Origin of the sequence: Corynebacterium sp. HMSC078H07, from assembly GCF_001812805.1 — a bacterium.
Lineage (GTDB): Bacteria > Actinomycetota > Actinomycetes > Mycobacteriales > Mycobacteriaceae > Corynebacterium.
Genome location: NZ_KV810465.1, coordinates 1 through 55,740, shown reverse-complemented (window position 1 = coordinate 55,740; position 55,740 = coordinate 1). Strand labels below are relative to the sequence as shown.

At 61.5% G+C, this 55,740-nt stretch carries 56 protein-coding genes (1 of these 56 only partly in view); 31 read left to right on the top strand and 25 right to left on the bottom strand.

The features are described from left to right. Window positions 1-311, top strand: partial view of a sensor histidine kinase gene (locus HMPREF2875_RS04560; RefSeq protein ID WP_246817028.1) — the 3' end only. Its footprint begins 862 nt before the window's first position; the window shows 311 of its 1,173 coding nt (coding positions 863-1,173); its start codon lies off the left edge, out of view; its stop codon occupies window positions 309-311. Then, entirely contained in the window at window positions 308-952 is a 645-nt protein-coding gene (locus HMPREF2875_RS04555; RefSeq protein ID WP_070670723.1) for a response regulator, read from the top strand. The genes HMPREF2875_RS04560 and HMPREF2875_RS04555 overlap by 4 nt, the downstream gene beginning before the upstream one ends. On the opposite strand, the gene HMPREF2875_RS04550 is transcribed toward HMPREF2875_RS04555, so the two are convergent. Next, complete coding sequence (locus HMPREF2875_RS04550; protein ID WP_070670721.1) at window positions 949-1,329, bottom strand: hypothetical protein; 381 nt, start codon at window positions 1,327-1,329, stop codon at window positions 949-951. The two genes, HMPREF2875_RS04555 and HMPREF2875_RS04550, sit on opposite strands and share 4 nt — an antisense overlap. Beyond that, entirely contained in the window at window positions 1,329-3,200 is a 1,872-nt protein-coding gene (locus tag HMPREF2875_RS04545; protein WP_070670719.1) for a BCCT family transporter, read from the bottom strand. Before HMPREF2875_RS04545 ends, HMPREF2875_RS04550 begins: the two co-directional genes overlap by 1 nt. A gap of 183 nt (window positions 3,201-3,383) precedes the next feature. Between HMPREF2875_RS04545 and thpR the strand changes: the two genes are divergently transcribed. After that, a complete protein-coding gene (gene thpR / locus HMPREF2875_RS04540) occupies window positions 3,384-3,875 on the top strand; it encodes an RNA 2',3'-cyclic phosphodiesterase (RefSeq protein ID WP_083311846.1) in 492 nt (163 codons plus the stop codon). Here the strand turns inward: thpR and HMPREF2875_RS04535 are convergent. From HMPREF2875_RS04535 to HMPREF2875_RS04490, 10 genes are all read right to left on the bottom strand, one after another. Further along, window positions 3,850-5,478 (bottom strand): FUSC family protein, encoded by a 1,629-nt coding sequence (locus tag HMPREF2875_RS04535; protein WP_070670716.1) that lies wholly within the window; start codon window positions 5,476-5,478, stop codon window positions 3,850-3,852. The two genes, thpR and HMPREF2875_RS04535, sit on opposite strands and share 26 nt — an antisense overlap. Beyond that, window positions 5,450-6,667, bottom strand: coding sequence for an ATP-binding cassette domain-containing protein (locus tag HMPREF2875_RS04530; protein WP_070670715.1), 1,218 nt, complete (start codon window positions 6,665-6,667; stop codon window positions 5,450-5,452). The genes HMPREF2875_RS04535 and HMPREF2875_RS04530 overlap by 29 nt, the downstream gene beginning before the upstream one ends. Then, window positions 6,651-7,409: an ABC transporter permease gene (locus HMPREF2875_RS04525; protein ID WP_070670713.1), complete on the bottom strand. Its 759-nt coding sequence runs from the start codon at window positions 7,407-7,409 to the stop codon at window positions 6,651-6,653. The genes HMPREF2875_RS04530 and HMPREF2875_RS04525 overlap by 17 nt, the downstream gene beginning before the upstream one ends. Next, window positions 7,406-8,311, bottom strand: coding sequence for an ABC transporter permease (locus HMPREF2875_RS04520; protein ID WP_070670710.1), 906 nt, complete (start codon window positions 8,309-8,311; stop codon window positions 7,406-7,408). Before HMPREF2875_RS04520 ends, HMPREF2875_RS04525 begins: the two co-directional genes overlap by 4 nt. Continuing rightward, window positions 8,308-9,726: an ABC transporter substrate-binding protein gene (locus HMPREF2875_RS04515; RefSeq protein ID WP_246817027.1), complete on the bottom strand. Its 1,419-nt coding sequence runs from the start codon at window positions 9,724-9,726 to the stop codon at window positions 8,308-8,310. Before HMPREF2875_RS04515 ends, HMPREF2875_RS04520 begins: the two co-directional genes overlap by 4 nt. Beyond that, complete coding sequence (locus tag HMPREF2875_RS04510; RefSeq protein WP_371327553.1) at window positions 9,723-10,484, bottom strand: GntR family transcriptional regulator; 762 nt, start codon at window positions 10,482-10,484, stop codon at window positions 9,723-9,725. The genes HMPREF2875_RS04515 and HMPREF2875_RS04510 overlap by 4 nt, the downstream gene beginning before the upstream one ends. An 80-nt stretch (window positions 10,485-10,564) precedes the next feature. Beyond that, window positions 10,565-11,545, bottom strand: coding sequence for an LLM class flavin-dependent oxidoreductase (locus HMPREF2875_RS04505; RefSeq protein WP_070670706.1), 981 nt, complete (start codon window positions 11,543-11,545; stop codon window positions 10,565-10,567). 3 nt (window positions 11,546-11,548) lie between these two features. Beyond that, complete coding sequence (gene brnQ / locus HMPREF2875_RS04500; protein ID WP_070670704.1) at window positions 11,549-12,889, bottom strand: branched-chain amino acid transport system II carrier protein; 1,341 nt, start codon at window positions 12,887-12,889, stop codon at window positions 11,549-11,551. 38 nt (window positions 12,890-12,927) lie between these two features. Beyond that, window positions 12,928-14,025 (bottom strand): MalY/PatB family protein, encoded by a 1,098-nt coding sequence (locus tag HMPREF2875_RS04495; protein ID WP_070670702.1) that lies wholly within the window; start codon window positions 14,023-14,025, stop codon window positions 12,928-12,930. Window positions 14,026-14,035: 10 nt separating this feature from the next. Then, complete coding sequence (locus HMPREF2875_RS04490) at window positions 14,036-15,868, bottom strand: ABC transporter ATP-binding protein (RefSeq protein WP_070670701.1); 1,833 nt, start codon at window positions 15,866-15,868, stop codon at window positions 14,036-14,038. A 90-nt stretch (window positions 15,869-15,958) separates the two neighbouring features. Between HMPREF2875_RS04490 and HMPREF2875_RS04485 the strand changes: the two genes are divergently transcribed. Further along, window positions 15,959-16,495, top strand: a complete 537-nt coding sequence (locus HMPREF2875_RS04485; protein WP_070670699.1) for a hypothetical protein — start codon at window positions 15,959-15,961, stop codon at window positions 16,493-16,495. Beyond that, complete coding sequence (gene idi / locus HMPREF2875_RS04480) at window positions 16,492-17,016, top strand: isopentenyl-diphosphate Delta-isomerase (RefSeq protein ID WP_070670697.1); 525 nt, start codon at window positions 16,492-16,494, stop codon at window positions 17,014-17,016. Before HMPREF2875_RS04485 ends, idi begins: the two co-directional genes overlap by 4 nt. Before the next feature lie 526 nt (window positions 17,017-17,542). On the opposite strand, the gene HMPREF2875_RS04475 is transcribed toward idi, so the two are convergent. Next, a complete protein-coding gene (locus HMPREF2875_RS04475; protein ID WP_070670695.1) occupies window positions 17,543-18,829 on the bottom strand; it encodes a carboxylesterase family protein in 1,287 nt (428 codons plus the stop codon). Window positions 18,830-18,852: 23 nt separating this feature from the next. On the opposite strand from HMPREF2875_RS04475, the gene HMPREF2875_RS13680 reads away from it, so the two are divergent. Further along, window positions 18,853-19,017, top strand: coding sequence for a hypothetical protein (locus tag HMPREF2875_RS13680; protein ID WP_168165564.1), 165 nt, complete (start codon window positions 18,853-18,855; stop codon window positions 19,015-19,017). Then, the gene (locus tag HMPREF2875_RS13675; RefSeq protein ID WP_168165563.1) at window positions 19,004-19,159 is read left to right on the top strand and encodes a hypothetical protein; all 156 of its coding nucleotides are present in this window, start codon (window positions 19,004-19,006) and stop codon (window positions 19,157-19,159) included. Before HMPREF2875_RS13680 ends, HMPREF2875_RS13675 begins: the two co-directional genes overlap by 14 nt. Before the next feature lie 16 nt (window positions 19,160-19,175). Here HMPREF2875_RS13675 and malQ read toward each other — a convergent pair whose 3' ends face one another. Then, on the bottom strand, window positions 19,176-21,299 hold the full coding sequence (malQ, locus tag HMPREF2875_RS04470; RefSeq protein ID WP_239107442.1) for a 4-alpha-glucanotransferase: 2,124 nt from the start codon (window positions 21,297-21,299) through the stop codon (window positions 19,176-19,178). 59 nt (window positions 21,300-21,358) lie between these two features. Between malQ and HMPREF2875_RS04465 the strand changes: the two genes are divergently transcribed. Together HMPREF2875_RS04465 and HMPREF2875_RS04460 are read left to right on the top strand one after the other, a co-directional pair. After that, a complete protein-coding gene (locus HMPREF2875_RS04465; protein ID WP_070670693.1) occupies window positions 21,359-23,200 on the top strand; it encodes an AMP-dependent synthetase/ligase in 1,842 nt (613 codons plus the stop codon). 158 nt (window positions 23,201-23,358) lie between these two features. After that, the gene (locus HMPREF2875_RS04460; protein WP_070670691.1) at window positions 23,359-24,039 is read left to right on the top strand and encodes a hypothetical protein; all 681 of its coding nucleotides are present in this window, start codon (window positions 23,359-23,361) and stop codon (window positions 24,037-24,039) included. A gap of 111 nt (window positions 24,040-24,150) precedes the next feature. Here HMPREF2875_RS04460 and HMPREF2875_RS04455 read toward each other — a convergent pair whose 3' ends face one another. Together HMPREF2875_RS04455 and HMPREF2875_RS04450 are read right to left on the bottom strand one after the other, a co-directional pair. Continuing rightward, window positions 24,151-25,218 (bottom strand): CNNM domain-containing protein, encoded by a 1,068-nt coding sequence (locus HMPREF2875_RS04455; RefSeq protein ID WP_070670689.1) that lies wholly within the window; start codon window positions 25,216-25,218, stop codon window positions 24,151-24,153. Next, window positions 25,218-26,591, bottom strand: a complete 1,374-nt coding sequence (locus HMPREF2875_RS04450) for a hemolysin family protein (protein ID WP_070670687.1) — start codon at window positions 26,589-26,591, stop codon at window positions 25,218-25,220. Before HMPREF2875_RS04450 ends, HMPREF2875_RS04455 begins: the two co-directional genes overlap by 1 nt. 142 nt (window positions 26,592-26,733) lie before the next feature. Between HMPREF2875_RS04450 and hemW the strand changes: the two genes are divergently transcribed. The 10 genes from hemW (at window position 26,734) to HMPREF2875_RS04400 (ending at window position 36,438) form a co-directional block, all read left to right on the top strand. Then, on the top strand, window positions 26,734-27,870 hold the full coding sequence (gene hemW / locus HMPREF2875_RS04445; RefSeq protein ID WP_070670685.1) for a radical SAM family heme chaperone HemW: 1,137 nt from the start codon (window positions 26,734-26,736) through the stop codon (window positions 27,868-27,870). A gap of 430 nt (window positions 27,871-28,300) precedes the next feature. Continuing rightward, the gene (hrcA, locus tag HMPREF2875_RS04440; protein ID WP_070670683.1) at window positions 28,301-29,335 is read left to right on the top strand and encodes a heat-inducible transcriptional repressor HrcA; all 1,035 of its coding nucleotides are present in this window, start codon (window positions 28,301-28,303) and stop codon (window positions 29,333-29,335) included. Between the two features lie 54 nt (window positions 29,336-29,389). Then, complete coding sequence (gene dnaJ / locus HMPREF2875_RS04435; RefSeq protein ID WP_070670681.1) at window positions 29,390-30,535, top strand: molecular chaperone DnaJ; 1,146 nt, start codon at window positions 29,390-29,392, stop codon at window positions 30,533-30,535. Further along, on the top strand, window positions 30,535-31,275 hold the full coding sequence (locus HMPREF2875_RS04430; protein WP_070670679.1) for a 16S rRNA (uracil(1498)-N(3))-methyltransferase: 741 nt from the start codon (window positions 30,535-30,537) through the stop codon (window positions 31,273-31,275). Before dnaJ ends, HMPREF2875_RS04430 begins: the two co-directional genes overlap by 1 nt. Window positions 31,276-31,285: 10 nt before the next feature. Then, window positions 31,286-32,251 carry a PhoH family protein gene (locus HMPREF2875_RS04425; RefSeq protein WP_070670677.1) on the top strand — a complete coding sequence of 322 codons (966 nt, stop codon included), beginning with the start codon at window positions 31,286-31,288 and terminating at the stop codon, window positions 32,249-32,251. Beyond that, a complete protein-coding gene (gene ybeY, locus HMPREF2875_RS04420; RefSeq protein ID WP_039676349.1) occupies window positions 32,248-32,823 on the top strand; it encodes an rRNA maturation RNase YbeY in 576 nt (191 codons plus the stop codon). The genes HMPREF2875_RS04425 and ybeY overlap by 4 nt, the downstream gene beginning before the upstream one ends. Window positions 32,824-32,873: 50 nt before the next feature. Next, the gene (pdxY, locus tag HMPREF2875_RS04415; RefSeq protein WP_070670675.1) at window positions 32,874-33,722 is read left to right on the top strand and encodes a pyridoxal kinase PdxY; all 849 of its coding nucleotides are present in this window, start codon (window positions 32,874-32,876) and stop codon (window positions 33,720-33,722) included. 240 nt (window positions 33,723-33,962) lie between these two features. Then, complete coding sequence (gene era / locus HMPREF2875_RS04410) at window positions 33,963-34,958, top strand: GTPase Era (protein ID WP_371327552.1); 996 nt, start codon at window positions 33,963-33,965, stop codon at window positions 34,956-34,958. Beyond that, window positions 34,959-35,675 (top strand): DNA repair protein RecO, encoded by a 717-nt coding sequence (gene recO, locus HMPREF2875_RS04405; RefSeq protein ID WP_070670673.1) that lies wholly within the window; start codon window positions 34,959-34,961, stop codon window positions 35,673-35,675. 10 nt (window positions 35,676-35,685) lie between these two features. Continuing rightward, complete coding sequence (locus HMPREF2875_RS04400; RefSeq protein WP_070670671.1) at window positions 35,686-36,438, top strand: isoprenyl transferase; 753 nt, start codon at window positions 35,686-35,688, stop codon at window positions 36,436-36,438. 20 nt (window positions 36,439-36,458) lie between these two features. Here the strand turns inward: HMPREF2875_RS04400 and HMPREF2875_RS04395 are convergent, their stop codons facing one another. The 4 genes from HMPREF2875_RS04395 to HMPREF2875_RS04380 all read right to left on the bottom strand — a co-directional run bounded on the left by HMPREF2875_RS04395 (window position 36,459) and on the right by HMPREF2875_RS04380 (window position 38,065). After that, complete coding sequence (locus HMPREF2875_RS04395) at window positions 36,459-36,653, bottom strand: helix-turn-helix transcriptional regulator (protein ID WP_039676346.1); 195 nt, start codon at window positions 36,651-36,653, stop codon at window positions 36,459-36,461. Between the two features lie 3 nt (window positions 36,654-36,656). Further along, window positions 36,657-37,106, bottom strand: coding sequence for a hypothetical protein (locus tag HMPREF2875_RS04390; protein ID WP_070670669.1), 450 nt, complete (start codon window positions 37,104-37,106; stop codon window positions 36,657-36,659). Window positions 37,107-37,309: 203 nt separating this feature from the next. Then, a complete protein-coding gene (locus tag HMPREF2875_RS04385; RefSeq protein ID WP_070670667.1) occupies window positions 37,310-37,729 on the bottom strand; it encodes a Fur family transcriptional regulator in 420 nt (139 codons plus the stop codon). A gap of 36 nt (window positions 37,730-37,765) precedes the next feature. Then, window positions 37,766-38,065 carry an ArsR/SmtB family transcription factor gene (locus HMPREF2875_RS04380; RefSeq protein ID WP_039676462.1) on the bottom strand — a complete coding sequence of 100 codons (300 nt, stop codon included), beginning with the start codon at window positions 38,063-38,065 and terminating at the stop codon, window positions 37,766-37,768. Window positions 38,066-38,242: 177 nt separating this feature from the next. On the opposite strand from HMPREF2875_RS04380, the gene HMPREF2875_RS04375 reads away from it, so the two are divergent. The 3 genes from HMPREF2875_RS04375 to HMPREF2875_RS04365 are packed head-to-tail and all read left to right on the top strand — an operon-like array spanning window position 38,243 to window position 40,553. Further along, window positions 38,243-39,622, top strand: a complete 1,380-nt coding sequence (locus HMPREF2875_RS04375) for a glycine--tRNA ligase (protein ID WP_070670665.1) — start codon at window positions 38,243-38,245, stop codon at window positions 39,620-39,622. Further along, window positions 39,622-40,140: a hypothetical protein gene (locus HMPREF2875_RS04370; RefSeq protein WP_070670663.1), complete on the top strand. Its 519-nt coding sequence runs from the start codon at window positions 39,622-39,624 to the stop codon at window positions 40,138-40,140. Before HMPREF2875_RS04375 ends, HMPREF2875_RS04370 begins: the two co-directional genes overlap by 1 nt. Beyond that, window positions 40,140-40,553 carry a hypothetical protein gene (locus HMPREF2875_RS04365; RefSeq protein WP_070670661.1) on the top strand — a complete coding sequence of 138 codons (414 nt, stop codon included), beginning with the start codon at window positions 40,140-40,142 and terminating at the stop codon, window positions 40,551-40,553. The genes HMPREF2875_RS04370 and HMPREF2875_RS04365 overlap by 1 nt, the downstream gene beginning before the upstream one ends. 533 nt (window positions 40,554-41,086) lie before the next feature. On the opposite strand, the gene HMPREF2875_RS04360 is transcribed toward HMPREF2875_RS04365, so the two are convergent. Next, the gene (locus HMPREF2875_RS04360) at window positions 41,087-43,171 is read right to left on the bottom strand and encodes a TPM domain-containing protein (RefSeq protein WP_070670659.1); all 2,085 of its coding nucleotides are present in this window, start codon (window positions 43,169-43,171) and stop codon (window positions 41,087-41,089) included. A gap of 40 nt (window positions 43,172-43,211) precedes the next feature. On the opposite strand from HMPREF2875_RS04360, the gene HMPREF2875_RS04355 reads away from it, so the two are divergent. Further along, window positions 43,212-43,796, top strand: coding sequence for a YdcF family protein (locus tag HMPREF2875_RS04355; RefSeq protein WP_070670656.1), 585 nt, complete (start codon window positions 43,212-43,214; stop codon window positions 43,794-43,796). Between the two features lie 11 nt (window positions 43,797-43,807). After that, on the top strand, window positions 43,808-45,082 hold the full coding sequence (locus HMPREF2875_RS04350; protein WP_070670654.1) for a deoxyguanosinetriphosphate triphosphohydrolase: 1,275 nt from the start codon (window positions 43,808-43,810) through the stop codon (window positions 45,080-45,082). Here HMPREF2875_RS04350 and HMPREF2875_RS04345 read toward each other — a convergent pair. Both HMPREF2875_RS04345 and HMPREF2875_RS04340 read right to left on the bottom strand, forming a co-directional pair. Beyond that, complete coding sequence (locus tag HMPREF2875_RS04345; protein ID WP_039676338.1) at window positions 45,079-45,312, bottom strand: hypothetical protein; 234 nt, start codon at window positions 45,310-45,312, stop codon at window positions 45,079-45,081. The genes HMPREF2875_RS04350 and HMPREF2875_RS04345 overlap by 4 nt on opposite strands. A 30-nt stretch (window positions 45,313-45,342) precedes the next feature. After that, a complete protein-coding gene (locus HMPREF2875_RS04340; RefSeq protein ID WP_070670652.1) occupies window positions 45,343-45,834 on the bottom strand; it encodes a guanyl-specific ribonuclease in 492 nt (163 codons plus the stop codon). 122 nt (window positions 45,835-45,956) lie between these two features. On the opposite strand from HMPREF2875_RS04340, the gene dnaG reads away from it, so the two are divergent. Continuing rightward, window positions 45,957-47,885: a DNA primase gene (dnaG, locus tag HMPREF2875_RS04335; protein WP_070670651.1), complete on the top strand. Its 1,929-nt coding sequence runs from the start codon at window positions 45,957-45,959 to the stop codon at window positions 47,883-47,885. A gap of 50 nt (window positions 47,886-47,935) precedes the next feature. Here dnaG and HMPREF2875_RS04330 read toward each other — a convergent pair whose 3' ends face one another. Further along, window positions 47,936-48,220 (bottom strand): hypothetical protein, encoded by a 285-nt coding sequence (locus HMPREF2875_RS04330; protein WP_070670649.1) that lies wholly within the window; start codon window positions 48,218-48,220, stop codon window positions 47,936-47,938. Between the two features lie 217 nt (window positions 48,221-48,437). Between HMPREF2875_RS04330 and HMPREF2875_RS13670 the strand changes: the two genes are divergently transcribed. The 4 genes from HMPREF2875_RS13670 to HMPREF2875_RS04315 all read left to right on the top strand — a co-directional run bounded on the left by HMPREF2875_RS13670 (window position 48,438) and on the right by HMPREF2875_RS04315 (window position 51,898). Further along, a complete protein-coding gene (locus HMPREF2875_RS13670; RefSeq protein WP_168165562.1) occupies window positions 48,438-48,575 on the top strand; it encodes a hypothetical protein in 138 nt (45 codons plus the stop codon). 66 nt (window positions 48,576-48,641) lie between these two features. Then, on the top strand, window positions 48,642-49,913 hold the full coding sequence (locus HMPREF2875_RS04325) for a phosphatase PAP2 family protein (protein WP_070670647.1): 1,272 nt from the start codon (window positions 48,642-48,644) through the stop codon (window positions 49,911-49,913). 87 nt (window positions 49,914-50,000) lie between these two features. Further along, window positions 50,001-51,158, top strand: a complete 1,158-nt coding sequence (wecB, locus tag HMPREF2875_RS04320) for a non-hydrolyzing UDP-N-acetylglucosamine 2-epimerase (protein WP_070670645.1) — start codon at window positions 50,001-50,003, stop codon at window positions 51,156-51,158. A gap of 71 nt (window positions 51,159-51,229) precedes the next feature. After that, window positions 51,230-51,898, top strand: a complete 669-nt coding sequence (locus tag HMPREF2875_RS04315; RefSeq protein WP_070670643.1) for a DUF1707 SHOCT-like domain-containing protein — start codon at window positions 51,230-51,232, stop codon at window positions 51,896-51,898. A 34-nt stretch (window positions 51,899-51,932) separates the two neighbouring features. Here HMPREF2875_RS04315 and HMPREF2875_RS04310 read toward each other — a convergent pair whose 3' ends face one another. Next, on the bottom strand, window positions 51,933-53,567 hold the full coding sequence (locus tag HMPREF2875_RS04310) for a histidine phosphatase family protein (protein WP_070670641.1): 1,635 nt from the start codon (window positions 53,565-53,567) through the stop codon (window positions 51,933-51,935). 358 nt (window positions 53,568-53,925) lie between these two features. Between HMPREF2875_RS04310 and HMPREF2875_RS04305 the strand changes: the two genes are divergently transcribed. After that, window positions 53,926-55,104: a tyrosine-type recombinase/integrase gene (locus HMPREF2875_RS04305; protein ID WP_070670639.1), complete on the top strand. Its 1,179-nt coding sequence runs from the start codon at window positions 53,926-53,928 to the stop codon at window positions 55,102-55,104. A gap of 94 nt (window positions 55,105-55,198) precedes the next feature. Beyond that, window positions 55,199-55,740: hypothetical protein (locus HMPREF2875_RS04300; RefSeq protein WP_141754570.1), on the top strand; the 542-nt coding region annotated here is incomplete at its 3' end.

Here is a 55,740-nt window from a genome sequence, read left to right as displayed (position 1 = left end):
AGGGGGATGTCGATAAGCTGAGCACACTAGCCGCCCACACGATGGGCCGCGCCGTGCAGGAAGGGCTGACCAATGCCCGCAAATACGCGCCGGGCCAGAAGGTGACGCTCAGGGTGGAGAACGAGGAGGATAAGGTCCGGGTGACCATGCAGAACAAGAAAGTGGCGGATCAGCCGGAGTCCGGTGGCGGGAACGGCTTGCTGGGCATGGAGGAACGCGCCCGGTTGGCGGGAGGTACTTTCACCGTGCTTGACGACGCCTCCACCTTCACCTGGGTCCTCGAACTACCGGAGGAGGCAAGCGCACAATGATTTCAGTGGTGTTGGTCGACGACGAGCAGGCGCTGCGGCGCGGTATCCGCTTCATCCTGGAAGGCGCGCCGGACATCGAGGTGGTGGCTGAGGCCAGCAATGGGCGAGACGGCGTGGCCCGCGTGCTGGACCTGCGCCCTGATGTTGTCCTCATGGATATCCGCATGCCCGTCATGGACGGAATCGAGGCGGCCGGGAAACTGCGCGCGAGTGCGCCAGACATTCCGGTGGTCATGCTCACCGCTTTTGATACGGATGAGTTCATCGTGGATGCGCTGCATGCCGGAGCGATGGGCTTCTTGCTCAAGACCATCGAGCCAGAAGGACTGGTCTCGGCGGTGCGGGCCGTGGCCGCAGGGCAGCAGTTGCTAAGCCCGAAGGCTCTGAAGAACCTGCTGGCGCTCAAGCGCCCCGAGCCCGCGCCCGCAGCCAAGGCGCCTGAGCCCCGCCCCCTGGGCGGCTTGAGCCAGCGCGAGAACGACGTGGCGCAACTCGTGGCCCAAGGTTTGGATAACCAAGAGATCGCCGATCAGCTCTATGTCTCCGTGACCACGGTGAAGACCCACATCAAGCACATCTTGGACAAGCTGGGCGGTACCAACCGCGTGCACATTGCGATTGCTGTGCTGGAATCGCGTTAGCGTCGGCGGAGGAAGGCGGAAATGATGCCGATGATAGCGATGACGACCACGATGACGGAGGCCGCCGGCCAGTACTGGGGGTAGTACTTCAGCGTGTAGCCGAAGACTTGGCTGTCCTCGAACTGGCGGGCCAGCGCGATGGGCATCCACCACAGCTTGGTAAGCGTCAGGATCGCGCCCAGTAGTCCGGCGATGATGCGGACCGGCCTGCGCAGGAAGAAGCTGGCCGCCACGAGGAGAACACCAACAATCGTGAGTGCGAAAAGCAGAGGCGTATCCACGGCGAGCGGCGAGCCATTGATGAGGAACTCGTGGTCAATCTCGTGTTGCTCGATGAGGGTATAGCCGTCTAGGACAACGTCGTCAGGGATTCCCACTATTTCTCCTTATTCTCCTCTGTGGTTTCGGGCTCATAGCCATCAGACCACGTATCTGTGTCGAAATCGTAATCGACATTCTCTCCAGACTCGTTGGTGCGCTGATACCAGTCGGTGTAGCGGTGCGCGGAAGAATCAAACTCGGAGCCGGCACCGCGGCCCTCATCTGCATGTTCGATGGAGAGCTCGAAGTCGTCGCCATGTTCCTCGATGCCGCGTAGCACCGCATTCTCCACTGCGGCGCGGGCGTACGTGCGGCGGATGAACATGGGGTCGGAGCGCAGATCCTTGATGAGGGCCACCATCATGAAGAGAAGCACGAGGCAGAAGGGCAGCGCGGAAAGAATAGTGAGGTTCTGCAGGCCCGTGAGCACGTCTTCGCCGCCGGTGAGCAGCATGACGACGGCAATGCCCATCATGCACAATCCCCAGAAGATGACGATGATTTTACTCGGGGCGGGATCCCCCTTGGAGGACATGGTGCCCATGATGACGGAGGCAGAATCGGCGGAGGTAATGAAGAAAACTGCCAGTACGGTCAGCAGGACGAAAGGCGTGATCTGGCTAAGCGGCAGGTTGTCGAACATGGTGAAGAGCACCTGCTCACCGGAAGCTGAGCCGTCGAAGCCGGGGAGACCTTCGCGTTGGAAGGAGATGGCGGTACCGCCGAAGATAGTAAAGGCCAGGATGAGGATGAGGGACGGCGCAAAGATCGTTACTGCGGTGAATTCGCGCAATGTGCGGCCGCGGGAAATGCGGGCGACGAACATGCCCACGAACGGAGTCCACGCAATCCACCACGCCCAGTAGAAGGCGGTCCAGTAGGACTGGAACTCGATGGTCTCATCACCCCAGGACAGCCCCTTGGCCATCATGGGCAAAAGCTGGTCGATGTAGGTCACGATGCCGGACGGCACGAGGTTAAGCAGGAGTAACGTTGGGCCGACGAGGAAGACGAAAAACACGAGGCCTAACGTGAGCGAGATATTGAAGTTGGAAAGGTAGCGCACACCCCGGGCAACACCGGAGACCGCGGAAATGATAAAGCCGCAGCCCAGCACCGCAATGACGACAATAAGTGCGGTGTTGGTCAAGGGGCCGGTGCCGCGGATAATCGACACGCCTTGGCCAATCTGGATAGCAGAAAGTCCCAGCGTGGCGGCGGTGCCGAAGAGGGTAGCGACGAGAGCGAGGATGTCGATAAGCTTGCCCAGCGGGCCGTCAGTATCACGGGAACCAAAGAGTGGTTTGAAAATAGAGGAGACAAGCGGAACTCGGCCGCGGCGGTAGGAGGAGTAGGCGATGGCTCCACCGACGAGGGCATAAGCCGCCCACGGAGACAAGCCCCAGTGGTAGTGCGCTTGAGCCATGGATTGGTGGAGGGCTTCAACAGTGTTGCCGTCGACAGTGTGCGGTGGCGGAGAAATATAGTGCGCGAGAGGCTCGGAAGGACCGTAGAAGAAGATTCCGACGCCAATGCCGGCGCCGAACATCATCGCGACCCAGCTGAACCAGCCGAACTCCGGCTCTTCGTCGTCGGTGCCGAGCTTGATGCGGCCGAGACGAGAGAATCCGATGTACGTCATGGTGAAGACGGCCATCATCATGGTGATGTTGAGCAGCCAACCAGCGTTGGTGATGGCCCAGGAGAAAGCAGCGGACGAGGCTGCCGATACCGAATCTGGCGAACTGATACCCCAGATGATGAAGGCCACAACGAAGACGGCGGTGGTGAAGAAGGTGATCTTGTCCAGACCAAAAGTGTTGCGTTGGTCCTCGACACCGATGCCGGGAACCAAGCCTGGGTGCATGTTATGCGGGTAGATGCCGACCGCGGGGCCGGTTGATTTCTGAGAGTTCACAGTGACCATTGCCGCAGATGAGCGAAATGACAGCGCTGTGAGTTAGGATAAGGGCACTTATTTCTGCGTCGATTGGAATGCCATGCCGCTGCCTAATTTTGATGAGAATGTCCGCGAGCTGGAGGAGGCCTTTGCCGTCTTCGAGCGCATTGAAGAGCACGTATTAGATCCGAAACTCCTGTTGACGGTGAAATGATCCGCCTGTTCAGCGCACTCTTTCCCTCCCCCGAAGCGTGTGAACATCTCGTGCGGGCGGTGCGCCCGCTGAAGGACAATGGGCTGCGCTGGGTCGATCCGGACAATTGGCACATCACCTTGGATTTCTTCGGGGAGCAGCCCAACGACGCCGCCGAGGTCCGCGAGATGCTTCGCGGTATCGAGGGCTCGCCGGTGACGCTGAACCTAAGCGGGGCGGGGTCCTTCGACAAACACGTGCTGTGGACCGGTGTGCAAGGCCGCATCAAACACCTCATGCTCGAGCCATCCCGCCCGCATCTCACCTTGGCCCGCGAGGCGCGCCGCACGCGCGACCCGTGGCTTATCCCCGATGCAGTCCATGCACTCAGCGTGTATCGCGGCCCAGAATTTGTGGTGAGCGAGATAAGTTTGGTGCAGTCTTTCCTCGGGGAAGGCCGCGGGGGCGGGCCGCGCTATGAGGTCATTGACGAGTTTCCGCTTCGGTAACCTTTTCAATAAGCGTGTTGAGCTCTGCCCGGCTGGGCTGTGAGAGCGGGTTGACCACGCAGAAATCCAGCAGAAAATAGCCGGCTGTTTGCAGGGCAGTGTGGCGCTGCCAGAAGGGATCGATGGTGGAGTCGTTGGCGGCGAGGGATTGGATACTGCGGCGCTCCGACAGCAACTCGTAATGCAGGTCGCGGCGCTGTGCCAGTGCTTCCTCAGGAGTCTTGATGAGCAGCGCGCCAAGCAGAGCCGCCATGGCCTCGAGGCAGCGCGTTTGCAGGCGGTAATGATTGGTCACCTGCGCATGCGGCTTCCACAACCACAGCACCACCATGGCCACCACTACCGACAATCCAATCTCCGCCATACGCTGGCCAATCGTGTGTGCTAGATGCCCTTGTGAGTTGCCCATCAGCAGCGCCAAAGGAGTAGAGAAAATAACACACAGCGCGTAGTTCTTCACCACGAGAATCTCTGCGCAGAACTGGCACGCAGCCAACGCCAACAGTAGCGCCCAGCCATGCGGACTAAACCAGGCGATGAGTGCAAAGACGCACACGCCTAAAACCGAGCCCAACATGCGTTGCACGCCTCGAATCGTGCCCGGCACCCGATCTGGTCCCCACTGCAGAAGCAACAGTACCGACACCGCGCCCCAGTCTGGGCGGCTGAGCCCCAGTGCCAAGCCAATGAAAGCCGTAGCCAGACCACCCAGCGCAATCTTTTCTGCCGTGACCACCGCATGGGAATTGCCCACGGCCGCCCGATAAATGCGATAGCGCATCGTAGGTTTCGTGTGCGGAATCGTGGTGCGGTTGGGGTCAACATAGGTAGGCGCATCCGACAGGTCATCCGAGTTGCCTCCTACCTGCTGGTGATGGGCCACGATGCGCTGCTGCGCGGCCAAAGTGCGATGCACCAGTGAGGCCTGATCGGGGCGGCGGATGCGGCCGCCGCGGATGATGCCGGCGTCGGAAAGCGCTTGCCACGCGGTGGACAAAGCCGACTGCGCCTGGTGGTGCTTGGCCAAGATATCCGAGGCCCCTTCGAAGGCATCCGCGGCCTTTTCCAACGCCGCCACCGCGCGCGTTTCCGGCCCGTGCGGATCCCAGAATCGCGGCAACATGCCCAGCACATAGCCGGCGGCCACACCCGCCAGGCTCCACCCGGCGACCTCCCATGGCGAAATCCCGCGCAACATGGTCGAACCGCCCGCCACCATCACCATGAAGAACGTGCCGGGCGGCGGCAGACGCAGCGCATTCTGCATGAACGCGCCAACCGTCGCCAGCGTCACCGTGAAGATCGCCGTTAAGACCAGGCCATCGATGAGGGAGCCGACCGTGGCCGCGAGCGTGAGCAGCGCGCCGGCGGTAAGGATAATGCGGCGCCGCGTGCGGAAGGGGTGCCCCTCGCCATAGATGACAGAGAACGCGCCGGCGGAGACTAGAAGTACGGCATCGGGGTGGCCGATGAGGATGGCGACCGCGCCGGGAATGATGATGGCCAAAGCTGCGCGCAGGGCACCGGGCCAGCGGCGCGCGGAGGAGTTGTACGCGGTAAAAAGCTGAAGGGCGCTAGGGCGTTGCGGCAGGGGATGTTCCATAACGGGACAACACCTTACCCGTTTCGCCGCGATCCACTATCCGGCCGTCCTGCAGCACGGCCACGGTGGGACACAAGTGCTTCACGACGTCCATGTCATGCGACACAAACACCAGCGTCATGTCCTTCGTCACGCGCTGAAGCAGCTCAAGAACCTGCGCGCGGGAGGTGGCATCGAGGGCGGAGACGGCTTCGTCCGCGAGGAGAATATCGGGTTTGCCCACAACGGCTCGGGCAATGGAGATACGTTGGCGTTGACCGCCGGAGAAGTCGTGGGGGTAGCGCTCGATGTGCTCGATGCCGACGTCGTGAAGCACGCGCTCGGCTTCCTCGCGCGTACCGCCGCCCTCGGCCACAATTTTCCACACGGGCATCCGCGGGTTGAGTGAGCTTTTGGGATCCTGGAAGACCATGTGGAGGGGCTTGGTGACGGTGACGGTGCCGCTGGTGGGCTCGGTGAGACCGGTGAGGAGCTTGAGCAGCGTGGACTTGCCGGAGCCGGAGCCGCCGATGATGCCGAGGCGCTCGCCTTCGCGCACCTTAAGCGACACGTCATCGAGGGCTGTGACCCCGCGGTAAGTCTTAGTGACGTTCTTAAGAGTGATGACTGGTTCGCCCACAGTGGGGGTAGGCGGCAGGCTGAGGTTAGGCGTGGTGATATCCCCGATGTGGATGACGCGGTCACACATGCGCTCGACGGCTGCGTGGTCGTGGCTGATGAAGAGCAGCGCGGTATCGTCCTGGGTGGCGGCGGAAATTTCGTCGAGGATTTCTGCTTGCGTGAGGGGGTCGAGGGCAGTGGTGGGCTCATCGCAGATGAGCAGCTTGGGTTTGCGGGCCATGGCCATGTGGATGAGCGCGCGCTGACGCTGCCCGCCGGAGAGCTGGTGCGGGAAGCGGCCGTATTCGGCGACCTTCATGAGCGGGTCGAGGGCGGTCATAGGCTCTTGAAAGACCATGGCCAAGGGAAGCCTGCGCAGTTCACGGTCGCGCATACCAAGCAGCTCGCGGCCTTCAAAGCGGATGGAGCCGGTGGCTTGAAGGTTGTCGGGGAGAAGCCCCATGATGGCCAGGGCAGTGAGCGATTTACCGCTGCCGGAATCGCCAACTAGGCCTACGCGCTCGCCGGGAGCAATCTCAAAGTTGATGGGGCCGACGGGGCCGATGTGTAAGTCAGTGACGGTCAGCATGGCGTCCTAAGAGGTTAAATCCCAGCACGGTGCCGGCGATGGCGAGCCCGGGCCACACAGCTTGGAGGGGGTGGGTAGCGAGGAGGGGTTGGGCGTCGTGAAGCATGCGGCCCCACGAGGCCGTCGGAGGGGCAGTGCCTAGGCCGAGGTAGGACAGGCCAGCCTCGGCGAGGACGGCCAGCGCAAAGTAGACGGAGGCCTGAATGGCGATGATGCCGCCCAGGTTGGGCAGGACGTGGCGCCACGCGATGAGCGCCGGCGGGACCTTGGAAATGCGCGCGGCAGCGATGTAGTCCTGCGTCATGATTTGGAGCGTACCGGAGCGCGTGACGCGGATGAAGGAGGGGATTCCGGCGATACCGATGGCGATGGTGGCCGTGAGCGTCGATGAGCCCCATACCGCGCCGGCGACGATGGCCAGCAACAACGCTGGGAAAGCTAGCAGCAGGTCGGTGGCGGCCATGATGACGGTGCTGCCGCGCATCCCGGCGATGATGCCGAGGGGCACGCCGATGAGCGCCGCGATGGCCACCGCAACCACGCCAACGAGAAGTGTTACCTGCGCGCCGGTGAGGATGCGGGAAAAGGTATCGCGGCCGAAGCGGTCAGTGCCCATGAGGTGCTCGAAGCTGGGCGAGGCCAGGCGGTCGGGCGAGATGAGGTTCGGGTCATAAGGCGTCCACACCACAGACACCAGTGCAAGGACCACGGTAAGCCCAACGAGGAGGTAACCGGGTTTCATCGGGCCTCCTTCAAGCGCGGGTCGATGACGCGGTAGGCCAAGTCCGTGAGCAGGTTGACGGTGAGCGTAAAGGTGACAAAGACCATGATGAGAGTTTGAACGGTGATGAGGTCGCGGGAGGAGACCGCGTCGAGCAACATGGAGCCCAAACCGGGGATGACGAAGACGTTTTCAATGACCACTGCGCCGACCACGAGCGTGCTCAGCTGCACTCCGGTGACCGTGAGGACGGGCAGGGCAGCATTGCGCAAGCCGTGGCGGATGAGTGCCTCGGTGCGGGACTCGCCGAGCGAGCGGGCGGTGCGGATATAGTCTTTGCCCATTTCCTCCATGAGCGTGGCGCGCACGTAGCGCGTCAGCATTGCGCCCTGAACCAAGGCGAGGGAAATGACGGGCAGGACAAGGTGGCTTAGGCCCTCGCGCGGCAGTTGCCAGCCGTTTGCCGGCAGCCACCCTAAGCGCACGGAGAACACCGCGACGAGCAAGATACCGACCAAGAAACTCGGTACCGCGATGCCTAGCTGCGTGGCCGCATTGAGCACGGGCAGGCGAAAACGGGCCAGCAGAATGCCCATAGGGATAGCGCCCGCCAGCGCCAGCGCGATGGCCAGGCCGATGAGCAAGAGCGTGACCTGGGCGCGGTCGAGCACGAGCGGGGTGATGTCCTGCTGGGAGGACAACGAGATGCCAAAGTTGCCTGTCACGAGCCCCTTCATCCACTCCAGGTATTGCACGAGAAGCGGGCGGTCCAGGCCCATGGAGTGCGTGAGCTTCTCGACGGCCTCGTCGGTGGCGTTGACGCCGAGTGCTACGCGCGCTGGGTTGCCGGGCACGGCTCGCATAAGCAGGAAGATGATGACCGATGCTGCAAAGAGGGTGCCGATAAAACGCAGAAACCTCATCGCACGCCTCGTAATTCGATAGCGTCCGTAATCTGATTGGGCTGAAGGCCGCTTAGGCCTTCGCGGTAGAGCACAATATTGGGCATATTCATCAAGGTCAGGGCGGGCATATCGGCCATAATCTGGTCTACAGCACCGCTCATATCGTCCTGCTGCAGCAGAGTGCGGGCGCGCTCGGAATCATAGCCAATGTAGTACTCGGGGTTGCCAAAGATGGTGGGGATATCGCGCGGCTCGACGTGCGCGACGAGGGACATTTGATAGTCCTTGGCGCCCATGACTTGGCTCAGCCACACCGCGGGAAACTCCGCGGTCTCAAGCGTGACGTCGAAGCCAACCTCAGTGAGCTGGGAGTACAAAAACTCCGACAGCGTTTGCGCATAGGGCAGGCTGGGTACCGTCAACGTCAGTGAGGTGCCTACCGCGCCGGCTTCTTCCATAAGCGCACGGGCGCGCGCGGGATCATAGGGGTAGTAGTTCTTGCCGCTAAACCAGGGGTCACTCGGCGGAACCGGAGCACCGCCAGTATCGCGGGCGCGGCCTTCCCACAGGATGTCGTTGGCGGCCTGGCGGTCTATGCCGTAGGCCACGGCGCGGCGCACGAGGGGGTCGTCGAAAGGCGCAGACTGGTTGTTCATAGACAGCAGCACCTCGCCATTGGTCGTGCCGACGGCAGTGTGAATGGAGTCTTCGAGGGTATCGAGCAGCTCGGGGTTCTGCACGCCCCACACCGCATCCACCCCGCCGGAGCGCAGAGCGTTAACCGCGGTGAGGGAATCGGGGAAGTAGCGGATGGTGATGTCCTCGTGAGCCGGGGTTCCCCAGTAGTCGTCGCGTGCTTCGAGAGCGATATATTCGCCGGGAGAGAATCCCGCCACGGCGAAAGGACCAGTGCCCACGGCGTCGGTAGGGGTACGCATGGCGCCAATCGCGGTGCCCATGGACCACAGCCAGCCGGCCGAAGGGCGGGAAAGGGTAACGACGAGCGTGTGGTCGTCAACAGCCTCGGCCGATTCCACCACGTCCATCTGCTTTTTGAGGCCGTTGGTCCACTCCGTCTTAACCGCGTTGATGGACCACGCGGCGGTGTGCGCGGTAAATGCCTCCCCGTTGGAGAAAGCGGCCTCACGCAGGTGGAAGGTGTAGCGCGTGGGCTCGGCCTCCCAGGACTCGGCCAAGCCCGGTTCGATGTCGCCGTCGGGAGAGATGCGCACGAGGGTCTCGTAGACGTTGCTCATGAGCGCGGCCGGGATAGCAGCGCCGCCCACTGTGGTGAAGTCCAGGGAGGTAGCGGGCGTGGTGGTGGCAAGGGTCAGCGCCGTGGAGTCTGAATCCACGATCGCGGTGGAGCCGGCGGAGCAGGCGCTTATCGACGCCACCCCCATCAACCCCACCACACTCAGTCGGGTTCTCATCCTTCGGAGAGCTTGACCTCAAGCGGGGAGGTGGTGCCGCGCACGCTCGTCATGCCGAGCGTGAGACGATCTCCCAAGTAGAGAATCTCGGTGCACTCCACCGGGTGGCCGGAGTGATCAGAGATGTCCAGGTGCAGACGCCACAGCGGGGTTCCCGGCTCGATGTTGAGGGAACGGGCGTCTTCCTCGCTCGCAGAGGCTAGGGAAAGTTCGCGGTTCACATTGTCGAACTCCACGCCCTGGGCGCCGAGGTGATCGTGGATAGAGCCGTTGTCAGCGTCGAAGTTGAGGATGTGGCTGCCCACGTCGAGTGGGAAGAACATGCGCTCGATACAGATCGGGAAGCCATTGGCACTGCGCACTCGGTGCACGAAGATGACCGGGTCACCTGCGGCAACCTGGAGGAAGTTGGCCACCTGCTCTGTAGCGGGGCAGCGTGCCAGCCAGAGGGTTTTCGCGCCGGGCTCGAAGCCGCGCTCGCGCAGCCAGTGCGTTACGGAGAAGATGGAGTCGAAGGACTCGGAGGTAAAACGGCCCAATACCACTGAGCGGCGGCCGCGGCCGGAGGAGATGAGGCCCTCGGAGCGCAGGGCAGCTACGGCCTGGCGGACGGGTCCGCGAGAGGAGGAGAACTGCTCACACAGCTCGGCCTCGCTGGGTAGAAAGTCACCCGGGGAGAGCTTCTTGCTGCGAATGAGCCCGCGCAGATAGTCAGCAATCTTGCTGTGCTGCTGGGAACCGCGAAGTGACACGGACATGCTCCTCTTTGTTAACGCTGCTATTGCAGAAGAATATTAATTCACGCGTAGGTGAAAAGTCTTGTCAAATGGAGAAAACCCTACAATTCCCACGCGTGTGCCAGGGTCTCCATGTTACCCAACACCTTCTCATGATCTGTCGACTGCAGCGAAATCATGAGTTCATCCGCATGTGCTAGCTCTTGGAACTGGGTGAGATACTCGCGCACGTGCTCGCCGGTACCCACGGCGGAGTATTTGAGCATGTCGAGAATCTGCTGGCCTTGTGCGGTGGAGATGATCTGTTCCACTTGGGCGTCGCTCAGCTGCTTGCCCCGGCCCACAAAGGCCTTCACACGGCGGAAACAGACGCGCTCGAATTCCTCCTCGGCGTTCTCACCGGCGGTGACGTTGACGCCGGCGATCACATAGGGCTCGGGGAAGGCTTCGGAAGGCTGGTAGTTCTCGCGGTAGTAGGAGGTGGCGGACTCAAGGTGCTGCGGCGCAAAGTGTGAGGCAAAGGCATAAGGCAGGCCGTACTTGGCTGCCAGAGATGCGCCAAACATAGAAGAACCCAGGATGTAGATAGGCACGTTGGTGCCAGCGCCGGGGATGGCCTGAACGCCTGGGATGAGGGACTTACCGGAGAGATAGCCTTGCAGCTCCTTGATGTCCTCCGGGAAGCGCTCGGCGGCGTGGCCATCGCGGCGCAGTGCCCGGCCGAGGGTCTGCATATCGGTGCCCGGGGCGCGGCCCAGACCTAAGTCAATGCGGTCGGGGTAGAGCTCGGCCAAGGTGCCGAACTGCTCGGCAATGACGTAGGGGGCGTGGTTAGGCAGCATGACGCCGCCGGAGCCTAGGCGGATGCGTTCGGTCTTAGCCCCAATGTGAGCGATGAGTACCGCTGGGGACGAGGAGGTAATGGAGGGCATGTTGTGGTGCTCGGTGTACCACATGCGCTTAAACCCTAAAGCTTCTGCGCGCTGCGCCAGCTCGACCGATCGAGCCATAGATTCGGAGGCTGATTCGCCCTCGTAGATGGTGCAGAAATCGAGGATGGACAAGGCAGCGCGCTGCGTCATGAGTTACTCGCTTCTTTCTTTCGATCCTGTAGATACAACATCGATGATAACCCCAACGACGAAAGCGAGGAGAGTGGGAACAACCCAGCCGAGGCCTACGCCCTGGCCAGGAGAGAAGTCCAAGGGTGCGCCCAGGGAGGTCGCGGCCGACCACAGCACGGAGACCCAGAGCGCCAAGCGGAAGGCCCAGTAGAAGGTGACCCAGCGCTTGACCACCGGCTGCAGCAGCGTCAGTGCGATAAGGGAGATAGCCGGCGGGTACAAGAACACGATGAAGGGAACCGCGACGGCAAGCACCGTGTCCAGACCTTGGAAGGCGAAGGCGATGGACAGGGCGGTAAAGAGGCAAGCCCAGAAGTGGTAGACGGTTTTCGGCACGAGCATGGCGAAGAACTCTGAGGTGGCGGAAATCAGGCCCACGGCGGTGGTCATGCACGCCAGGATGACGATGGCGGAGAAGACGGCCTGGCCGACGTTACCCATGGTGAGATTGGAGGCGTCGGCAAGCAAGGCGGCGCCGGAATCATAGGAGGCACCATTCGGCATGGTTTGGCCAATCCACGCCAGGCCCAGGTAGATAGCGGCGAGCAGGGCGCCCGCGATGACGGCGGAGGTGATGGTTCCGCGCAGTAGCGCGCGGTTGGTGGAGAAACCTTTGGAGCGCAACGAGGTCACGATGACGATGGAAAATGCCAGGCCCGCGATGGCGTCCATGGTGTTGTAGCCCTCGAAGAGGCCCGTGACGAAGGGCGCGGAGGCGTACTCCTCGGTCGGGGTGCCAGGCACGCGGGGATTGGCCAGTGTGGCCAAGGTAATGAGGGCGGCGAGCAGGATGACCAACGCCGGGGTCAGGAACTTGCCCAAGGTGTCGATGATGTCATTGGGGCGCCAGGCCAGGGCCAATGCGATAAGGAAGAAGACGACGTTGAAGGCGCCGTTGGCAAAGGTTCCCTCCCAGCCGAGCAGCGGGGTAATCGCGGTTTCCATGGACACTGCGCCGGTACGCGGCAAGGCGTAGAAGGCGCCGATGGCCAAGTAGGCGATGACGGAGAAGGCCACGCCGAAGAACGTGCCGCCGTGGTTTCCGATATCCCGCACAGATTGGCCGGAGATGGCCACCGCGATGACGGCCAAGACCGGTAGGGCCACACCGGCGGCGAGGAAACCCAAGGTGGCCGGCCAGAAGTTGGTGCCGGAGGAGACACCGACCTCCGGCGGGAAGATGAGGTTGCCCGCTCCGAAGAACATGGAGAAGAGCATGAGGGAGGCAACGATCACGATGCCGATGGGTGAACCCGTCTTCGAGGCAGATGCGGAGGGGGCCTGAACGTCATTTATGGACATTTTCCTAAGGATAATGCCCATGACGTGAGATGTAAATTCTAGCTGAAGGCCTTCTCCAGCCGGTCGAGTGCCTCTTCGAGCAGTTCACGGGAGGTTGCAAAATTGAGACGGGCATGATGCTCGCCGCCGGTACCGAAGGTCACGCCCTCGTTGAGCGCTACCTTGGCGTGCTCGCGAACCCAAGCGGCGGGCTTCGGGTCATCCCCGATAGCGGTCTCGCTAAAGTCCAACCACAGCAGGTAGGTGGCCTGCGGGTGGGAGGTCTTGAGACCTGGTACGCGCTTGGGCAATTCCTCTACCAGCCAGTCACGGGTCTTCTTCAAGTATTCGATTTCCTCATCTAAGAACTCCCCGCCGCGGCGGTAGGCGGCTTCCGCTGCCAGCACGCCGAGCGTGCCGGTGCCGTCCTTAGCCACGCCGGTCAATGAGTTCCAACGCTCGACGTCCGCAGTGTTGGAAAAGAACACCTGCGCGCACTTTAAGCCCGCGGTGTTCCATGCCTTGGACGTGGCGGTGACGGTAATAACGCGGTCGGACAAGGCGCCGAGCGGAATGTGGCGACCTTCGTAGACCAGCGGGGCGTGGATTTCATCGGAGAGGATGCGGGCATCGTATTTGTCCGCCAATTCCACCAGGCCCCGCAGCCAGTCTTCATCAAAGACAATGCCCAGCGGGTTGTAGGGGTGGGACAGCAGGATGGAACCGGCCCCGGCCTGAAAGGCGCGCTCGATGTCCGCGAGCTCAAGGGACGTCTCAATCTTCTCGCGTCCCGCCGTTTCCGGAAGCTCCAGCAGCGGCGGGTAAGAAGGAACCGGCACGATGACCGGGCCCTCGGTGAAGTACTGCACGCCGAGCAATAGGCCGCGGACAACATCCCCGATCCAGAACACGTGCTGCGGCCGCCAGCCATAGCGCGTCTCATAGAAGTCAGCCACGGCGGCATTAAGTTCGGAGGCCTTCGGGGCGGGGGTGTAGCCGAAGGACTCGGCATCCACGGCCTCTTGGATGGCCTCCTTGACCGCGGGGGCGGTGAGGAAGTCTGATTCTGCGATCCAGAGGGGGATGACGTCCTCGTCATAGACCGTCCACTTGCGGGTGCCGCGGGCAGAGAGTTCTTTCAGGCTAGGAAAATGCATGCGCCCCACCTTACTCGTCGGTGGCTTGGACGAATCCGTATTTTTTCAGCCTCTTACGGTCGGCGGCGGAGGCGGATTGGGTCAACCGCAGCAGCTCGGCGTAGATGCCATCCGACTGCGCCAGCTCGGCCGGGGAGCCGATCTCGGAGATGCGGCCGCGATCGAGCGTGACGATGGTATCCACGTCCGCAATGGTGGACAGGCGGTGCGCGATAATCAGCGTCGTGCGGTCCTTCATGAGCTCATCCAAGCCTGCCTGCACGGCGCGTTCGGCCTTGGTATCAAGCGCGGAGGTGGCCTCATCGAGCACGAGAATCGGCGCGTCTTTCAACATGGCGCGAGCCACGGCCACACGCTGCTTCTGACCACCGGAGAGCTTCAAGCCGCGCTCACCAATGACGGTGTCATAGCCATCGGGGAATTCCTCGATGAAGTCGTGGGCGTTGGCGCGCTTGGCCACGGCCACGATTTCCTCCATCGTGGCGCCCGGTTTGCCGTAGGCGATGTTTTCCTTGATGGTTCCGGAGAAGAGGAAAGACTCTTGGAAAACCACACCTACCGACGCGCGCAGGCGTTCTGCCGTGAGCTTGGCCACGTCATGCCCCAGCACCGACAGCTTTCCTGCGGTTGGTTGGTACAGGCCCAGCAACAGGTTGACCAACGTAGACTTGCCGCCACCGGACTCGCCGACAAGCGCTACCTTGTGGCCTTCGTGGGCGCTGAAGGTGATGCCGTCGACCACCGGTTTATCCTCTTCGTAGGCGAAGGAGACATCATCAAAGGCAAAGACGTGGCCCTCGGTGGGAGTGAGGGGCTCGGCAGGGGAAAGGTCGAGCTCGGGGACGTCGGAAGTCGTGGCGGCGCGCACCAGCTGCGGGTTAACCGTGGACTCCGGGGTTTCTTCCATGACCTTGAAGTAATCCTTGGAGCCGGTGATGGCGCGCTGGCTGATATCCACAATCCAGCTCATCATGAACACCGGCTGCTTGGCCATGTTGACCAGCTGCAGGAGCATGACCATGTCACCGATGGAGAAGTGGCCTTCCAACGTGCGCCAGAAAATAAGGCCATAGATACCGAAGAAGATGAGCGCCATGGCTACGCCGCGCGCGGTGTCCATGGAATGCCACCAGCGTGACTGCGGTTTCGTAGTATCCACCACGGTGCGGTAGCGCTCGCCAAAGGAGGCCAGCTCGCGGGCTTCGGCCACGAAGGATTTGGTCACCTTCACCTGGCCGATGACCTCGGCAAAACGGCCGTTGGCCACGTCGATGTTCTCATTTTTGATGGCCTCAAACTTCTGCCAGCGCGTCGACGTCTTCGCAGTGAGCCACATGTAGATGGGAAAGAGCGCGGCCAAGAGAATCGCCAGCGGCCAGTAATACACCGCAGTGATGACCAGGACTGCGGCGGCCTGGATGAGCATGACGAAGAAGTTATTGGAGAAGGACTGCAAGAACTGCGTCACGTTCGCAATCGAGCGGTCAAGGCGCGCGATAATGGTGCCGGTGACCTGGTTGTCGTAATAGCCCTGCGGCACCGACAGCAGCTTGGCAAAGTAGCGCGTGGAGAGAATCTGGCGCAGGCGCGAGACCATGACGTCACCGATATAGCCGCCGATATTCTTCACCACGTTGCCCAGCGCATCAGCCAGGAAGAGAGCGAAGACCCACCACAGGATGGTGCGCAAGGCGCCGCCTTCCACGGCGGTATCGGTAGCCTCGCGGAGAATGAACGGGGTGAGGAGAGACAGAATCGCGGTGACCGATGCGGTTAGAAGGACGCCGAGATAAAACGGCCACAGGGCAGAAGCACTGCGGACGATGCGGAGAATAGAGTTCATCGTCGGCCGATGTTACGCCTTTAATAGGAATATCCAACCCGTGGACTAAGGTAGGGGAGAAACCGTAGACGTGATGGAAAAGGATTCGCGGTGAAGAAGTACCTCCCCCTAGCGTGTGCCCCGCTGTGTCTGGCTGCTCTCTCTGCCTGCAGCATCCTGCAGCCACCAGACGTGGGTCCCCAGGACAACATCGTGGTCTCCAGCTCGGAACCACCAACGTTCGAGGCTAAAGACGTGGAGGTCCGCGAGGTGACCGAAAACCTGGCGGAGCCGGCCAAAGACGAGGGCCTCAATGTCGAATATGAACTGCAGGGCTTGTACTCCGGTGGCGGCGGCACGGTGCTCACCGTGAAGATTCACAACCTTGGCGAGTTGCCGTTGCCTGCCGACGCCCTCCCGGAACCCACCCTCGAGCGCGCCGACGGCAACGGTGGCTGGGCAACGGTGGACCCGGTGCCTTATGACCCCGAGGTACACGTCTCCTTGCCCGCGCCGGGTTTGGATCAACCGTTGGGCGCAGGAGCTTCGACCAACCTTCAGTATGTCTATAACGTTTCCGCCGGAAACCTGTGGAATGCGCGCTTTACCATTGGCAATGTGCGCTTTGTAGGAGACCTCAATCTATGACGGAACTCGTCGTTTTGGCCTCGCCTGATGGCACTCCCGTCGGCACGGCAGACAAAGCTGTGGTGCACACCGCGGATACACCGCTGCACTTCGCCTTCTCTGCATGGGTTGTGCGCGACGACAACATTTTGCTCAGCCGCCGCGCCTTGTCGAAGAAGACGTGGCCCGGTGTGTGGACCAACTCTTTCTGTGGACATCCGGGGCCGGGGGAGGCGACTGTCGACGCCGTCGTGCGCCGCGCCCAGTTCGAGCTGGGCCTGAGCGGCACGCCGCGTTTGGTACTGCCAGACTTTGCTTATCGTGCTGTGGATTCCTCCGGCGTGGTAGAAAATGAAATCTGCCCGGTCTACCTGTTTGAGACCAGCGATGACCCGAAGCCGAACCCAGAGGAGGTGGACTCTCTAGCGTGGGCTCCTGCCCGCGAGGTTCTCGCCGCTGCGGAGGCCACACCTTTTGCCTTTAGCCCATGGATGGTGGAGGAGCTGACCCACGAGCCGCTGCGCGCGGCCCTGTTGGGCTAGCCATTCTGAATGCGGGGCGGTAGGCCTCGAAGCCTGACTTAGGTCTTGGGTGGGTGAGCAACGTGACTCTTGACACTGCTACCTGGTGGTTTCGGCGGTGAGGTGGGATTGTTCCGCACTAAATTGACCTAAGACAGGAGGGCGTTTTGTAAAAGGCATCTGGCAAAGGGCATCTTTGGGTCTAAAAACGCCATCTGCAATGAGTAAATGGCGTTTTCAGCCGTGAAAACGCCTTATGACTGATGCCTTTTGTCAGACGCCTTTTGTCAGACGCCATTTGTAAGATGCTTCCAGCATGTCGATGGAGCGATGCAGACGTTGCGCATTGCGAGGGGAGCGAAGAGGTAATCCGTTTGGGAAGAGACGTGCAGTGCTCTACGGAAACGGTCATTGTGGCCTGACTTAGGTCTTGGGTGGGTGAGCAACGTGACTCTTGACACTGCTACCTGGTGGTTTTCGGCGGTGAGGTGGGATTGTTCCGCACTAAATTGGCCTAAGTCCGGCCTTTTAGCTTAACGCCCCCGGATCAGAGCAGGCTGCCATCCTGGGCGAAGGCCGCGGAAATATAATCCAAGCTGGAGTGCGCCACGCGGTGCGAGCCGTCATCGAGGTTGTATTCCCAGATGGCATGTTCCGGGCGGTATTCCTCGAAGCCGGGCTCGCCGGTGCGCACAAACTCCTGCAGCCAGGAGGCCAGCTCCGTGCGGCCAAAGAGCGGGCGGAGCTCCTCGCAGTGCAGCGCAGGCCCCGAGGAGCGGGTAAATTCCACCATCCATGTCTGCCCCGGAGCCTTCTCTGCTACTTCTGCCGTCCAGCGGCGGATGATGGCATCGCCCACCATGCGCCCGGTGGGGCGATCTTTATCCAAGAACTGCGCCACCTGATACCAGGGCTTGAACCCATTGCGTGGGAAACCGAGGCGCGGGGCGAGATAGCGCAAGGCAATCCCGCGGAAGGGCGAGCGGTCAATCTTTTCGGTGGCCGGGATATTGTAGAACTCGTCACGGGTGCTGCCGAGGACGAGGGGGACGTCGGCAAGCTGTGCGCACTCCAGCGGCGTGGGGCCTAGGGCCATATCGAGGTTGTATTTCGTGCGGAACTTCTTGTAGCCGGCGTTGAGCTCCTCCTCGCTCATCGAAGCCAGCGACGAGCGTGTGATGGGCTTCTTCATCACCTGGCGCAGCGTGGCCTTGCGCTCCTCAAAACTCTCGCGCGGGAAACCAGGGGAGAGCGCAATGACGCGGCGAAACGCGCCACGGTAGTGATCGCGGCGAGCCAGCCACAGCACCGCATTGGCACCAGCGGATTGGCCCAGGAGAGTGACGTTGGTGGGATCCCCACCGAAGGATTCGATATTGCACTGAATCCACTCCAGCCCCAGCTGCAGGTCCTCAATGGCGCGGTAGCGGTTGGGCTCATCGTCGCGAAAGCGCGCCAGGCCCGGAAGACCAACGCGGTAGCCCAGCTGCACATGTACGATGCCGGCCTCTGCCGTGGGGGTTCCCTCCGCACGGCGGTCCTCATGGGAACCGTGCTCGTAGCGCCCGCCATGGACGTAGACCAATACGGGAGCGAGCGAGGAGGCGGTCAGGTTAGCGTCGACAAGCGGCGCGGAAGGCGCGGTAATGGTGAGCGCAACTTTCTCTGGGTGCGGCGTACGCGCATCCTGGTCACGTGGAGATGCAGGTTCGGGATTCTCGAAATCCCCGGGGATATGGGAATACTCGATGGAGTGGAAGTGGGCCACATCCTCCGTGACGTAGCCGGTGATGGTGCCTGCGGGGCAGGTGACGTCGAAAGGTGCGCTGCTCATGCCCAACAGGCTACCCTGAGGGCATGGAATGGCTCGTGCAAGCTCCCGTGTGGGCGCAAATGGCGGTGCTTGCCGTCACCGCAGTGCCGGCCGCAACCGTGATGGGGTGGGGATTGATGTGGGCCATCGACCGCGTGTACACGCTCGTGGAGGGGCGGACTAGGATAAGTGACCATGACTCCCGATGATCACCGTGAAGGCCTCTGGGACCCCGAGCGCCCCGAGCAGCCTCAGCGCAAGCGGGCCCTGCCGAAATCTCGCGTGAGCCTGACCCTGTGGCTCATGATTGCGCTCGTCGTTGTCGTGGCAGTGGTGGGGCTGCTCGTCTAGGCGGGCGTTGATCTGCCTACCGTGGCCGCTTGGATACCTGGGCGAGGCGCTGGTAGAGCTCCTGCTTCGGGAGATCCTCCAGCAGCACCGGCTCACCGGCGGTATTGCACAGCGGGATGCACCAGTTGGGGTACTGGTCTTTCGTCGTGCCCGGCTGGTTCTGTGCGCGCACGTCACCGACCATGTCCACAACGTTGGTTACCGTGAGCGCCGAGGGCGTGCCGGCCACGTACTCGTGGAGAGCGACGAGGACGTCTTCTTCGTTCTCACGATTGTTCAGCATGCCGTAGGCCTGCAGGTTGTCCTTGACCTCGTTCTGCCATTCGCGGTCCTGCTCTTCTTCCTCCGCGACGGACGTGGTCAGCAGACCCAGACGGGCGCGCAGAGCGATGTGGTCACCGCGCAGGAAGGCCAAGGTGGGCGGCAGATCGTGCGTGCCTACCGAGGACATCGCCATGCGCCGATACTGGTCCTGCGGGCGTGGGGTGGGCCCCTCTTCGGCATGTTCGAACCAGATGATCGTGGTGCCCAAGACACCCATGTCCCGCAGGGCGGTCTGAACCCATGGCTCCAAGGTGCCCAGGTCCTCACCCACGAGGACCGCGCCGGCGCGCTCGGCCTCCAGCGCCAAGATGCCAAGCATGGCTTCCCAGTTATAGGTCACGTAGGTGCCGTGGAGCGGGGAGGAGTGGCGCGGAATCCAGTACAGGCGGAACAAGCCCAGAACGTGGTCGACGCGCAGGCCGCCAGCGTTGCCCAACATGGTGCGCAGCAAGTCACGCCACGGCTGGTAGCCGGATTCCGCCAGACGTACCGGGTGCCATGGTGGCTGGGACCAGTCCTGGCCTTGTTGGTTGTAATCATCCGGCGGCGCGCCTACCGAGCACTGCGGGGCGAGGTATTCCGACAGGTTTACGGCATCCGCACCATTCGGGTGAATGCCGACGGCCATATCGGTCACGAGTCCAATGGACATGCCAGCATCCAGTGCTCGGCGCTGGGCAGCATCTAGCTGCTCATCGCAGAGGAACTGCAGCCAGGAGTAGAACTCGGCCAAATCGGTGACATCGAGGTCCAGTGCATGGCGGCGACCGCTGTGGCGCTCCAGCTCGGTTTCCGCGCACCACAGAGCGAAGTTGCGCAGCCCCCGACCTTCGCGGCGCTGGTATTCGCTAAAGGCCATACGGCGCTCCGGGGCCATTTCGTGGCTGAAGAGCTCCCGTAGAACCTGCAGCTTGGCCTCAAAAATGGTATCGCGGTCAATCTCTTCGGCAGAGTGGTTGCGCTCGCGGAACTCGGCAGCCAGCTCGGCTACATCTTCCTGCAGCTCCGAGCTCAGCAGCTGCAGCTCCGGGATATCCTCAATGCGCAAATAAATCGGGTTGATGAAGCGGCGGGTGGTCGGAAGATACGGTGAATCCTCTACCGGCGGGATGGGCTCGCCCGCATGAAGCGGATTAATGAGGAGGAAGTCATAGTCTTCCGCCAACGTCTCCGCGAGCTCGGCCAAGTCGCCGAAATCGCCCATGCCCCAGGACTTCTTCGAGCGCACCGAGTACAGCTGCGCCATGGCACCCGCGGCGGGGCGCTCAAGATAACGGTCGGCCGTGCTCAGGTGGTTGGGCACGACGATGAGCGGACACTCATACTCACCGATGCCCGGCGAGGAGAGCTGCAGAGAGTGAAAGCCCAGCGGCAGATCGCCGGGGACGTGGAAGCTGGCCTCGCCCCACATGGTCCCCGCGACGTCGGCAGCCGGGGCGTCGTTGGGGTCCTGATAGGTCGGGCGGGTCTCGCCGTTTTCCAACTCGATGGTGACCGTGACCGGATCACCATCATGGACGTGAACATCAAAGGATTTTTCTGCACCCTCACGAGCCACCACGCACGGAGGCAGGGGGCGGGAGGCGCGATCCAGGTAATCCTCAAACAAGGCCTGGGTCAGCTCTTCGTCATCAGGTCGATCGGAGATGGAGACGCCGAGTGCGCGCAGCGTATAGGTAATCGTCTCTTCGCTGACGTAGACGGGCTGTCCGTTCTGGGCGGTGTACTCGCAGGCCACTCCGTGGCGCTGGGCGAGCTCTTGAAGCAGATCACGGGTAGTCACAGGTCTCAATTGTGCCACGCCCTCCGTGCGCATGCGATGAAACCGGTTGGTAGAGTGGGCTGGAATTACTTTTTGTGGGAAAGGACACACCTGTGACTTCAAATGAGGCACATACCAAAGCTCAGTTCCAGATTGATGAAGGGGAGACCTGCCTTACGGCCATGATGGCCACGGCAAAGGCCCGCCCACACGGCGTTATGTTTACCCGACCTGCGAACTACGAGTGGGTCAACGTCACCGCGAAGGAATTTGTTGAAGAGGTGTATGCGGTGGCCAAGGGCCTTATGGCCCTCGGCGTCGAGCAGGGCGACCGCGTGGCGCTCATTTCGACGACGCGCTACGAGTGGTCGCTCTTGGATTACGCCATCTGGGCCGCCGGCGCTATTTCGGTGCCGGTGTACCCGTCCTCCTCATTGTCACAGGTGCAGTGGATCATCGAGGACTCCGGCGCAATCCTCGCCATTACGGAAACGCGTGAGCATTCCGAGCTGGTCAAGCATCTAAAGCTGCAGGAGGACGGTACACCACAGCTGCACGGCTCGCCCTCCCAGCTGCGACGCATCCTAGAGATTAACTCTTCTGCTATCGATACGTTGAAGTTCGAAGGCCGCGAGATTTCCGACGCCGCCGTGAACGAACGTATCGAAGCCACCAACACCGACGACGTCGCCTCGCTGGTCTACACCTCAGGTACTACCGGCCGCCCGAAGGGCTGCATGCTCACGCACCGCAACTGGCTGGCGGAAGCCCGCGGCCTGCTCACCAACCCGATTGGCGCCATTGCCGTTCCCGGCGCCCACGTGCTGACCTTCCTGCCGTTGGCGCACGTCTTCAGCCGCGCGGTGTCCCTCGCGGTCACCATTGGTGGCGCTTCCCAGAACCACTGGTCGGACTTCGGCACCATCACCATCGAGTTCGCGCGTTCGCGCCCCAACTTGATTTTGGGTGTGCCTCGCGTGTTTGAAAAGGTGCGCAATGGTGCGTCGGCCAAGGCACACGGCTCGTCCGCTTTCAAGGGCGCCATCTTTGACCGTGCGGAGAAGATCGCCATTGAATACTCCAAGGCGTTGGACACGCCGGAGGGCCCCAGCCGAGTGCTCAAGGCCAAGCACAAGGCCTTTGACAAGCTGGTCTACGCGGCCATCCGCGAGGCCATGGGTGGCGAGGTGAAGTACTGCATCTCTGGCGGCTCGGCCATTTCCCAGGAGCTGTTGCACTGGTACCGCGGTATCGGCGTGACCATCTACGAGGGTTATGGCTTGACGGAGACCGCCGCTGCGGCCGCGGTGGACTTTGTGGACCAGTCCATCGGCACTGTTGGCCCGCCGCTGGGTGGAACGACGCTGCGTATTAATGAGGACGGCGAAATTCTCATCAAGGGCGACATCGTCTTTAAAGGCTATTGGCAGAACCCGGAGGCTACGGAAGGCGCGCTTAACGACGGCTGGTACAACACCGGTGACCTCGGCGAAATCGATGAGGATGGCAAGCTCGTCATCACTGGACGCAAGAAGGACCTCATTGTGACTGCCGGCGGCAAGAATGTGTCGCCCGGCCCGATGGAAGACATCCTGCGCTCCCACCCGCTCATCTCCCAGGCCATGGTGGTGGGCGACGGTAAGCCTTTCGTCGGCGTGCTGCTCACCCTGGATGAGGACGCCCTCAAGCGCTGGAAGGCTGAGCACAACATTTCCGCTGCCAAAGGTATGCGTGAGGTGGCCGCCGATCCGGGGCTACGCGCCGACATCCAGGACGCCATCAACCAGGTCAACGCCACGGTGTCTCATGCTGAGGGCATTAAGAAGTTCGTCATCCTGGAACAGGACCTCACCGAGGAGAGCAACGAGCTCACCCCGACCATGAAGGTTAAGCGCTACGTCGTCGCGCAGCGCTACGCTGCCGACATCGAGCGCCTCTACGCCGGCAAGAAGTAACGTCGGCGAAGGTACGGTCCGGTGGCATGCAGCCGCTGGACGGAGTCTGTGAATTCCTTCGGAGTGTCGCGCAGCCCGACGCGAGGATCTCTAATAGAGTCAGCGGGGTCAGAAAAACTCTAAACCTCAGCTAGAGGTTCTCGCGGAAAGGGCAGCCTATGCACAAGATCGCAGCCGAGCTGCGCCACCGTGAGCTGACCCAAGAAATCTACAACATCGGCGATGAAGTCGTCGATTATATCGAGCACCTCATCGAGGCCATCGAGGATTGGGATGATGAACTCTCCCTCGACTGTTTGGCCGAACTGGGGGACATCGTCGAAGATGCCCGCGTGGATTCCGGGCGCTGCGTCGGGGAGCTCATCGGCCTGCGCCACGCGCTGGTCTCCGGCCTGAAATCCGGAACCATTTCGGCTGCCCCGTCCGGCGACTATGACGTCGAGGAGCCGAAGCAGCTAACCGCCCGCGCGCTCGCCGAAGGCCTACCGATTTCGGGCCCACCCGTCGTCGTCTCGGAACTGGCGGAAACCCTGCGCGGCCGTACCGCTGCGGTCGCTGCTTACCTGCGCGAGCTCGTTGAGTACGTGCTGGCGCAAACCGACGCCGTAGCTCGCAATCTCGACGTGGTCTCCTTGCCGAATCTGTACAAGCGCGCAGGCGAATCCTCCCTTATTGCCGTGCAGGCTTGGCGCCATACCGTCGTCGAAGCTCACCCCGCCTTCGTGCGTACCATGCGCGGCCATAACCCGCCGCCCTTCTTGGAGGAGCGAGCGCGTATCGACGCCGTTGTTGCCCGCGTTCGCGCCAAGCGCCAGAAGAAGGCCGCCACGACCGCGTAGTCGCCGCACCACAGACTTCCTTGTTGCCAACACACAAGGACAAAAGAAGAGCGCCGCCGAGATTCCCTCTCTCGGCGGCGCTTTTCGCTATTCAGGGGCCCGGGACGCGCGCTAGGCGCCCGGGTTCTTCGACGTCGGCACAGCCTGGTCCAGCTGCTCCGTAATCTGTGGCCACAGCTGGCCCATGATGTCATCCCAGGTGAGGATCCACACGGTCTTGTCCTTGGTGGGCTTGCCCACGACAACAAGCTGCTCGTTGCGGGCACGCATCTGGTCCAGGGTTTTCTGCACGGTGGAAGACGAACCCACAGCCAGGGCAGGGCGGGAGAAGTCCAGCACCGGGGTATCCGGATCCGCGAGCAAGGTATCGCGCACGTGGACGATGCGCGGGATGCGTGAGGCACGGGGGTAGACCAGCACGCGCATGATGGACTTGCGCACCACGAGGTCGTGAAGCTCGGCCACGGTGGCATCCGCGGACAACGGCAAGATTTCCGAACCATGCTCGCGTGCCAGCTGCGCCGCGGTGGCGGCTTCCAACTCGATGACGCCGGTGATCTGGTTGGCGGAGTCGTCGTCAAGCGTGCCCGTCAGGCGCGAGTGCTCGACCAGATGGCGCAAGGTTTCTGCGTCGTAGCCGGCCGCACCGGCGCGGTCCACTGGCTCTTCACCAGTCATGCGGACCAGCTTGTTCGCCATCTTGTTGATCCAGATCAGCAGCGGGCGGAAGAGCCAAATGAAGCCGCGAGCGGGGACCGCGATGAGCTGCAGGGCCGTCTCCGGGTGGGCAATGGCCCAGGATTTTGGCGCCATCTCACCGATGACCAAGTGCAGGAAGGTCACGATGAACAGCGCAAGGAGGAAGGAGACGACGTCCGCAACGCCCAACGGCAGGCCCAGCGCTTCGAGCGGGCTCATCAGGAGGTGATGGACCCAGGGCTTGGTCACTGCACCGAGGACAAACGTTGCGGCGGTAATGCCCAGCTGGGCGCCGGCCAACATGATGGTCAGCTCGTTGAGCGAGCGTAGGCCCGCGCGCGAGGCCGCCGAGGACTCCGCGGTTTCCTCCAAACGGTTGCGGCGCGCACCCATGAGGGAGAACTCGATAACCACGAAGAACGCGGAGGCGGCGATGATGAGCAGGGTGACGATGAGGTTAAACCACCAAGTATCAGTCATTAGTCATCCTCTCCTTCCGGAAATTCCTCCACCAGCTCTAGCGCCAAGACGGAGGGCACGTGGCGGTCGATCTCCTCGACGCGCACGTTGAGTGTGCGGGTCGGAGCCTCGTCGCCGTCGACCCAATCGTCAGGCTCAGCCTCCAGCTCGATGGAGAGTTCCTCGCCTTCCTCCGGCAGCGTGCCGGAATGTGCGATGAGTAGGCCTGCGACGGTTTCGAAATCGCCCTCGGGCAGGTCGTGGCCGATGGCTCGCTCGACTTCGTCGATAGGCGTGTCACCGTCGACGATCCAGTGCGTTTCGTCCTGCTCGGTGATTTCTTCGGTCTCTTCGAGGTCGTGCTCGTCGGTGACATCGCCAAGGATTTCCTCGGCTAGGTCCTCCATGGTCACGATGCCCACGAAGCCACCGTATTCGTCGATGACGCAGGCGAGTTTCTCGTCGGCGTCGCGAAGCTCTGTGACGACGTCGGGAAGCGGCATGAGCTCCGGCACCACCACGGGTTCCTTCATGATTTCGCGGGCTGGGGTAGCCGGAGGCAGCTCAGTGCCCAGCACATCGTAGAGGTGCACCACACCGATGGGACTGTGCTCATCATCGATGATGGGGTAGCGCGTGTGGTTCTCCGACATCATCTCGCGGACCTCACCGATGGTGGTCTCCGGCTCGATGACATCCACGCGCGAGCGCGGAATCATGGCATGTCCGACGTCATGCTCGGGGAAGTCGAGGAGGCGGTCGAGGACCAGGTAGGTGTCCTCATCCAAGTCACCCGCCTCGTGGGAGGCATCCACGATGGACTCCAAGTCATCGGTGGTGGCGGAAGAATCGACATCCTCCACTGGCTCGATGCCAAAGACCTTGAGCAGGGCGTTGGAGGAGTACTCGAAGAAGTGGACCAGCCATCCGAAAATCCGCAGGTACCACATGGTGGACGCGGAGAGCCACAGGGCTGACTTCATGGGTGCGGCGATGGTGTAGTTCTTGGGGAAGAGCTCGGCGAAGAGCATCGTGAGAACCGTCGATACCGCCAGTGCGGTTACCGTACCCACGGCGACGGACACACCGACCGGCACGCCCACGCCGCCGAGCAGCTGGCCCAGGCCTTGGCCCACGAGGGGCTCGGCCACATAACCAATGAGCAGGCCTGTAATCGTGATGCCCAGCTGCGCGCCGGAGAGCATGAAGGATGTTTTCTGCGTAATTTTGAGTGCGCGCTCTGCCGATTTATCCCCGGTTGCAGCGCGCTGGCGCAGCTGCGTGCGGTCCACCGACATGAAGGCGAATTCCTGCGCCACGAAGTACGCGTTGGCCACGATAATGAGAGCGATGACGGCGAAACCCGCCACAATCATCAGGATGGCAGATAACACGGCTTACCCCACCGCCTTGGGTTGGCAGCGGGGACATCGACTCGGAGGTTCCACGAAAAGGGGGCCTTTCTTTCACTATCGGGGAAGCAAATCTGCACTATAGACTACCGCTTCAACGGTTCAGTCGGTTATTTTGTTCCCCATGGATCCCTTTGGTCTTTACATTCACGTGCCCTTCTGTGCCTCACGGTGTGGCTATTGCGACTTCAATACCTATACCCCGGGTGAGTTGGGAGGGGACCTGACCAGTGATTATCTCTCAGCCTTGGAAAAAGAGCTGGAGATGGCGGCGGCTCAGGTGGGCCGCGAAGCGGAGACCGTTTTTATCGGTGGCGGCACGCCGAGCCTGCTAGGCGCCGACGGGCTTGGCCGAATTTTGGGCCGCGTTCGCGACACCTTTGGCTTGGCCCCAGGCGCGGAAGTCACCACGGAATCCAACCCGGAGTCCACGTCGCCGGAGTATTTCACCGGGCTTCTCGACGCCGGCTTTACCCGCCTCTCGCTCGGCATGCAGTCCGCCTCCCCGGGCGTGCTCGCGGTATTGGAGCGGGCCCATACCCCGGGCCGCGCCTTCGATGCCGCCCGCGAGGCTGTTGCCGCGGGCTTCGAGCACGTCAACCTGGACATGATTTACGGAACGCCGACAGAAGAGGACGCCGATGTTGCCTTGACTCTCGAGTGCGCCTTGGACACCGGGGTGGACCACATCAGTGCGTATTCGCTCATCGTGGAAGACGGCACGCGCATGGCCCGCAAGGTATCGAAGGGACTGCTGCCCGCACCGGATGAGGATGTGCTGGCTCGGCGCTACGAGATGATTTCTTCCACGCTCGAAGCCGCTGGTCTTGAATGGTACGAGGTCTCCAACTGGGCCAAGCCGGGCGGGGAGTGCCAGCACAACCGCATCTACTGGGTCGACGGCAACTGGTGGGGCGTGGGCCCGGGCGCGCATTCGCACTTAGGCGACGAGCGCTTCTTCAACGTGAAGAACCCGCGGACCTATATCAAGGCGGTTGAAGCGGGGCAGTTGCCCATCAAGGACTGCGAGCAGCTCACGGAGGCTGACCGCCACACCGAGCGCATCATGCTGGGTCTGCGTCTGCGCGAGGGCATCCCTGCGTCCTGGCTCGCGCCGGCCGCCGAGCCTGTAGCTGCGCGTTTCATCGAGCGCGGCCTGCTTGAACAGGCTGGTGACCGCCTCCGTGTGACCAAGTCTGGACGCCTACTCGCAGATGGCATTATCACCGACCTCCTCGTCGCCGAAGACACCGCCCACTAGCTGCCGCGACCTGCTCGTGGCCTGTCCCCAACCTTCCGATACTGGGGACAGCATGACTTAAAGTTAGCCCCGCCGGGAAATTGTTAGTTTCTCTCTCCACGTCGAGAAACCTGTTAGTCGCTCTCGATACGGTTAGTCCTTTTAAGTGGTCCTTCTAGTTTGGTCCCGTTAATTTGGTCCCTTTACAGCGAAAAGGGACCATCTATCGCAGGAATCGCGCCCGTAGATGGTCTCTTTGCACCGATAAGAGACCAGACTAAAGGGACCATCCGTAGGGAGTATCAGAACTCGAGCTATCTGGAAGCGCATGATGAACCCTTCTAGAAGCACATTATGGAACCACCTGGAAGTGGTGACGGGCTGCCAGCGCACCTAGGCAGATTGTCACCAGATCTCACTATCGCTCGCCAGAACGGATAGCCTTAGAGACATGTCTAGCTCCACCGATGCCCGCCGCCAAGAGGTCCTGCGCGCCATCGTCGCGGACTACATCGCCTCGCAATCGCCCGTCGGCTCCAAGGCCCTGCTCGAGCGCTACCAGCTGGGCGTGTCCTCGGCGACGATCCGAAATGACATGGCCGTGCTCGAGGCCGAGGGGCTCATCGCCCAGGAACACGCCAGCTCCGGGCGCGTGCCCACGCAGAAGGGCTACCGCCAATTCGTCGACACGCTCCACGACGTCAAACCGCTCTCCACAGCTGAGCGCCGCGCCATGCTCACCTTCCTCGAAGGCGGCGTGGATTTGGAGGACGTGTTGCGCCGCTCGGTACAACTGCTGGCCCAGGTGACCAAGCAGGCAGCCGTCGTGCAGCTGCCGAACCTCAAGGTTTCGCGCGTCAAACACTGCGAGGTTGTGGCACTCTCACCAGTGCGCCTGCTGTTGGTGCTTATTACGGACAATGGGCGCGTCGATCAGCGCAATGTCGAGCTCGATGACGTGATAGACCCCGAGCAGACCCACCGCCTGCGCGATATCCTCAACACCACCCTGGAGGGCAAGACTCTCACGGAAGCCTCGGTAGAACTCGCCGCGCTTGTCGACGACTCCCCAACCGACATCCGCCCCCACGTCCTCAAAGCCGCCACGACGCTCATTGAGACCCTCGTCGAGCAGCCCTCCGACCGCCTCATTTTGGCCGGCACGTCGAACCTCACGCGCGTCGCGCTTCCGGATGGCTTGCCCTCCATCATCGAGGCCCTCGAGGAGCAGGTCGTCGTGCTGAAATTGCTAGCGCGCGTGCCGGACCTGGGCAATGTCTCGGTCTCCATCGGTGAGGAAAACGAAGCCGATGAGCTGCGCCAAACCTCCGTGGTGGCCACGCACTATGGCTTCGGCACTGGCTCGGAGGCAGCGGCACTCGGCGGGCTTGGTGTGGTGGGGCCAACGTATATGGACTATTCGGGAACAATCTCCAAGGTGTCTGCCGTTGCACGCTATGTGAGTGAAATCTTGGCGGGCGAGTAAGCTAGCCGGTCGGATTAGATTTAGCATCAACGAGATATAGAAGGATGACAGTACGTGGCTCGTGACTACTACGGCATTCTTGGTGTAGATAAGTCGGCCTCTGATGCCGAGATTAAGAAGGCCTATCGCAAGCTGGCGCGCAAGTACCACCCGGACGTGAACCCGGGTGATGACGAGGCCGCGGAGAAGTTCCGCGAGGCCTCCCTTGCCCAGGAGGTTCTTCTGGATCCGCAGAAGCGCCAGGTAGTCGACATGGGCGGAGACCCCATGGAGGACCGCGCCGCGCAGGGCGGCGGTGGTTTCGGCGGCTTTGGCGGAGGCGGTTTGGGTGACCTCTTTGCTGAGTTCTTCGGCGGCGGTGCGGCTTCCCGCGGTCCGCGTTCCCGCGTCCAGCCGGGCGATGATGCCCTGCTGCGCACCACGATTACCCTCGAAGAGGCCTACAGCGGCGTCAAGCAGCAGGTTAAGGTCGATACCGCCGTGCTCTGTGACCGCTGTGAGGGCACCGGTTCCGAGTCCAAGGCGAAGCCGGTCACCTGTGATCACTGTGGCGGCATGGGCCAGGTCCAGGAGGTCCAGCGCAGCATGCTGGGCAACATGATGACTACCCGCGATTGCCCGAAGTGCTACGGCTTTGGTGAGGTCGTTACCGATCCCTGCGGCCACTGCGGCGGCGATGGTCGCGTGCGCAAGCGCCGCGATATCACCGTGACCATCCCGGCGGGTATCGGCGATGGCATGCGCATCCGCATGGCGTCTCAGGGCGAAGTCGGTCACGGCGGCGGCCCCGCCGGCGATCTCTACGTCGAGGTCCACACCGAACCGCACCCGGTCTTCGAGCGCAACGCCGATGACCTGCACCTGACCGTTCGCGTGCCCATGGTGGATGCCGCCCTCGGCGCGTCCTGTACCGTCGAGCAGCTCGACGGCGAAGAGCTTACCCTCGACATCGCGCCGGGCACCCAGCCGGGCGAGTCCATCACCCTCCAAGGCAAGGGCATGCCGCGCCTGCGCACGGATGGTTATGGCAACCTCCATGCCCACGTGGACGTCGTTATCCCGACCGACCTGGACAAGAAGACCCGCGAGGCCCTCGAAAAGGTTCGCGCCGCTGGTCACAGCGGCACGGAGGTGCACCGCGCCGGTGACAACCAAGGCGAGTCCCTCTTTACCCGACTCCGAGACAAGTTCCGCCGCTAATGTCTTTGCCTGTCTTCCTGCACCCGGACCTCTCCCTCGCGAAGGTCGGCCAGCCCGTGGGCCTCGATGGCGCGGAGGGCCGCCACGCGGTGACCGTCAAGCGCATGGGACCAGGGGAGCACCTGGTCCTGATCGATGGGTCCGGGCTCCGCATCACCGCCACCATCACCGACGTGCAGGGCAAAGACACCCTCGCCGCGCTTGTCGACGACATCACGACCTCCCCCGAACCATCTCCACGCGTCATCGTGGTCCAGGCCATCCCCAAATCGGAGCGCGCCGAGCTTGCCGTCGACCTGGCTACGCAGGCCGGCGCGGATGAGATTATCGCCTGGCAGGCAGATCGCTGCGTGTCCAAGTGGGATGCGAAGAAGTCCCCGAAGGCGCTGGGTAAGTGGGAATCGGCAGCCGTGGCAGCGGCAAAGCAATCGCGCCGTACTCGCATCCCGGCCGTGCGCGGACCCATGACTACCCGCCAGCTGTGCGAGGAGATTTCAGGCACGGGTGCACTGGTGCTCCACGAGGACGCCACTCTGCGCCTCAAAGACCTGGATGACCTCGACACTTCTGAGACGATCTACCTGCTCGTGGGGCCCGAGGGAGGAATCGGCGAGGAGGAACTCGCCCAGCTCACCGCAGCCGGTGCCACGGCGATCAAACTGGGGCCGGAGGTGTTGAGGACGGCGTCGGCAAGCATGGTGGCGTTGGCTAGCATCGGCACGCTGACCTCGCGCTGGTAGCCTTTTGGGCGTGCCTATTATCACCACCAAGTTTGATCTCGATTCCGCCTACCTGGCCACCGTGCTGGGCCCGGCGGACGAAAATCTGCGCGTTCTGGGCAACCTTGTCGGCGTAGATCTTTTTGCCCGCGGCACCACTGTGACTGCCGCCGGTCCCGACTATGACGTGGCCCGCGCGCGCAAGGTTTTGGAAGAGCTCGAAGCGATTGCTCGCCGCGGCCACCCGGTCAGCACAGACACGGTCAAGCACACGCTCGACCTCGTCGCAGTCGATGCCCCCGAATCTGTCTCTGAGGCCCTTGCGGCGGACATTGTCTCCCGCCGCGGCAAGTCGGTGCGGCCAAAGACGTTGGGGCAATCGCGCTACGTGCAGGCCATTGATGAGAACACCATCGTCTTTGGTATCGGGCCTGCCGGTACCGGTAAGACCTACTTGGCGGTGGCCAAGGCGGTGCAGGCCCTGCGTGCCAAGCAGGTCAGCCGCATTATTTTGACCCGCCCCGCGGTGGAGGCGGGGGAGAAGCTGGGCTTTTTGCCTGGCACCCTCAACGACAAGATCGATCCCTATCTGCGCCCGCTGTACGACGCCCTGCGGGACATGATTGACCCCGAGATGATTCCGAAGCTCATGGAAGCCGGAATCATCGAGGTCGCTCCCTTGGCCTATATGCGTGGCCGCACGCTGAATGACGCATTCGTCATCCTCGACGAGGCCCAAAACACCACACCTGCGCAGATGAAGATGTTCTTGACCCGTCTGGGCTTTGGTTCCACCATCGTGGTGACCGGCGATATCTCCCAGGTGGATTTGCCTGGCGGCCAGGTCTCCGGCCTGCGCCTGGTGCGTCGCATTTTGAAGGGCGTGCCGGATATTCACTTTGCGGAGCTGGGCTCTGCCGATGTGGTGCGCCATCAGCTGGTGGGCCGTATCGTGGACGCTTACGATAAATTTGCTGAACAGGAGGAGAAGAAATGAGCATTGAATTCATCAATGAGTCCGGCTTTGATGGTGTCAACGAGGAGATGCTCATCGACGTCTGCTCTTATGCCCTCGGCCGCCTTGACGTGAACCCGGATGCTGAGTGCACCATTACGGCCGTGGACCTGCAGACCATTGCGGACCTGCACGTGCGCTGGATGGACCTCGAAGGCCCCACCGACGTAATGAGCTTCCCCATGGACGAGCTCACCCCGGGCGCAACCGGCGGGCGCCCCGATGCGCCCGAGGCTGGCCCCGCCATGTTGGGCGATATTGTGCTCTGCCCCGAGTTCGCCCAGCGCCAGGCCAACGCCGCTGGCCACTCCCTAGGCCACGAGCTGGCTTTGCTTACCGTCCATGGCTGCCTGCACCTGCTGGGCTATGACCACACCACCGCAGCGGAGGAAAAGGAAATGTTCGGGCTGCAGAACGAGCTGCTCGCCGACTGGTACGAGGACCTCGACTCTCGCGGCGTGAGCTACCAGCCCAAGCCCTCTGGCCCCAAGGCCTTCCCGGATGCTGCCGAGCGCGCCGAGCTGGACAAGGAAGTTCCCGGCGGCGGAATCTAAACCCGGCCCAACGTTGAGGTGCTTTCCGGGGCATAGCACAATGGAGGGTTATGAGCATCCTCTCCATCCAGTCCCATGTTGCCTACGGTCACGTTGGCAACTCCGCCGCAGTCTTCCCGCTTCAGCGTGCTGGCCACGAAGTGTGGCCCATTCACACGGTGAACTTCTCCAACCACACCGGCTACGGTGATTGGGGCGGGCCGATGATTCCGGCCAGTGATGTCACCGCCATCGTGGACGGTATTGAAAAGCGCGGCGCCTTCCCGCGCATCGACGCAATCCTCTCTGGCTACCAGGGCGGACCGGATATCGCCGGTGCCATCGTGGATGCCGTCAACCGCATCAAGGCTGTGAACCCGAAGGCCCTCTATGCCTGCGACCCGGTCATGGGCAATGCCAAGTCCGGCTGCTTCGTCTCTGATGAAATCCCGCCGCTGCTGCGCGATAAGGTCGTACCGGTCGCTGACATCATCACCCCGAACCAGTTTGAGCTGGGCTACCTTACTGACTCTTCCGTGAACACCCTCGAGGAAACCCTCGCCGCGGTGAAGAAGGCCCAGGACATCGGTCCGAAGACCGTGCTGGTCACCTCGGTGCAGCGCCCTGAAACCGACGAGGACGAGATTGAGATGCTCGCCGTCGATGGTGAGCGCGTCTACCTCGTGGCCACCCCGAAGCTGCCTTTTAAGCGCAATGGCTCGGGCGATGTCACCGCGGCGCTGTTCACCGGCCACTACGTGGAAACCCACGATGCGAAGGAAGCACTCAAGCGCACTGCCTCCTCGGTGTACGACTTGCTGCACACCACCTACGAGGCCGACGCCCGAGAGCTGCGGCTCATTGAGTCCCAGGACGTCTTTGCCAACCCGCGCCTGCAGTTCCACGTCGAGGAGCTCTAGGCTCTTCGCCGCCCCCTTTGGCAGATGGTCCCTCCTCTTTCCCGCCCCCTTTGGCAGATGGTCCCTTTAGTACGGTCCCTGTGCACCGTAAAGGGACCACCTATCGCGCGAAAACAGCCAACAGGTGGTCCCTTTGTACAGAGAAGAGACCAGAGTAGGGGGACCAAACGAAAAGGACCTTCTGTCCTGCACGCAGCGGGAGCGGGAATTCAGAAATCGTGAGCTATGATGAAAAACAATATGAGCACCGATTTCGACGCCGCCTTCGCGGACCTGCCTGAAGAAGGCGAGGCCACCGCCGCGGACTATTCGCAGTACACCAACACGCCAGAGGGCTTCCGCTCTGGCTTCGTGTCCTTCGTGGGCCGCCCCAACACCGGCAAGTCCACGCTCACCAACGCGCTGGTGGGCGAGAAGATCGCTATTACCGCCGACCAGCCCGAAACCACCCGCCACCCCATCCGCGGACTCGTGCACCGCGAAGATGCGCAGATTGTTGTCGTCGATACGCCTGGTCTGCACCGCCCGCGCACCTTGCTGGGCGAGCGCCTCAACGAAGTAGTCAAAGACACCTACGCGGACGTTGACGTCATCGGTCTAACCATTCCCGCGGATGAAAAGATTGGCCCCGGTGACCGCTGGATTCTGGAGAACGTGCGCAAGGTCGCGCCGAAGACTCCCATCATCGGTATCGTGACCAAGCTGGACAAAGCCTCTAAAGACCAAGTCGGCGCGCAGCTGCTCGCACTACATGCACTGCTCAGCGAGGACAACCCCGACGCCGTCGTCATTCCCATCTCCGCTACCGAGCGCGTGCAGCTGGAGGAGTTGACGCAGGTCATCGTCGACCACCTGCCGGAAGGCCCGAAGTTTTACCCGGATGACCACGTCACCGACGAGGACCAGGCCGAGCGCATCGCTGAGCTCATCCGCGAGGCAGCCCTGGCTGGCCTGAAACACGAGCTCCCGCACTCCGTGGCCGTGGAAGTCGATGAGATGCTGCCTGATCAGGAACGTCCCGACGTCCTCAACGTCCACGCCGTGCTCTACCTCGAGCGCCCCGGACAAAAGCGCATCATTGAAGGCAAGGACGGCCGCCGCTTCCGCCGCATCGTCGGCACTGCCCGCAAGGAAATCATCCAGCTCCTCGGCCAGAACGTTTACCTTGACCTGCGCATTAAGGTGCTGAAGAACTGGCAGTCGGACCCGAAGGCGCTGGGCCGCCTGGGCTTCTAGATGCGCGAGAATTTCCGCGACCGCGCCCTCGTCATCCGCACTTATGATTTCGGGGAGGCGGACCGCATCATCGTGCTGCTCACCCGCAATCACGGCCTCGTGCGCGGCGTGGCTAAAGGCGTGCGCCGCGCGAAGTCTCGCTTTGGCTCGCGCCTGCAGCTCTTCGTCAACCTCGACGTGCAGCTGTACCCAGGCCGCAACCTGTACACCATCGCGCAGGCAGACACGGTGGATTACTTCGGTGCGCGCATCATCGAGGATTACGAGCGCTACACCGCCGCCTGCGCCGCCCTCGAATCCGCCGAGCGCCTCGCTGTCGCCGACGCCCCCGGGGACCCTTACCTCTACGAAGCCTGCGTTGACGTACTCAACCAACTCCAGCACGGCGATCCGCTCGTGCTTCTCGACGCCTTCCTCCTCAAAGCCATGTCCCACGCCGGCTGGGCGCCCAGCCTTTTCGATTGCGCGCAGTGCCAAAGGCCAGGCCCCCACCATGCTTTCCACCCAGCCGTAGGCGGGGCTGCCTGCCACCAATGCCGCCCGCCGGGAGCCGCCGAGGTGGACCCGGAAACCCTGCACCACATGTGGCTTATCGCTCACGGCCACCCCAGCCAGCCTACCCATGGCCAGGTGCAGGAAGCCCACCGCCTGACCCGCGCCCACCTGCAATGGAACCTTGAGCGAAGCGTTGGCGCGTTGGGGATCATGGAGCAGTAGACTGTAGAACGTGATTACGCCTGACCCGAACCGAGTCCTCCACCCGCCCGCTATCCCGCAGGAGTTCCTGCCGCGCCACATCGCGCTGGTCATGGACGGCAATGGCCGCTGGGCAGAGGAGCGCGGCATGAAGCGCACCGAGGGCCACCGTAGGGGAGAAGCAGTGCTTCTCGACGTCGTCGATGCCTGCCTCGCCCTCGGCATTCCCTATCTCTCGGCCTATGCCTTCTCCACGGAGAACTGGCGCCGCAGCGCCGAGGAGGTCCGCTTCCTCATGGGCTTTAACCGCGACGTGCTGCGCCGCCAGCGCCACTGGCTCAACGAGAGGGGAGTGCGCGTGGTGTGGGCAGGCCGTCGCCCGCGTCTGTGGCGCTCGGTTATCAAGGAGCTCGAGGCCGCCGAGGAGCTCACTAAAGACAACACCACAATGACCCTGGTGATGTGCGTGAATTATGGAGGCCGCGCCGAGCTTGTCGACGGCATCCGTACCCTCGCCGAGCAGGTCTCCCGCGGCGAGCTCGACCCGCGCTCCATTAACGAGAAGACGGTGAACTCGGTGATGTATGACCCCGATATGCCGGATGTGGATTTGTTCCTGCGTCCTTCCGGTGAGAAGCGCACGTCTAACTTCCTGCTGTGGCAGTCGGCCTATGCGGAGATGATTTATCAAGACAAGCTCTTCCCAGATTTCACTCCGGAAGACCTCTTTGCCGCGGTGGAAGAGTACGCGCGGCGTGACCGCCGCTTCGGCGGGGTCAATTAGCCCGCGGGTTCTTAGGGCACCTAGGCATCTGGGATAAAGATGTCCTCGATGCGGCAGGAAAAGTGGCGCGCAATCTGAAACGCGAGGGGCAGCGATGGATCGTAGCGCCCCTTTTCAATGCTGATGATGGTTTGGCGCGAGACTCCCAGTTCGGTGGCGAGGCCTTGTTGTGAGAGCCCGCGTTGTTCGCGTATCTCTTTGAGGCGGTTATCCACGGTTTAGCTCGCCGCCTGCTTGTGGGCTAGATAGCTCATGCCAAAGGTGCCAGTAACGAAGGCGCCCAGAATGATGGTGAGCAGAGTGCCCGAAACGCTGAAGTCCCAGATGGACGAGATGATGCCCAGACCACCGATGGCAAAAAGCATGGCATGCAGTGTGTTTTCGGAAGCCTGCGCATACCAGTGAGACTCGATGGAATTCTCTGGGGCCGGGGTAGCACCCCGAATGGTGGAACGGTCCACCATGAAAGCCCAGCTAGCTACAGAGGCAACGGGCAGGAGACACAAGGTGTACACCGCAATGGCGAGCCACGGTGCTTCGCGGTGTACGAAGGCTCCAAAGGCAGCGCCGGCGGCCGCGGCGATGAGAAGCCCCACGGCTAGGGATAGGACGATGAGTGTGGTTTGGGTACCGCCAAACTTGGGGCGGCCAAAGCGAGTGGTGGTCATGGTGTTCCTCCTGTCAACAATGACTGTAAAGCGTGCTTTACGGATACCATATGTCAAGCAACCTTTACTGTAAAGGGTGCTTAACGGTATTTGCTGGAGGAAGTGGCGTTGCCGCAGGTAAAAGGCAAAGAAAAACCTCAGCCTGCGCCACAATGTTAGGGCGCAGGCTGAGGTGAAAAGGTCTCTGTGTGGAGCGGGCGCGCTTAGGAAGCTTTGGAGCAGTCGGCGCAAATGCCGAAGACTTCGGCATCGTGCCCGGTGAGCTCGAATCCATGCTTCTTGGCTACCGAGGAAGCCCACTGCTCGATGGGGCCACCGTCGATTTCCTCGGTGCGGCCGCACTTGGTGCACACCAAATGGTGGTGATGAGCATCGGTGTCGCAATGGCGGTATAGCGTCTCACCAGAAGGCATATGGAGCGCATCGACCGCATCGATCTCAGAGAGTGATTGCAGCGTGCGGTAGACGGTGGTGAGGCCGACCTTCTGGTTGTCGTCGATAAGCGCCTGGTGAATGTCCTTAGCGGACGCGAACTTGTCGAGCTTCCGAAGGACCTCGACCACGGCGGTGCGCTGACGAGTGTTGCGCGCGCCGAGCTTCGGGATGCTGTCGTGGATGGCCATGGTGCTCAGCTTATCAATACACTTTCAGTAAGGGTATTAGGTGGTGGCCAGGGCAGCGTCGGCAAGCAGCGGCAAGACCTTAGGGGCTGCCAACGAGTAGCGCACCTCGCGCCCCGAGCGCTCGCTGTCCACAATGTTCGCGCGCTTGAGAACGCGCAGGTGCTGGCTAATAAGCGGCTGTGACTTGCCCGTAGCGGCAACGAGCTCGTGCACATAGTGATCACGTTCAGCTAGGCGCTGAATGATATCGATACGCAAAGGTGAATCTAAAGCACTGATGACCGTTGTGGCGGCATCGATATCAAAGGAGAGAGGGGCTTCAGGAGTGGTATTCACGCCGTTCACTTTCGATCGTTTCTATAGAGGTAGAGATATACATACTATAGCCGAAGGATGCGAAAATGTGTATAAAATACACCACACTTGTGGGGTGACGGCGCGGAGCGTGCACGTGCACGCTAGACTAGTCCGCATTGAAAAAGACTGTCCCCTACCAGAGGAGTCCCACTAACCATGGCATCCGTCATTGATACTGTCGTCAGCCTGTGTAAGCGCCGCGGCTTGGTCTACCAGGCAGGTGAAATTTATGGCGGTTCCCGCTCTGCGTGGGACTACGGCCCGCTGGGTGTCGAGCTGAAGGAAAACATCAAGCGACAGTGGTGGCGCCACATGGTGCAGTCCCGCGATGACGTCGTCGGTGTGGACACCTCCGTCATCCAGCCGCGCCAGGTCTGGGTGTCCTCCGGCCACGTCGAGGTCTTCACCGACCCGCTGGTGGAATCCAAGCACACCGGTAAGCGCTACCGCGCTGACCACCTCATTGAGGCTTACGAGGAAAAGCACGGCCACGAGCCGGAAAATGGCCTTGCGGATATCAACGATCCGGAGACCGGCCAGCCGGGCGACTGGACGGAGCCGAAGGCCTTCTCTGGCCTGCTTAAGACCTTCCTGGGGCCGGTCGACGATGAGCAGGGCCTGCACTACCTGCGCCCGGAGACCGCGCAGGGCATCTTCGTCAACTTCAAGAACGTAATGACCTCGGCGCGTATGAAGCCGCCGTTTGGTATCGCGAATATTGGTAAGTCTTTCCGCAACGAGATCACCCCGGGTAACTTCATCTTCCGCACCCGCGAGTTCGAGCAGATGGAGATGGAGTTCTTCGTCAAGCCGGGCGAGGACGAAGAATGGCACCAGTACTGGATCGATGATCGCTTCAACTGGTACATCGACCTGGGCATTAAGGAAGAGAACCTGCGCCTCTACGAGCACCCGCAGGAGAAGCTCTCGCACTACTCCAAGCGCACCGTCGACGTGGAGTACGCCTACAACTTCAAGGGCTCCAAGTGGGGCGAGCTGGAAGGCGTGGCCAACCGTACGGACTACGACCTGTCCGTGCATGCGAAGGGCTCCGGCGAGGATCTGTCCTACTTTGACCAGGAGGCCGGCGAGCGCTGGACCCCGTACGTCATCGAGCCGGCTGCCGGCCTGGGCCGTGCCATGATGGCCTTCCTCATCGATGCCTACGACGAAGAGGAAGCTCCGAACGCTAAGGGCGGCACCGATAAGCGCGTGGTCCTGCGCCTGGACCGCCGCCTGGCTCCGGTCAAGGTAGCCGTGCTGCCGCTGTCGAAGAAGGAAGAGCTGGCGACCCCGGCTCGCGAGCTGGCCAACAAGCTGCGCGCGAACTGGAACGTTGAGTTCGATGTTTCTGGTGCTATTGGCCGCCGCTACCGCCGCCAGGACGAAATCGGCACGCCGTTCTGCGTGACCTATGACTTCGACACCCTCGAGGACAACGCGGTCACCGTGCGTGAGCGTGACTCCATGGAGCAGGAGCGCGTCAAGCTCGACGAGCTTGAGGCATACCTGGCTGCCCGCCTGGTTGGCTGCTAATGCACTACACCAGCTGGGACCGCAGCGATAGCAAGAACCCCGTCCTCCTCGTGGAGGACGGGCCAGAATCGCTGGGCATGTTCCAGGAACGTTCGGCCGAAGTGGAAGGCGACCACTGGCGCTTGGCCCTCGACGATTTAGGCGCCTCCATCACCTTGGAGGATGACCGCGTCTACCGCCTCGCCGGCAATGTCAAGCGCGACAAGCGCCTGGAGGCCTCCCTGGACGGCCGTACCTTCGCCTTCATCAACGAGGCCGGCGGGGACTGGATTGTGGAGGACAGCTCGGGCACCAAGGTGGCCCAATTCTCTTCCAAGAACTCCGGCGTGCGCAAAGCCATCCTCGAATTTGAGGGGGAGAACAGCTCTGACTCCGGGGATCTCGACGACTGGGAAGTCGCAGGTTTGAGCTGGTTTACGCGCGTCATCTTGGAAGCCCGCACGCAGCGCACCGCGATTCCCATCATCGCAACGCTGGTGCTGTTATCCATCGTCGCTATCATCACGGTGCTGATCTAATGCAGCGCTGGGTGTGGCGCGAAGGGGCGCTGGTGAACGAGGAAGGCGAGACCGTTGCCCGCGTGACGCCGACGGGTCTGCTCATGCCAGGCCAGCCTGCTATCACCTTCGAGCACACCCCGGGCGCGCGCCGCTTCGCCGTGCGCGGGCCCTCCTTCTCAGCCGAGCAAGCGGGTTTTACCGTGAGCTCCCTGCGCGCAGTCTGCGAGGGCCGCGAGTACACCCTCGAGCGCACCAACCCTTTCCGCCGCGAGCGCCGCATCCGCGATGCCTCCGGCAACGACGTTGCCCGCACTACCCCACGCGGCCGCGACCTCGAAGTCGCCGTGGGCAACCTGCCCGCCGCCGACGCCGCCTTCACCAGCTACTGCTGCCTGCTTCTCGACGGCTCCACCCGCCCCCTCCGCACCTAAATCACCTTGCGCAGCTCCGCCCGTTTGCGCGCCTGACCCAGCTTTCCGCTCACCCATAGACGGCCCTTCTAGTTTGGTCCCTCTACTTTGGTCCCTTATCTGTGCAAAGGGACCATTTAAGGCGGCTTTTCGCCAGATAGATGGTCCCTTTACTGAGCAAAGAGACCAGAATAAAGGCACCAAACTAATGGGACCCATCCGAGATATATCCTGCACCGGCATGTGAGAAGCGGAGTTTGTCCTCGAAGAGGAGCTCTCCTCGTGTGCTTGCTTGGCTTGGTATGCCAGTAGAGGGTTCTAGTCAGATGGCTACAGTCATAAGGTTTGTTTCCCCCCAAACGAACCTTCTAGCTCGGTGCAGAAGGTTTACTTGCCTCCAGGTAAACCGTTTGACTGCAACCTTTTGACTAGAACCATGTGCATGACCGGCTTACACCTACCATGTATGTGCACCAACCCCGTACCCGAGCATCTGCATGGACGACTACCGAACCGGAGTCCAATCGCCCGATGTCAAATGCGGTACAGCGCGGCTAGAAGGAGCCGCCGCGGAAGCCGCCGCCACCGCCGCCCGAGAAGCCACCGCCGCCCGAGAAGCCACCACCGCCAAAGCCGCCACCGCCAAAGCCGCCACCGAAGCCGCCGCCGTGGCCGCGAGAGCTACCGCCGCCGAGGACTTGGCCCAGCACCATGCCGGTGAGGATATTGCCCGCAGCATCGGTGGCTTGGCGGCGCTGCTCCTGGCGGCGATACGCCTCCAGGTCCGCCTTGGCGCGCCTCAGCGAGGTCTGGGCAGCCGCAGCCGCATCGCGGGAGAAGTTGAGCGCCGCACGCAGGTCCTTGGATGCGGAATTCTGAGCTTGAGCGTAGAGGCGGGTGGCATCGGCAAGCGCGACACGTGCATCGGGGCCCACCACGCGGCCGCGGGAGGAGAGCAGGTCCTCGGCTGCCTGGATGGCGGATTCCGCCGCGGCGATTTGTTGGCGGTAGAGCGCGATCTGGCGCTCACGAGTGGAATTGGTTTCGCGGACGGTGTCGAGTTGCTCGTCGAGCTTGGTATCGATAGCCGTCAGCGCGGTGTACTGGCCTAACGGGTCAGCCTGGCCGTTGTTGCGCGCCTGGTCCATGGCGGCCCGCGCCGTGGAAAGCAAGTCCTCCAGCGCGGACCAATCGGCAGGCGAGCCCTGGGCCTTGCCCTGCTGCTCCAGCTGCTGGGCTTCGGCGATTTCGCTCTCGACCTCATCGATGAGCGCCGGCAGGTTGTCCTTGGCAGAAGCGATGGAGTTCTCGGCGTTCTCCACACCGGTGAGCAGTCGGTCAGAGACCTCAAGGGCATGTTCGGCATCGCGGATAATACCCACGAGCGGCCCCTGCTGGCCGGCAGGTTGGGACTGCAGCGAACGGCCGCGCTCGAGTAACTTCTCGGCCTCGGAGAGCGAGACCTCCGCCATCTCCGGATTATCCGCGATGGAGGACAATGCCTCCTCGGAATAGGAACCGCCAAGGGTGGACAAGGTGGTACGAGCCTGCGGCAAGCGGCCACGCAGATCCACCGTGCGGCGCGTGAGTTCATCGAGTTTCGAGCCGGCGTTAATCAGCAGGTCACGCATCTGGGCGAAGTCCGCTGCCTGCGCGTCGAGGGCATCGTCAGCCTGGCCACAAGAGGAAATAATCTCCACCAGCATCTGGCGGCGCTCACCCTCAGATTTCGGCAGGTTGTCATTGAGCTGCTGCTGCAGCTGGAAGGCCTTTTGCAAAGTCAGCGTAGAGTGGTTCATCGCGCGCGTGAACGGCCGGGTTCGCTCTGGGCCGAATTCGGATACCGCGATATCGAGCTCTTCCTTGCCACGACGGATGGACTCGTCGGTAGAGACCAACTCCTCTTGTGCCAGCTGAGACAGAGTGGCCATATCCAGACGATCAAGCTGCGAGGTATTCCCCGGCTCAATCTGGCGCGCGGATTCCAACGCGGCTGCCGAGTCCTTCTTGGTCTTGCGCCGGCTCGCCGCCGCAATGCCGCCGCCAGCTACCACCAAGGCACCGGCGCCACCAGCCAGCCACAGCCCACCATTGCCATCGGAGCCTCCGGAGCCTCCGGAGCCGTCGGAGGAGCCCGAAGAGCCAGAGGAACCGGAAGAACCGGACGAGCCGGACGAGGCAGCGTCGACAAGCGCCAGCGCCGACGCCCCATACTCGCGGCCCCCAGCCAACTTGCCGTACGCCGCGTCATACATCGCGTCCAGGCGCCCGCGCGGCCACTCATTGCCGGTCTGCACGCCCATCGTGGAATCCTCCACGCCCACCACATAGGCAGCGGAATTCGGCCCCTTGGCCTTCACAATCTCACCCGCATAGGCTTCCGCACCTTCCGGCAGTGAGGACGCAAAGACCACGAAAATCACCACGTGGTGTTCCTGCTGCAGCGTGACAATCTTGTCCTCCAACTCGGACTTCTCCGAGCTTGAGAGCACCCCAGCCTCATCCGTCACCTTGTCCTTGAGCGAGGCAGCCTCAGGTGCGGCAACAACGAATTCCGTGGCCAAAGCAGGCCCGGCCGTCGCACATCCCAACACGAGGGCGGCAAGGGCAGCGCGGCCAATACGAGCAGCAGTAGTCATGCGCACCACGATACCTTCCCAGCGCTAAGGTAGTGAGGCAGTGAAATACGTTATTGTCTTAGGCGCCGCGCAGTACGACGGCCGCCCCTCCCGAATCCTGACTGGCCGCGTGCGCTACGCCGCCGAGTACGCCACCGCGCACAACCTCCCCATCATCACCGTCGGCGGCAACTTGCCCGGAGACAGGTTCACCGAAGCTGGGGTAGCTAAGGGCATGCTTGCCGACGTCCCCCTTAACGTCACCGCCCTCACCGAAGGCCTCGACACCCGCAGCTCGCTGTCCGCCGCACGCGAGAAGCTCAACGTGCGCGAGGCTGTCATCGTCACCGATCCGCTCCATCGCCTGCGCACCTTCCTCATTGCCCGCCAGGAAGGAATCACGGCCACCGTCCTCGGCACGCCTTATTACCCTTCGCCGCGTTTTTCCATCCCGTGGTGGCGCTACCTAGCCCACGAGGTTGGCGGGCTTATCTATCTGGGCCTGCGCACCGTCGTAGGGGAGAAGCGCTCCGCCGGCCTGCGCACGGCTTTCTACCGCATCGAGCGCATTATCCGCCCCAACCAGGCTCTGCGCCACCGCGTCATTGGCGCGAGGCAGCCCCAGCAGGATAAGGACAGCGCCTAAACTAAAGCCCTGTGAGCTACAACTATTCCGCCGATGACGTCGCCCGCTTGGCCGCCGAGAGCCCCAAAGGCTCAGCCCTAAGTTCCACTGAGGAGCATCGCGGCGCCTTCTCCCGGGACCGCGCCCGCGTCCTGCATTCGGCGGCCCTGCGCCGTCTGGCGGATAAGACACAGGTCGTTGGCCCCCGCGATGGCGATACCCCGCGTACTCGCCTGACCCACTCCCTGGAGGTCAGCCAGATTGCGCGCAGCATCGGCGCTGGCTTGGGCCTAGACCCCGATCTGTGCGATATGGCCGGTCTGACCCACGACATCGGCCACCCACCCTACGGCCACAACGGTGAGAACGCGCTCAACGAGGTAGCCCTCGGCGGCTTCGAAGGCAACGCCCAAACCCTGCGCATCCTCACCAAGCTGGAACCCAAAGTGGTTCTCGAGACACCTGAAGGCCTGAACAGCTATGGCCTCAACCTCACCCGCGCCTCTCTCGATGCCGCCTGCAAATATCCCTGGACCAAGACCAACCCCGACGGCACACTCAACCGCAAATACGGCGCCTACGACGAAGACGCGGGTGTCTTGGAGTGGCTCCGAAAGGGCCACTCCGACCAGCGCAAGTCTATGGAAGCCCAGGTGATGGACTGGTCAGATGACATCGCCTATTCCGTCCACGACGTCGAAGACGGCATCATCTCCCGCCGTATCTCGCTCAGCGTGCTCTGGGACCTAGTCGAGCTGGCCCACCTCGCGGACAAAGGCGCCAAGGCCTTCGGAGGTACCGCCGACGAGCTCCTCGAGGCCGCCGACCGCCTGCGCCAACTGGACATCATCAATGCCATCGGCAACTTCGACTATTCCCTGCGCTCCTATACCAACTTAAAGAAGATGACCTCCGAGCTCGTCGGCCGCTACGTAGGCGCTACCGTCTCCGCCACCCTCGAAGCCAATGACGGTCCACTCGGCCGCATGAATGGTGACCTCCACGTCCCTTCAGGAGCAGTCGCGGAAGTTACCCTGCTCAAGACCATCGCCGTCCTCTACGTCATGGACGAGCCTGCCCACCTTGCCCGCCAAGACCGCCAGCGCGAGCGCATCTACCGCGTCTACGACTACCTTGTCGCCGGCGCCCCCGGCTCGCTGGATGCCACCTTCGCCCTGTGGTGGAACCAGGCCGAGAACGATCTGGAGCGCGACCGCGCCATCATCGACCAGATCGCCTCCATGACCGAATCCCGACTCGAACGCCTTGCCCAGCGCAGCGCCGAGCTTTTCGGATTCCTTAGCTAGCGCACGAGCGCTACGCCCTGATCCTCCAACACCGAGGAAATCCGCGACAAGTCATCCTGCTCTAGGTCAAAGTCGGCGGCGATAATCGCCTGAATGTGCTGCTCCCGCAAGAAATCCGCGAGGTCATCGAGGTTGTGCGGCGCCCCCGCCGCGTTGCTGCGCAGACGGCCCAGCGCGCCATAGAAATCCTCGCGGCTGCGGATAGCCTCCGTAATGAGAATGCGGTCCATGCTGTTTAACAATCCTTTAGTTCTTGCGCACTACTCGGCGTCGGGAATCGTGCAGAAGCTCTCGTAGTGGTCATCGGTGTAGTACCACACGTCCGGGTCCGTCTCACTGCCACCACCAGTGACAATGCGCTTAGCGCCACGGTGACCAATGCCTGGCGTTTCCACCGTGTATTCGCGGTAATAATTCTTATCCTGCTGCGGCAGCACGCCCTCATAATTGCCAAAGCGCACGTTGTCATTGTCCGGATAGTCATAGGGTCCGCCGGCCAGAATGTCCTGCGCGGTCTCCTCCGCCTGCTCGGGTAGGGAGTCCATTGCGCAGGTGGGCAGGTCACCTTCCTCGGAGCCATGCTTGGCGATGTCCCCCTTTTCACCCTTCTCCGAGGTCTGTTCCGCCCGGCCGCTGTTGCTGCTCCCGCCATCGCCACCGAGGTCGATGCCGAAGTAACCCGCAACGAGCACAAGCACCGCACCGCCAATCAAGGCAGGTAGCGATTTCTTAGAGGGGGAGGACTGGGACATGCCTCCCATCATTGCAGCTATAGGGCCGAAACTGAAATCCCGTCCACGCGTACTGTAAGCCGCGAGACAGGACTCCTGACCGTCGATGGCTCCATGTCCACCGCGCGGGGTACTCTGTACGCATGGCACGAGGCAGAATTCCGGACAGCGACATCCAAGCTATCCGTGAACGCGCGCCTATTGAAGAAATCGTGGGCGAATACGTCCAGCTCAAACCCGCTGGCTACGACTCTTTGAAGGGGCTGAGCCCCTTCAAAGATGAGAAGACCCCGTCCTTCCACGTGCGCCCGCAGCGCGGCTATTATCACTGCTTCTCCACGGGTAAAGGCGGTGATGTCTTTAGCTTCCTCATGGAGATGGAACAGGTCACCTTCCCGGAAGCCGTGGAGGCGGTAGCCCAAAAAATTGGCTACCACATCAACTATCAAGGCGGCTCTACCGGTGCCCGTGATGAAAAGCCCGGCACCCGCCAAAGGCTTATCTCCGCCAACAAGGCCGCGCACGAGTTCTACCGCCAGCAGTTAGAAACCCCGCAGGCAGCTACCGGCCGCGAGTTCCTCCTGGACCGAGGCTTTTCCAAGGACATCATCTACGACTTTGAATGTGGATACGCGCCTGAGGGCTGGGATACCGCCACCAAGCACCTGCTACGCATGGGCTTTTCCTTCGAAGAGCTAGAGGCCGCAGGTATTTCCAAGATGGGCAAGCGCGGCCCCATTGACCGCTTCCATCGCCGCCTGCTATGGCCCATTAAGGATCTCTCCGGCAACGTCATCGGCTTCGGTGCCCGCAAGCTTTTCGACGATGACAAGCTGGGCAAGTACATGAACACGCCCGAAACCATGCTCTACCGCAAGTCCAAAGTGCTCTTCGGCCTCGACTTGGCCAAGCGCAACATCGCGGAGCAGCACCAGGCCGTGGTGGTGGAAGGCTACACGGATGTCATGGCCATGTATGCCGCCGGTGTGAAGACCGCCGTAGCCTCCTGTGGCACCGCTTTCGGCGGGGACCACCTCCAAGTGTTGCGCCGCCTCATGCTCGATGATTCCTACTTCCACGGCGAGCTCATCTACACCTTCGACGGCGACGAGGCCGGCCAAAAAGCCGCCATGCGCGCCTTCGAGGGCGAGCAGAAGTTCACCGGTCAGTCCTTTGTCTCCGTTGCGCCCGACGGCATGGACCCCTGCGACCTGCGCCTCGAGCGCGGCGATGCCGCCGTGCGCGACCTCGTGGCGGACCGCATCCCCATGTTTGAGTTCGTCATTCGCTCCGTCATCGCGGACTTTAGCATCGACTCGGCCGAAGGCCGCCTCCAAGCACTGCGCCGTGCCGTGCCCGTCGTAGCCCAAATCCGGGACCAACCCCTGCAGCGCGAATACGCCCGTCGCCTCGCCGGGTGGGTGGGCTGGCCCGACCCAGAGGAAGTCCTCCACCAGGTGCGCCAGGAGGCCCGCAAACCTAAAAAGCAGGAGCGCCCGCGTTTTGCCAGCTTGGAGGAAACGTCCTCAGCACCGGCGCAGGCCAATACTCCCGTCATGCACATCCCCGGTCCCCGCGAGCCACACCTGTGGCCACAGCGCGAGGCCCTCAAGCTGGCCCTGCAGTACCCGCAGATCGCCGGCAGCTACTTCGATGGTATTACCGAGGACGCCTATTCCAACGAGGCCTACCGCACGATCCGCCGCGCTATCTCCACCCTCGGTGGCGTGACCGCCGGTGCCGAACAGCCCGGCGTGGAATGGCTCGCCGCCGTGGCCGGGGAGATGCCGGATCTTATGGCCCGCAACTTCGTCTCTGAGCTGGCCGTGGAACCCATCAAGCTGGGGGAGACCGGCAACCCCGATACGGATCTGGAGGCCTACGCCGATTCCGTGCTCTCGCGCCTGCAGGAAGCCCGCGTGGGTGACCAAGTGGCCCAGCTCAAGGCCCAACTCGGCCGCATGCGCCCCTCGGACGACGAAGAGTCCTATAACTCACTCTTCGCCGACCTCGTCGCACTCGAGCAAGCTCGCCGCGAGCTCAATGACCGCGCCTTCCGCGGCGTGCGCTAACTGACGCAGACGCTAATCCGCAGCCATGCGCACGCGCTGTAGCGTGCGCGCTAATCTTCGTCCGGCTCGTAAATCCGGTCCGCCGTCATCCCATCCGTGGTGCCGCTGGCGCCACGCTTACCGCGCTTCCCTTTGTTGTAGTCCTTCAGCTCGCGCATGCGAGGGTCCGGATCCAAGCGGTTGGCCACAGCCTTGCGCGCGGAGCGCACCGCGGATTTGGTGACAGGGGAGTTCACGGCCTTTTCATAAGCGCCCTTAATTTGGTGGTAGCGCTTGCGCCCAGCCTTGGTTCCAAAGACATATCCGGCGGCAGCGCCCACAACAAATTGAATCATTGGAAACTAGTCATCCCCTTCTTCAGCCGGCAACGAGTACCAGCGGTGGCGTTCACATCAGCGTTCACAGTACGCGCGCAGGCGGCTCCGCCAACACGTACACGTCTGAGACACAGCCTACCTGCCGCCAGCCCGCAGGGTAAGGCTGAGTGGGGAGCGGGGAAGAGTTTTACCCCAAGGGCTTCCCCTGCGGCTCGCGTCACGTTAGGTTAATTGTGTGGAGAATTCGAAGAGAACGCATGCGGCGTCGGCAGCCGTGGCTATGGCGGCACTTCTCACTGCCAGCCTAAACCCCGCCGAACCCCGTGCTGCCTGCCCGGAGGAAATTCGGGAGGTCAGCGCCGCGGAAGACTAGCGGCACACCATCGCCGTTTACCTTTTCGTTACGTCGCGGACACCTGCAGGGTGTAAGAAATCCCTTATGCCTACATTTTCCCGCGCGCTGGCGGCCCCGATTGCCGCCGTGCTGCTGGCCACCTCCGCCCAGCCCGCAGCCCAGGCGGCCGATCTTCCCTTCACTATCCCCGCCCTCGCAGATCCCATGACGGGCTCAAGCACCGGTGAAGCACCAGTACAGCACCCCGGCGCACCCACACCCCGGCCCTTTACCCCGGACTACTTGGTGGGCTTTCCCTCCGATGTCTCGTCCTATCAGTATGGCGTGTACTGGGAAGTGGTGCGGCTTTACGACGACATCAAGACCAACCCCACCACCATGGCTGAGGACCTCGATAAAGCCGTGGCCATCAACAACGCCGCGGCTGGCGACGCCACCCTCATCGCCCGCGCGCAACGCGACGCCGCCGCGGACACCGATGGCGTCATGGCTGCTGTCTCCGATGCTATGGGGCCGGAACTTGGCCAAGCCTTCCGTGATGCCTTGGCGGAGCACCGCCTGCCTAAAACCGAGTACCTTCTGGGCAATGGCTACCTTGCCCGCGCGGGTGGGTTGGCCAGCTCTACCTTTGCCGAAAAGCACTACTTCAAAGCTGCGCGACCTTTCCAGCAGGCCCCGGACCGTATTAACCGGTACAACGACGGCACGAAGAACTACTACCTGGATTCGCCAGCCTTCCCCTCCGGCCATACCAACCAAGCAGTGTGGGTAACCACGCTATTGGCCACCATGCTCCCGGAAGTCGGCCCGCAGCTGGCTCTGCGTGGCGCTGAGGCAGGTAATCACCGCGTGGTCATGGGCGTGCATTCGCCGCTCGACGTCATCGGTGGCCGCATGACAGGCCTAGCCGCTGCGGCGGACCGCTTCAGCGATCCGCGCATGCGCGATGCCCTCCACCAAGCCGAAGCCGAAATCCGTGCTGAGATCCAGTGGCGCACCGGCAAGGACATCGCCACCCTCGTGTCCGAACAGAATGCCGCCGGCACCGCCTATGCAACCGCTGCCCAAGCCGCCGAGCGGTATGAACCTATGGCCGATTACGGATTGAGCACCATCTACCACCCGGACGCGCCCATGATTGTCCCGAAAGCTGCGCCCGTTCTCCTTGAGGCAGCCCACCCCAACCTCAACTACGAACAGCGCGCCGACGTCCTCCGTCAAACCGCCACCGCGCCCGGCACCCCACTGGATTGGCAGGGCGCAAGCGGCTCGTGGCAGCGCATTAACCTGGTGAAGGCGTTGGGTGCGCAGGTGCGTGTTCACCCCGATGGGTCAGTAAGCGTAGTCTCGCCATAGCTGCACTTAGCCGCTAACGCTTCCTTTTCCTATTCCCCCATATGGAAGAATTGATGTGTCTCCATTTCTTTCACACCAAGGAGAACGATGTCTCGTCCTAAAATCATGACTATTTACGGCACTCGCCCCGAGGCGATCAAGGTTGCCCCCATTATCACTGCCTTGGACAGGGACGAGCGCTTCGAATCCATCGCGGTCTCCACCGGTCAGCACCGTGAGATGCTCGAGCAGGTCAACACCATGTTCGGCATTGAGCCGAAACTAGATCTCCATCTGATGGTTCCCGGTCAGGGTCTGAACCAGATCGTTTCCCGTGCTCTAGTGGGCTTGGATGAGATCATTGATGCCGAGAACCCAGATGTGATCATTGCCCAAGGTGATACTTCGACGGCGATGGCTGCGGCTCTTGCAGGTTTCCACCGCGGCGTGAAAGTTGTGCACCTCGAAGCGGGTCTGCGCACCGGCGATATCGATTCACCATTCCCCGAAGAGGCGAACCGGAAGATTATCAGTCAGGTGGCGAAACTACACCTCGCGCCCACGGAAGGGTCGATGGAGAACCTGCGTCGCGAAAACGTTCGCTCCAAGGACATTGCGGTCACGGGCAACACTGTTATCGACGCACTCCTCGAAGCTGCGAGCTGGAACACCGAGTTTGAAGACCCAGCACTGCAGGAAGCCGCAGCATCCGACAAGCGCCTCGTCGTCGTCACCACCCATCGCCGTGAGAACCTTGAAGCGATGAAGGAAATCGGTGGCGCAGTCAAGGATTTGGCTGAGGCCTACCCAGACATCAACTTTGCGCTCCCACTGCACCTTAACCCCAAGGTCCGCGACGCCGTGTTGCCGGAGGTTGAGGCTCTAGCCAACGTCATCATCACGGATCCGCTGCCTTATGACCAGTTCACTAAGCTGCAAGATCGTGCCGCCATTATCCTCACGGACTCCGGCGGAGTTCAGGAAGAAGCCCCGGCACTGGGCAAGCCGGTTCTGGTGATGCGCCAGAACACTGAGCGCCCCGAGGCCGTTGTCGCCGGCACCGTGAAGCTCGTCGGCACCAACCGCAGTCTCATCGTTGCGGAGGCGAAGCTGCTGCTCGACGATGCCGCGGCCTACGACGCCATGGCCAATGCCGTCAACCCCTACGGTGACGGCAAGGGTGCAGCGCGTGCTGTGGCAGCCATTGCTGAGCTTCTTGGAGTAGGCGAGCGCCTCCCTGATTTCGCGCCTGATATCGAGTCCTAACCGCCTCCTGTGCGGGGAAGACTACCGTTCTTTTCCGCACAGTCATGCGTGACGCCACGTAACATGAAGGTATGGAATCACGCGACATCAAGTGCACAAACTCCCAGCGCATCACCGCCTCGCAAGTGTTGGCCGATGCCATGTCGGTGGGCCAACTCAGCGTCAATGAGTTCGAGGAACGCTCACAGCAGTGTTCCGATGCGACAACGCGCGGTGAGCTGGTCGACCTCGTTTCTGATGTGCTCGAGGACCCCGAGCAAGTTCTTTTCGGGAGCCACGAGCTTGCGGAGCAGCGCCCCCATGAGCTCAGCGGCGTGAACTCGAACAAAGAGATAGTGCCTATTGTTGAACGCGTCTTGGCTCAAGTCGAGCCAGGCGTGCACGGCGCCCAGGCCCTTTCAGTCGGAATCTTCGGTGGTACCACGGTCCGTGGCGCGCCCATAGCGTCTCACCACACCACGGTCGGCATGTTCGGCGGTACAGACATTGATCTACGCGGTGCAGTACTCCAAGAGCATGTCACGACTATTAAGGCGGTCGGTATCTTCGGAGGAGTCGATGTCTGGGTTCCTGAAGGCTTCCGTGTCCGCGTGAGCGGTGTCGGACTCTTCGGCGGCCACGACATCAAGATCGAGGACGGCGCCGTTGACCCCGCAGACCTCCCCGCCAGCGCCCCAGAAATTGTGGTGAACTGCTTCAGCCTCTTTGGCGGGGTGGATGTCCACGTGGTTAAGCGCTAGTCACAAGACTCCAGCTGAGCCGTAACTACGCGGATTACCAAGGCAAATGGATTCCATACTTATTGAGGATGCTCTTAATCTGCGCAGCATTGGCAGTAGCGGTACCTACAGCGATTGCCAAGGCACCGATGACCGCAGCGACGATACCCCACACCTCGGTCTTGGAAGACACGGCATCAGATGATGACGGCTTAGGAGTTTCGTGCTTCTTGTCATCTTTGAGCTGAGCCTTGGAGTGGTTTGATGTGGAGCCAAGCGGCAGACACTCAGAAAGCTCATCGATGGTGTAGAACATCGACCCCTCAGCGATGGGCTCACAACCGTCGTGGAAGGCGATTTCCTTCTCGTTGTACAGCATGCGCACGAGCGTCTCTCCGTGCTCGTTTTGGAAAGCGTCCCACTGAATATTGGCACCCATCGGAGCGACCTTGTCGCCGCGCCAGTCAGAGTTTTCCCACGAGTAGAGCTCATCGAGTGGGGTGCCCTTCTCAGAGCCAGGGAGCTTCAGCAAAGCTGCCAGAGGAATGATGGTTTCCGCATGACCAAAGCGATACTCAGCCGCGATGTCACCGCCGTCGGCGCGGTCCTTGACGCCTTGAATCATTTCCTTGAGCAGCGGTTCGAAGTTGTCGTAGGCCACTGTCTGGCCTTCGATAGCAGGGCCCTTCTGGTAGTAGTCCTCAACGTCGAGGAGGTAGGCAAAGGTCGGGCCGCTCGCCTCATCCATGTACTGGTCAAAGATCCACCCCTCTGCCGGAGTCTTCTCCTCATGGGCAAGAGCGGGGGCAATGATGTACAGGTTGTAGAACTGCAGGGCGGCGTCCACAATGCCCTCGACTGTCTTGTCGTCCTTTTCTCTGCCCACAAAACTGATGGAGCCGTCTTCGAGGCCCGCGATGAAATCCTCGGTGAAGATCTTGTTTAGCAGGCTGCGTGCAGCGGTCTGTGATGCTGGTTTGGCATACGCCTCCTCGACCTTGCTGTCGAGGGTCTCGGAGTCTTTCCATTCCGAGTACTTTTCATAGGAAGGGGCATTCTTATCCTTGTGCGCGTACATGAGGTCGGTCCGCGTCTCAATGGTGACGTGGCCATCCTCCATGCCATCGACAAGATTGTCTGACAACTGTGGATTTGCCGAAAGCCAGGACTTACCAAAGTTCCAGCCGGAGTCATTTGCGCGGTCTTCGCCGGAAGAAATGTACTTGACCTTAAGGCCGTCATTCTCGATGCGGTCCATCAATGCGGAGTTGCGCTGAGCATTGCGTTGCCCGATGCCCTGCAGTTCCTCACGGCCGACGACAGTGAGGTTGCCATAGCCGGCTTCCTGGCCAGTACCGCCCGCGAGTTCCTTGTTCACGATGATCATGGCTTCAACCTGAGGGATGAGCTTTTCGCCCAACTCGGTTAGATGGTCGTGCTCCTTGGCGTACTCCAGCATCTGTTGTGCTAGGTCGTCGTACTTGAAGCTGGACAGGCCTCGGGATCCGTGGCGGTTGACGGTCGACGTGTAGATCTGTTGGAAGCCGGCGGGTGCCTCAGCGTAGGTAGAACCCTGCGGCTCATAGTGTTGCTTGGTGGAGTAGTAGGTCGAACCATCAGCAGCCAAAGCTGTAGCTGGGGAAACAGCACAAGCAACAGCAGTTGCAAGTGCGAGAGCACGAATACGCATGAGAAAAAGTTCCTTCGAGAGGTAGTCGATGATGAGGCATAGACAGCATAGAGCAGGAACCTTTCGTCAAAGTTTCTGAGAGGTTAAAAGTGCTTCGGGGCTGAGTTGGGCCCCGCAAAGGCTTAACCCCGCAAACCCTTGAACGTAAAAGCAAAAGACTCGTTGACTATTGCTATAGTCAACGAGTCCGCTGTTTGCTCCTCCAACTGGGCTCGAACCAGTTTGTATATACTGGTTAACAAGCGTTTACGCTGGTAAACGCGTTAAGTTAAGACACAGATAGCCAGAAATTGACGGATTGTAACAACATGTGGCCACCGGGTGGCCACGCGATCTGTCACTAGGAGGTAGACCCGCTATGCCAGACAAGAAGTCTCGATCCTTTGGAACGATTCGAAAACTCAAAAACGGTAGGTTCCAAGCGCGCTATAACGCGCCCTACTCCACGCGTACCAATCGCGTGAGGATCTCAGCTCCCCAAAGCTTTCCGACGATAGCTGCCGCCGATAGTTGGCTTGCTAGCGAGCAAGTGCTTATCGCCAGCGGTAAGTGGACACATCCTAAAGAGCGTCTAGAAATCAAGCCCACAAAGAAGCTACCGACCTTTTATGACTTTGCTCACACATGGATCTTTGAGCGCACACGTAGTGATGGCCAGCACTTAAAGATGCGCACTCGCGTGGAATACGAGCGCTATATCACCACCGGCAGGCTTGCCTGCTTTCGCGATACCCCGCTTGATGAATTTACTTCTGCTTCCATTCGCCAGTGGTATGCCGAATCCAGCAGGCAAGCTGCCACACAAACAGCGCGCGTGTATGACTTTTTAAAGTCCGTGCTCAAAACCGCTGTTGAAGACGGTCTTATTGAATCCAACCCGTGTACGGTTCCGGGAGGCTCAAAAGCCTCTAGTAACCGCGAGACCGTCTTTCCGACCGATAAAGAGATCGACGACATCATTGAGCTCATCATCCCGCGCTATCGCGATATTGTACGCATTGCTGCTGGTGGTGGCTTGCGCTTCGGGGAAATCATTGCACTTGAGCGCAAGGATATTGAGATTCTCTACGAGCTTAATGAGGCTGGTCAGGCCACTGACAACGTCGATGGCGTTATTATCCGTGTGGCCAAAGAGTGGACGTACTCACCAGCAGAAGGCTGGGTGAAAAGCCCGCCCAAGAGTGCTGCTGGTATTCGCGAGGTGTACATCTTTGGCAAAGACGCGCCCTTTATCGCTGCTAAAGCACTCGATACCCCAGCAGGCAAGCGCTTGTGGTCGTCTCCAACGAATCCGCTCAAACCGCTTTCCTACCACACATTTCGCCCTCATTGGGTCAAAGCGCGCGAGGCCATTGACCAGCCGGGGTTGCGCTTTCATGACCTAAGACACTACGCAGGTACCCGCTATGCCCAAGAAAGTGGCGCTTCTCTGGCTGAGATTCAAAGCTATCTTGGTCACTCAACCATCCAGGCTGCGATGCGCTACCAACACGCAGGCACTCGCTCAATGGAACTTGCCCGCAAGGCTGCACGGTAGGAGTCCTCTTTCCCATGTGTGAAGGTGGCCAGGACTCTGGCCACCGACAGAAGAGGTGATATCTACACTCTCATTCTTTTTCAAGGAGGCCATCATGGCTCAACCTGCTGCACATAGTGCGTACTCACCTGAAGGTAGAAAGCTCGACATCCCGCAGATTTGGGTCGGCTGCATGCGCCACGGCACCCCACTCGGTGCGTGGTTCGATTGCATTGATAGCGGAATGGTCGCTTCAATTACCACCGATACCGTGCATGACCTATTTCCAGCCTCGAAGTTCCCGGAAGGGTGCAAAAACGTGCTGGTCATGGACACCTACAACATTCCGAATCATGGCGAGCCCTTTACCCTTGCGCAAGCCGTTCGCTGGGCTGAAGCCTATGAAGAAGTAGGTCATGAGGACTGGCATCCATATTTTGTGTGGTCAACCTTCTCGCAGTGCATCATCGATGCTTTTGGCATTCCGTGTGTGAGCGACTTCCAGGACGCCTACCAGGGGTTTTATGATAGCTGGCGGGAGTTTATGGGCGAAAAGCTGCGCTATATGGATGAGGACGAGATTCCACGCAAAGACGATGGCAGCATCGACTTCAAGGCGCTATCTGTTGCGCGGGGGTATCTAGTAACACCGTGGTG

Coding starts and splice junctions, on each gene's coding strand:
- HMPREF2875_RS04555 (WP_070670723.1), top strand. CDS start 308: ATGATTTCAGTGGTGTTGGTCGACGACGAGCAGGCGCTGCGGCGCGGT.
- HMPREF2875_RS04545 (WP_070670719.1), bottom strand. CDS start 3,200: ATGGTCACTGTGAACTCTCAGAAATCAACCGGCCCCGCGGTCGGCATC.
- thpR (WP_083311846.1), top strand. CDS start 3,384: ATGATCCGCCTGTTCAGCGCACTCTTTCCCTCCCCCGAAGCGTGTGAA.
- HMPREF2875_RS04535 (WP_070670716.1), bottom strand. CDS start 5,478: ATGGAACATCCCCTGCCGCAACGCCCTAGCGCCCTTCAGCTTTTTACC.
- HMPREF2875_RS04530 (WP_070670715.1), bottom strand. CDS start 6,667: ATGCTGACCGTCACTGACTTACACATCGGCCCCGTCGGCCCCATCAAC.
- HMPREF2875_RS04525 (WP_070670713.1), bottom strand. CDS start 7,409: ATGAAACCCGGTTACCTCCTCGTTGGGCTTACCGTGGTCCTTGCACTG.
- HMPREF2875_RS04520 (WP_070670710.1), bottom strand. CDS start 8,311: ATGAGGTTTCTGCGTTTTATCGGCACCCTCTTTGCAGCATCGGTCATC.
- HMPREF2875_RS04515 (WP_246817027.1), bottom strand. CDS start 9,726: ATGAGAACCCGACTGAGTGTGGTGGGGTTGATGGGGGTGGCGTCGATA.
- HMPREF2875_RS04510 (WP_371327553.1), bottom strand. CDS start 10,484: ATGTCCGTGTCACTTCGCGGTTCCCAGCAGCACAGCAAGATTGCTGAC.
- HMPREF2875_RS04505 (WP_070670706.1), bottom strand. CDS start 11,545: ATGACGCAGCGCGCTGCCTTGTCCATCCTCGATTTCTGCACCATCTAC.
- brnQ (WP_070670704.1), bottom strand. CDS start 12,889: ATGTCCATAAATGACGTTCAGGCCCCCTCCGCATCTGCCTCGAAGACG.
- HMPREF2875_RS04495 (WP_070670702.1), bottom strand. CDS start 14,025: ATGCATTTTCCTAGCCTGAAAGAACTCTCTGCCCGCGGCACCCGCAAG.
- HMPREF2875_RS04490 (WP_070670701.1), bottom strand. CDS start 15,868: ATGAACTCTATTCTCCGCATCGTCCGCAGTGCTTCTGCCCTGTGGCCG.
- idi (WP_070670697.1), top strand. CDS start 16,492: ATGACGGAACTCGTCGTTTTGGCCTCGCCTGATGGCACTCCCGTCGGC.
- HMPREF2875_RS04475 (WP_070670695.1), bottom strand. CDS start 18,829: ATGAGCAGCGCACCTTTCGACGTCACCTGCCCCGCAGGCACCATCACC.
- HMPREF2875_RS13680 (WP_168165564.1), top strand. CDS start 18,853: ATGGAATGGCTCGTGCAAGCTCCCGTGTGGGCGCAAATGGCGGTGCTT.
- HMPREF2875_RS13675 (WP_168165563.1), top strand. CDS start 19,004: ATGACTCCCGATGATCACCGTGAAGGCCTCTGGGACCCCGAGCGCCCC.
- malQ (WP_239107442.1), bottom strand. CDS start 21,299: ATGCGCACGGAGGGCGTGGCACAATTGAGACCTGTGACTACCCGTGAT.
- HMPREF2875_RS04460 (WP_070670691.1), top strand. CDS start 23,359: ATGCACAAGATCGCAGCCGAGCTGCGCCACCGTGAGCTGACCCAAGAA.
- HMPREF2875_RS04455 (WP_070670689.1), bottom strand. CDS start 25,218: ATGACTGATACTTGGTGGTTTAACCTCATCGTCACCCTGCTCATCATC.
- hemW (WP_070670685.1), top strand. CDS start 26,734: ATGGATCCCTTTGGTCTTTACATTCACGTGCCCTTCTGTGCCTCACGG.
- hrcA (WP_070670683.1), top strand. CDS start 28,301: ATGTCTAGCTCCACCGATGCCCGCCGCCAAGAGGTCCTGCGCGCCATC.
- HMPREF2875_RS04430 (WP_070670679.1), top strand. CDS start 30,535: ATGTCTTTGCCTGTCTTCCTGCACCCGGACCTCTCCCTCGCGAAGGTC.
- ybeY (WP_039676349.1), top strand. CDS start 32,248: ATGAGCATTGAATTCATCAATGAGTCCGGCTTTGATGGTGTCAACGAG.
- pdxY (WP_070670675.1), top strand. CDS start 32,874: ATGAGCATCCTCTCCATCCAGTCCCATGTTGCCTACGGTCACGTTGGC.
- era (WP_371327552.1), top strand. CDS start 33,963: ATGAGCACCGATTTCGACGCCGCCTTCGCGGACCTGCCTGAAGAAGGC.
- recO (WP_070670673.1), top strand. CDS start 34,959: ATGCGCGAGAATTTCCGCGACCGCGCCCTCGTCATCCGCACTTATGAT.
- HMPREF2875_RS04390 (WP_070670669.1), bottom strand. CDS start 37,106: ATGACCACCACTCGCTTTGGCCGCCCCAAGTTTGGCGGTACCCAAACC.
- HMPREF2875_RS04385 (WP_070670667.1), bottom strand. CDS start 37,729: ATGGCCATCCACGACAGCATCCCGAAGCTCGGCGCGCGCAACACTCGT.
- HMPREF2875_RS04375 (WP_070670665.1), top strand. CDS start 38,243: ATGGCATCCGTCATTGATACTGTCGTCAGCCTGTGTAAGCGCCGCGGC.
- HMPREF2875_RS04370 (WP_070670663.1), top strand. CDS start 39,622: ATGCACTACACCAGCTGGGACCGCAGCGATAGCAAGAACCCCGTCCTC.
- HMPREF2875_RS04365 (WP_070670661.1), top strand. CDS start 40,140: ATGCAGCGCTGGGTGTGGCGCGAAGGGGCGCTGGTGAACGAGGAAGGC.
- HMPREF2875_RS04360 (WP_070670659.1), bottom strand. CDS start 43,171: ATGACTACTGCTGCTCGTATTGGCCGCGCTGCCCTTGCCGCCCTCGTG.
- HMPREF2875_RS04345 (WP_039676338.1), bottom strand. CDS start 45,312: ATGGACCGCATTCTCATTACGGAGGCTATCCGCAGCCGCGAGGATTTC.
- HMPREF2875_RS04340 (WP_070670652.1), bottom strand. CDS start 45,834: ATGTCCCAGTCCTCCCCCTCTAAGAAATCGCTACCTGCCTTGATTGGC.
- dnaG (WP_070670651.1), top strand. CDS start 45,957: ATGGCACGAGGCAGAATTCCGGACAGCGACATCCAAGCTATCCGTGAA.
- HMPREF2875_RS04330 (WP_070670649.1), bottom strand. CDS start 48,220: ATGATTCAATTTGTTGTGGGCGCTGCCGCCGGATATGTCTTTGGAACC.
- HMPREF2875_RS04325 (WP_070670647.1), top strand. CDS start 48,642: ATGCCTACATTTTCCCGCGCGCTGGCGGCCCCGATTGCCGCCGTGCTG.
- wecB (WP_070670645.1), top strand. CDS start 50,001: ATGTCTCGTCCTAAAATCATGACTATTTACGGCACTCGCCCCGAGGCG.
- HMPREF2875_RS04315 (WP_070670643.1), top strand. CDS start 51,230: ATGGAATCACGCGACATCAAGTGCACAAACTCCCAGCGCATCACCGCC.
- HMPREF2875_RS04310 (WP_070670641.1), bottom strand. CDS start 53,567: ATGCGTATTCGTGCTCTCGCACTTGCAACTGCTGTTGCTTGTGCTGTT.
- HMPREF2875_RS04305 (WP_070670639.1), top strand. CDS start 53,926: ATGCCAGACAAGAAGTCTCGATCCTTTGGAACGATTCGAAAACTCAAA.